This is a genomic window from Bradyrhizobium sp. SZCCHNS3052 (genome assembly GCF_032484495.1).
In the GTDB taxonomy this organism is placed as follows: domain Bacteria; phylum Pseudomonadota; class Alphaproteobacteria; order Rhizobiales; family Xanthobacteraceae; genus Bradyrhizobium.
Genome location: NZ_JAUETB010000004.1, coordinates 113,252 through 169,658, shown reverse-complemented (window position 1 = coordinate 169,658; position 56,407 = coordinate 113,252). Strand labels below are relative to the sequence as shown.

At 66.3% G+C, this 56,407-nt stretch carries 54 protein-coding genes (2 of these 54 cut by a window edge); 25 read left to right on the top strand and 29 right to left on the bottom strand.

Translation table 11 applies throughout. From position 1 onward, the window contains the following. The 3 genes in view from pheT to QX073_RS15710 are tightly spaced (at most 33 nt apart) and all read left to right on the top strand, a layout consistent with a single transcriptional unit that may run on beyond the window. Positions 1-502, top strand: the end of a protein-coding gene (gene pheT, locus QX073_RS15720) for a phenylalanine--tRNA ligase subunit beta (protein ID WP_316226000.1). It extends 1,907 nt beyond the left edge of the window; 502 of the gene's 2,409 nt are visible here — the last part of the coding sequence; its start codon lies off the left edge, out of view; it ends in the stop codon at positions 500-502. Continuing rightward, entirely contained in the window at positions 499-1,275 is a 777-nt protein-coding gene (locus QX073_RS15715; protein ID WP_316203426.1) for a sulfite exporter TauE/SafE family protein, read from the top strand. Before pheT ends, QX073_RS15715 begins: the two co-directional genes overlap by 4 nt. A 33-nt stretch (positions 1,276-1,308) precedes the next feature. Further along, on the top strand, positions 1,309-2,253 hold the full coding sequence (locus tag QX073_RS15710; RefSeq protein WP_316225999.1) for an MBL fold metallo-hydrolase: 945 nt from the start codon (positions 1,309-1,311) through the stop codon (positions 2,251-2,253). A 137-nt stretch (positions 2,254-2,390) separates the two neighbouring features. On the opposite strand, the gene QX073_RS15705 is transcribed toward QX073_RS15710, so the two are convergent. Then, complete coding sequence (locus QX073_RS15705; protein WP_316225998.1) at positions 2,391-3,803, bottom strand: flavin monoamine oxidase family protein; 1,413 nt, start codon at positions 3,801-3,803, stop codon at positions 2,391-2,393. A gap of 194 nt (positions 3,804-3,997) precedes the next feature. Between QX073_RS15705 and QX073_RS15700 the strand changes: the two genes are divergently transcribed. Beyond that, the gene (locus QX073_RS15700) at positions 3,998-4,975 is read left to right on the top strand and encodes a YiiX/YebB-like N1pC/P60 family cysteine hydrolase (RefSeq protein WP_315716844.1); all 978 of its coding nucleotides are present in this window, start codon (positions 3,998-4,000) and stop codon (positions 4,973-4,975) included. Between the two features lie 12 nt (positions 4,976-4,987). On the opposite strand, the gene QX073_RS15695 is transcribed toward QX073_RS15700, so the two are convergent. Both QX073_RS15695 and QX073_RS15690 read right to left on the bottom strand, forming a co-directional pair. Beyond that, entirely contained in the window at positions 4,988-5,263 is a 276-nt protein-coding gene (locus QX073_RS15695; RefSeq protein ID WP_315716843.1) for a metal-sensitive transcriptional regulator, read from the bottom strand. A 15-nt stretch (positions 5,264-5,278) separates the two neighbouring features. Further along, a complete protein-coding gene (locus QX073_RS15690) occupies positions 5,279-5,536 on the bottom strand; it encodes a hypothetical protein (RefSeq protein WP_316225997.1) in 258 nt (85 codons plus the stop codon). Between QX073_RS15690 and QX073_RS15685 the strand changes: the two genes are divergently transcribed. Continuing rightward, a complete protein-coding gene (locus QX073_RS15685; protein ID WP_316225996.1) occupies positions 5,535-8,003 on the top strand; it encodes a heavy metal translocating P-type ATPase in 2,469 nt (822 codons plus the stop codon). The genes QX073_RS15690 and QX073_RS15685 overlap by 2 nt on opposite strands. 76 nt (positions 8,004-8,079) lie before the next feature. Continuing rightward, positions 8,080-8,832 carry a sulfate transporter family protein gene (locus QX073_RS15680; protein WP_315825677.1) on the top strand — a complete coding sequence of 251 codons (753 nt, stop codon included), beginning with the start codon at positions 8,080-8,082 and terminating at the stop codon, positions 8,830-8,832. On the opposite strand, the gene QX073_RS15675 is transcribed toward QX073_RS15680, so the two are convergent. From QX073_RS15675 to nth, 4 genes are all read right to left on the bottom strand, one after another. After that, the gene (locus QX073_RS15675; protein ID WP_316225995.1) at positions 8,770-10,389 is read right to left on the bottom strand and encodes a DHA2 family efflux MFS transporter permease subunit; all 1,620 of its coding nucleotides are present in this window, start codon (positions 10,387-10,389) and stop codon (positions 8,770-8,772) included. The two genes, QX073_RS15680 and QX073_RS15675, sit on opposite strands and share 63 nt — an antisense overlap. Then, complete coding sequence (locus tag QX073_RS15670) at positions 10,386-10,892, bottom strand: isoprenylcysteine carboxyl methyltransferase family protein (protein WP_315716838.1); 507 nt, start codon at positions 10,890-10,892, stop codon at positions 10,386-10,388. Before QX073_RS15670 ends, QX073_RS15675 begins: the two co-directional genes overlap by 4 nt. Then, the gene (locus QX073_RS15665) at positions 10,889-11,941 is read right to left on the bottom strand and encodes a type III polyketide synthase (RefSeq protein ID WP_315716837.1); all 1,053 of its coding nucleotides are present in this window, start codon (positions 11,939-11,941) and stop codon (positions 10,889-10,891) included. The genes QX073_RS15670 and QX073_RS15665 overlap by 4 nt, the downstream gene beginning before the upstream one ends. 209 nt (positions 11,942-12,150) lie before the next feature. After that, positions 12,151-12,975 carry an endonuclease III gene (gene nth / locus QX073_RS15660; RefSeq protein ID WP_315825679.1) on the bottom strand — a complete coding sequence of 275 codons (825 nt, stop codon included), beginning with the start codon at positions 12,973-12,975 and terminating at the stop codon, positions 12,151-12,153. A gap of 22 nt (positions 12,976-12,997) precedes the next feature. On the opposite strand from nth, the gene QX073_RS15655 reads away from it, so the two are divergent. Together QX073_RS15655 and QX073_RS15650 are read left to right on the top strand one after the other, a co-directional pair. Next, entirely contained in the window at positions 12,998-13,531 is a 534-nt protein-coding gene (locus tag QX073_RS15655; RefSeq protein ID WP_316186449.1) for a DUF2244 domain-containing protein, read from the top strand. A gap of 320 nt (positions 13,532-13,851) precedes the next feature. Continuing rightward, the gene (locus tag QX073_RS15650; protein ID WP_316186620.1) at positions 13,852-14,751 is read left to right on the top strand and encodes a bifunctional helix-turn-helix domain-containing protein/methylated-DNA--[protein]-cysteine S-methyltransferase; all 900 of its coding nucleotides are present in this window, start codon (positions 13,852-13,854) and stop codon (positions 14,749-14,751) included. A 603-nt stretch (positions 14,752-15,354) separates the two neighbouring features. Here the strand turns inward: QX073_RS15650 and QX073_RS15645 are convergent. The 8 genes from QX073_RS15645 to dnaK all read right to left on the bottom strand — a co-directional run bounded on the left by QX073_RS15645 (position 15,355) and on the right by dnaK (position 22,624). Then, entirely contained in the window at positions 15,355-15,978 is a 624-nt protein-coding gene (locus tag QX073_RS15645; protein WP_316183676.1) for a 2,3-bisphosphoglycerate-dependent phosphoglycerate mutase, read from the bottom strand. Between the two features lie 24 nt (positions 15,979-16,002). Further along, on the bottom strand, positions 16,003-16,821 hold the full coding sequence (gene dapB, locus QX073_RS15640; protein ID WP_315716833.1) for a 4-hydroxy-tetrahydrodipicolinate reductase: 819 nt from the start codon (positions 16,819-16,821) through the stop codon (positions 16,003-16,005). Between the two features lie 94 nt (positions 16,822-16,915). Continuing rightward, the gene (locus tag QX073_RS15635; RefSeq protein WP_315716832.1) at positions 16,916-17,218 is read right to left on the bottom strand and encodes a DUF1330 domain-containing protein; all 303 of its coding nucleotides are present in this window, start codon (positions 17,216-17,218) and stop codon (positions 16,916-16,918) included. Positions 17,219-17,251: 33 nt separating this feature from the next. After that, positions 17,252-17,983 (bottom strand): orotidine-5'-phosphate decarboxylase, encoded by a 732-nt coding sequence (gene pyrF, locus QX073_RS15630; protein ID WP_316186448.1) that lies wholly within the window; start codon positions 17,981-17,983, stop codon positions 17,252-17,254. A gap of 6 nt (positions 17,984-17,989) precedes the next feature. Further along, a complete protein-coding gene (locus QX073_RS15625) occupies positions 17,990-18,568 on the bottom strand; it encodes an NAD(P)H-dependent oxidoreductase (protein WP_316186447.1) in 579 nt (192 codons plus the stop codon). A gap of 45 nt (positions 18,569-18,613) precedes the next feature. Then, a complete protein-coding gene (locus tag QX073_RS15620) occupies positions 18,614-19,216 on the bottom strand; it encodes a class I SAM-dependent methyltransferase (RefSeq protein ID WP_315716829.1) in 603 nt (200 codons plus the stop codon). A gap of 236 nt (positions 19,217-19,452) precedes the next feature. After that, entirely contained in the window at positions 19,453-20,583 is a 1,131-nt protein-coding gene (gene dnaJ / locus QX073_RS15615) for a molecular chaperone DnaJ (protein ID WP_315716828.1), read from the bottom strand. Between the two features lie 145 nt (positions 20,584-20,728). Continuing rightward, positions 20,729-22,624 carry a molecular chaperone DnaK gene (gene dnaK / locus QX073_RS15610; RefSeq protein WP_315716827.1) on the bottom strand — a complete coding sequence of 632 codons (1,896 nt, stop codon included), beginning with the start codon at positions 22,622-22,624 and terminating at the stop codon, positions 20,729-20,731. A gap of 420 nt (positions 22,625-23,044) precedes the next feature. Between dnaK and QX073_RS15605 the strand changes: the two genes are divergently transcribed. Both QX073_RS15605 and QX073_RS15600 read left to right on the top strand, forming a co-directional pair. Continuing rightward, positions 23,045-24,553 (top strand): hypothetical protein, encoded by a 1,509-nt coding sequence (locus QX073_RS15605; RefSeq protein WP_316225994.1) that lies wholly within the window; start codon positions 23,045-23,047, stop codon positions 24,551-24,553. A gap of 208 nt (positions 24,554-24,761) precedes the next feature. Next, entirely contained in the window at positions 24,762-25,697 is a 936-nt protein-coding gene (locus QX073_RS15600) for a hypothetical protein (protein ID WP_315716825.1), read from the top strand. 156 nt (positions 25,698-25,853) lie between these two features. Here the strand turns inward: QX073_RS15600 and grpE are convergent, their stop codons facing one another. Next, a complete protein-coding gene (grpE, locus tag QX073_RS15595; protein ID WP_315716824.1) occupies positions 25,854-26,474 on the bottom strand; it encodes a nucleotide exchange factor GrpE in 621 nt (206 codons plus the stop codon). A gap of 132 nt (positions 26,475-26,606) precedes the next feature. Further along, complete coding sequence (hrcA, locus tag QX073_RS15590; RefSeq protein WP_315716823.1) at positions 26,607-27,695, bottom strand: heat-inducible transcriptional repressor HrcA; 1,089 nt, start codon at positions 27,693-27,695, stop codon at positions 26,607-26,609. A gap of 164 nt (positions 27,696-27,859) precedes the next feature. On the opposite strand from hrcA, the gene rph reads away from it, so the two are divergent. The 3 genes from rph to hemW are packed head-to-tail and all read left to right on the top strand — an operon-like array spanning position 27,860 to position 30,358. Further along, on the top strand, positions 27,860-28,573 hold the full coding sequence (gene rph, locus QX073_RS15585; protein WP_315716822.1) for a ribonuclease PH: 714 nt from the start codon (positions 27,860-27,862) through the stop codon (positions 28,571-28,573). After that, positions 28,570-29,214, top strand: coding sequence for an RdgB/HAM1 family non-canonical purine NTP pyrophosphatase (rdgB, locus tag QX073_RS15580; RefSeq protein WP_315716821.1), 645 nt, complete (start codon positions 28,570-28,572; stop codon positions 29,212-29,214). Before rph ends, rdgB begins: the two co-directional genes overlap by 4 nt. Continuing rightward, entirely contained in the window at positions 29,201-30,358 is a 1,158-nt protein-coding gene (gene hemW, locus QX073_RS15575; protein ID WP_316225993.1) for a radical SAM family heme chaperone HemW, read from the top strand. Before rdgB ends, hemW begins: the two co-directional genes overlap by 14 nt. Before the next feature lie 13 nt (positions 30,359-30,371). Here the strand turns inward: hemW and QX073_RS15570 are convergent, their stop codons facing one another. Further along, the gene (locus QX073_RS15570; RefSeq protein WP_316225992.1) at positions 30,372-31,580 is read right to left on the bottom strand and encodes a penicillin-binding protein activator; all 1,209 of its coding nucleotides are present in this window, start codon (positions 31,578-31,580) and stop codon (positions 30,372-30,374) included. Between the two features lie 300 nt (positions 31,581-31,880). On the opposite strand from QX073_RS15570, the gene rsmI reads away from it, so the two are divergent. The 4 genes from rsmI (at position 31,881) to QX073_RS15550 (ending at position 35,146) form a co-directional block, all read left to right on the top strand. After that, the gene (rsmI, locus tag QX073_RS15565) at positions 31,881-32,840 is read left to right on the top strand and encodes a 16S rRNA (cytidine(1402)-2'-O)-methyltransferase (RefSeq protein WP_316225991.1); all 960 of its coding nucleotides are present in this window, start codon (positions 31,881-31,883) and stop codon (positions 32,838-32,840) included. Then, the gene (locus QX073_RS15560) at positions 32,827-33,237 is read left to right on the top strand and encodes a YraN family protein (RefSeq protein WP_315716817.1); all 411 of its coding nucleotides are present in this window, start codon (positions 32,827-32,829) and stop codon (positions 33,235-33,237) included. Before rsmI ends, QX073_RS15560 begins: the two co-directional genes overlap by 14 nt. 33 nt (positions 33,238-33,270) lie before the next feature. Continuing rightward, positions 33,271-34,212 (top strand): glutathione synthase, encoded by a 942-nt coding sequence (gshB, locus tag QX073_RS15555; RefSeq protein WP_315716816.1) that lies wholly within the window; start codon positions 33,271-33,273, stop codon positions 34,210-34,212. A gap of 115 nt (positions 34,213-34,327) precedes the next feature. Then, positions 34,328-35,146, top strand: a complete 819-nt coding sequence (locus tag QX073_RS15550; protein WP_315716815.1) for an exodeoxyribonuclease III — start codon at positions 34,328-34,330, stop codon at positions 35,144-35,146. A gap of 22 nt (positions 35,147-35,168) precedes the next feature. On the opposite strand, the gene QX073_RS15545 is transcribed toward QX073_RS15550, so the two are convergent. Next, complete coding sequence (locus QX073_RS15545) at positions 35,169-35,612, bottom strand: cyclic nucleotide-binding domain-containing protein (RefSeq protein ID WP_316225990.1); 444 nt, start codon at positions 35,610-35,612, stop codon at positions 35,169-35,171. 66 nt (positions 35,613-35,678) lie between these two features. Further along, complete coding sequence (locus QX073_RS15540; RefSeq protein WP_315716813.1) at positions 35,679-36,365, bottom strand: response regulator transcription factor; 687 nt, start codon at positions 36,363-36,365, stop codon at positions 35,679-35,681. A gap of 274 nt (positions 36,366-36,639) precedes the next feature. Between QX073_RS15540 and QX073_RS15535 the strand changes: the two genes are divergently transcribed. Both QX073_RS15535 and QX073_RS15530 read left to right on the top strand, forming a co-directional pair. Next, positions 36,640-37,161 carry a L,D-transpeptidase gene (locus tag QX073_RS15535; RefSeq protein WP_316225989.1) on the top strand — a complete coding sequence of 174 codons (522 nt, stop codon included), beginning with the start codon at positions 36,640-36,642 and terminating at the stop codon, positions 37,159-37,161. Positions 37,162-37,184: 23 nt separating this feature from the next. Then, the gene (locus QX073_RS15530; protein ID WP_316225988.1) at positions 37,185-37,970 is read left to right on the top strand and encodes a 2-keto-4-pentenoate hydratase; all 786 of its coding nucleotides are present in this window, start codon (positions 37,185-37,187) and stop codon (positions 37,968-37,970) included. A gap of 25 nt (positions 37,971-37,995) precedes the next feature. Here the strand turns inward: QX073_RS15530 and QX073_RS15525 are convergent, their stop codons facing one another. After that, positions 37,996-38,682: a YggS family pyridoxal phosphate-dependent enzyme gene (locus tag QX073_RS15525; RefSeq protein ID WP_316225987.1), complete on the bottom strand. Its 687-nt coding sequence runs from the start codon at positions 38,680-38,682 to the stop codon at positions 37,996-37,998. Positions 38,683-38,791: 109 nt separating this feature from the next. Here QX073_RS15525 and QX073_RS15520 point away from each other — a divergent pair, with 109 nt between their 5' ends. Then, on the top strand, positions 38,792-40,489 hold the full coding sequence (locus tag QX073_RS15520) for a diguanylate cyclase domain-containing protein (RefSeq protein ID WP_315750507.1): 1,698 nt from the start codon (positions 38,792-38,794) through the stop codon (positions 40,487-40,489). Between the two features lie 21 nt (positions 40,490-40,510). On the opposite strand, the gene QX073_RS15515 is transcribed toward QX073_RS15520, so the two are convergent. After that, a complete protein-coding gene (locus tag QX073_RS15515; RefSeq protein WP_315716957.1) occupies positions 40,511-41,497 on the bottom strand; it encodes a GGDEF domain-containing protein in 987 nt (328 codons plus the stop codon). Positions 41,498-41,821: 324 nt separating this feature from the next. On the opposite strand from QX073_RS15515, the gene leuS reads away from it, so the two are divergent. From leuS to holA, 3 genes are read left to right on the top strand one after another with little or no spacing between them, the layout of a single operon-like run. Next, positions 41,822-44,446 carry a leucine--tRNA ligase gene (gene leuS / locus QX073_RS15510; protein WP_316225986.1) on the top strand — a complete coding sequence of 875 codons (2,625 nt, stop codon included), beginning with the start codon at positions 41,822-41,824 and terminating at the stop codon, positions 44,444-44,446. Next, positions 44,433-44,984 carry an LPS assembly lipoprotein LptE gene (lptE, locus tag QX073_RS15505; protein WP_315716807.1) on the top strand — a complete coding sequence of 184 codons (552 nt, stop codon included), beginning with the start codon at positions 44,433-44,435 and terminating at the stop codon, positions 44,982-44,984. The genes leuS and lptE overlap by 14 nt, the downstream gene beginning before the upstream one ends. Before the next feature lie 18 nt (positions 44,985-45,002). Beyond that, entirely contained in the window at positions 45,003-46,031 is a 1,029-nt protein-coding gene (gene holA / locus QX073_RS15500) for a DNA polymerase III subunit delta (protein WP_316225985.1), read from the top strand. A gap of 414 nt (positions 46,032-46,445) precedes the next feature. Here holA and QX073_RS15495 read toward each other — a convergent pair whose 3' ends face one another. From QX073_RS15495 to hemJ, 7 genes are all read right to left on the bottom strand, one after another. Further along, a complete protein-coding gene (locus QX073_RS15495) occupies positions 46,446-47,339 on the bottom strand; it encodes a ParB/RepB/Spo0J family partition protein (protein WP_315716956.1) in 894 nt (297 codons plus the stop codon). 154 nt (positions 47,340-47,493) lie between these two features. Continuing rightward, positions 47,494-48,345 (bottom strand): ParA family protein, encoded by an 852-nt coding sequence (locus QX073_RS15490; protein WP_315716805.1) that lies wholly within the window; start codon positions 48,343-48,345, stop codon positions 47,494-47,496. A 34-nt stretch (positions 48,346-48,379) separates the two neighbouring features. After that, entirely contained in the window at positions 48,380-49,030 is a 651-nt protein-coding gene (gene rsmG, locus QX073_RS15485) for a 16S rRNA (guanine(527)-N(7))-methyltransferase RsmG (protein ID WP_316203528.1), read from the bottom strand. A gap of 28 nt (positions 49,031-49,058) precedes the next feature. Further along, entirely contained in the window at positions 49,059-50,936 is a 1,878-nt protein-coding gene (gene mnmG / locus QX073_RS15480) for a tRNA uridine-5-carboxymethylaminomethyl(34) synthesis enzyme MnmG (RefSeq protein ID WP_316203414.1), read from the bottom strand. A 157-nt stretch (positions 50,937-51,093) separates the two neighbouring features. Further along, entirely contained in the window at positions 51,094-52,431 is a 1,338-nt protein-coding gene (gene mnmE / locus QX073_RS15475; protein ID WP_316225984.1) for a tRNA uridine-5-carboxymethylaminomethyl(34) synthesis GTPase MnmE, read from the bottom strand. Between the two features lie 179 nt (positions 52,432-52,610). Then, on the bottom strand, positions 52,611-53,876 hold the full coding sequence (rho, locus tag QX073_RS15470) for a transcription termination factor Rho (RefSeq protein ID WP_008965552.1): 1,266 nt from the start codon (positions 53,874-53,876) through the stop codon (positions 52,611-52,613). Between the two features lie 239 nt (positions 53,877-54,115). After that, complete coding sequence (gene hemJ, locus QX073_RS15465) at positions 54,116-54,538, bottom strand: protoporphyrinogen oxidase HemJ (protein ID WP_316166404.1); 423 nt, start codon at positions 54,536-54,538, stop codon at positions 54,116-54,118. 414 nt (positions 54,539-54,952) lie between these two features. Here hemJ and QX073_RS15460 point away from each other — a divergent pair, with 414 nt between their 5' ends. Together QX073_RS15460 and QX073_RS15455 are read left to right on the top strand one after the other, a co-directional pair. Next, positions 54,953-55,792: a pyruvate, water dikinase regulatory protein gene (locus QX073_RS15460; protein WP_315716801.1), complete on the top strand. Its 840-nt coding sequence runs from the start codon at positions 54,953-54,955 to the stop codon at positions 55,790-55,792. An 11-nt stretch (positions 55,793-55,803) separates the two neighbouring features. Next, positions 55,804-56,407: the 5' portion of a Maf family protein gene (locus QX073_RS15455; RefSeq protein ID WP_315716800.1), read on the top strand. It continues 5 nt past the right edge of the window; only the first 604 of its 609 coding nucleotides appear in the window; its start codon is at positions 55,804-55,806; its stop codon lies beyond the right edge, outside the window.

Genomic DNA, 56,407 nt, shown 5'->3' with positions numbered 1-56,407 from the left:
GATCGTCGCCGGCGGGCCGGCCTGGATGCATCCGGGGCGCTCCGGCACGATCCAGATGGGCCCGCAGAACGTGCTCGGGCATTTCGGCGAGCTGCATCCGCGCACGCTGGAGGCGCTGAAGGCGGACGGGCCACTGGTCGCCTTCGAGGTGATCCTGGATCGCATTCCGGCGGCCAAGGCGAAGCCGACCCGCGCCAAGCCGGTGCTGGAGCTCTCGGCATTCCAGCCGGTGTCGCGCGACTTCGCCTTCATCGTCGATCGCAAGGTCAAGGCCGGCGACATCGTCCGCGCCGCGCAGGGCGTCGACAAGAGGCTGATCACCGATGTCACCGTGTTCGACATCTATGAGGGCAAGGGCATCGAGGACGGCAAGAAGTCGGTCGCGATCGCCGTGACCCTGCAGCCACGCGACAAGACGATGACCGACGAGGAGATCGACGCCGTCGCGGCAAAGATCACCGCAGACGTCGGCAAGAAGACCGGCGGCACGTTGCGCGGATGAGCCTCTCCGGGCTCATCCCTGCCGATCTCAGCCTGTTCGCGACGATCGCGCTGGCGATCGTCGCCTTCATTGCCGCAACCGCGCGCGGCTTCTCCGGCTTCGGCGCGGCGCTGATCTTCATGCCGCTGGCGAGCAGCTTTGCGACGCCCCGTCTCGTTGCGCCACTGCTGCTGGTGATCGATTTCGTCTCGATGGCCCCGATGGTGGCGCCGGCCTGGCGCGAGGCCGACCGCAAGGCCACCGCGGTGATCGTCGCGGGTGCGTTGGTCGGCGTGCCCGTGGGCACCTATTTCCTCAGCCGGCTGGACCCGGTCACCGTCCGCTGGATCATCACCGGTTTCGTGATCGGGCTGCTTGCGCTGCTGCTGTCCGGCTGGCGCTATCGCGGCAGGGAGTACACCGCGCTGTCGGTCGCTGTCGGCTGCATCTCCGGATTCTGCAGCGGACTGGCGCAGACCGGGGGCCCGCCGATCGTCGGCTACTGGCTGGGACGCCCGATCCCGCCAAAGATCGCACGAGCGAACATCGTGCTGTTCTTCGGCGCATCGGACTTCTTCGCGATGGTGAGCTACGCAATGAGCGGGCTGATCACCTGGGATTCGCTGAAGCTTTCGCTGCTGATCGGGCCGGTCTACGCGCTCGGTGTCGCGTTCGGCGCGTCGCTGTTCGGCCGCGCCAGCGAGCAGGTGTTCCGCGCCATCTGCTATGCGCTGATCGCAATCGCCGTGATCGCCGGCCTGCCGGCCCTCGACGGCGTGCTCGGGCGGGGTTAGCCTTCCTGCAACGAAGCAGACAGGGAGGCCACCGTGATCCATCGGCGAACAATGCTCAAGCTCGCGCTGGGAACGGCCGGCGCCATCGCGGCGCCCGCGGCGTTCGCGCAAGGCGCGAAGACCGGCACGCGGATGGTCTTCCTCGGCACCAAGGGCGGCCCACGCGTCGGCGTGGGCGCTTCGAATCCGGCCAATCTCGTCGTCGTCAACGGCACGCCGTTCGTGATCGATTGCGGCATGGGCGTCAGCCGTCAGCTCGTCAATGCGGGCGTTCCGATCCCTTCGGTCAAGTACATCCTGATCAGCCATCACCATTCCGATCACAATCTCGAATACGGCAATCTGTTCTACAACGCCTGGGCCGCGGGATTGTCGATGCCGATCCAGTCGTTCGGACCCAAGGGCCTGGAGGCGATGACCAGGAGCTTCTGGGAAACCAACAAGTTCGACGTCGACACCCGCATCGCGGACGAAGGCCGGCCAGATCCGCGGCCACTCCTGGTCGCGAAGGACATCGACGCGGACGGCGTCGTGCTGAAGACGGCGGACGTGACGGTGACCGCGTTCCGCACGCCGCATCCGCCGATCACCGACAACTTCGCGTACAAGTTCGAGACGCCCGACGGCACGATCGTGTTCTCGAGCGACACGGCCTATAACCCGAAGCTCGCAGAGTTTGCCAAGGGCGCCGATGTGCTCGTGCATGAATGCCTCTACGTGCCCGCGGTCGATCGGCTGGTCGCCAAGACGAAGAACGGCTCGACGCTGAAGAAGCACCTGCTCGACAGTCACACGACCACGGAAGACGTCGGACGCATCGCCGCGGCTGCAGGCGTGAAGGTGCTGGTGCTCAGCCACTTCGTGCCCGGTGATGATCCCGAAGTGACGGACGAGGACTGGACGCGGGACGTGAAGAAGAACTACACGGGCCGCATCGTGGTCGCGAAAGACCTGATGGAATTGAAGCTGCCGGTATAGCCAAGGCTGGGCGTGCTTCAATCGGCAGCTCGCCTGCATCAGCCGTAGGGTAGGCAAAGGCGCAGCCGTGCCATTCACGCTTGAGATCGCAGTTGCGCCGCGCCCACCCTCTTGCTGATGAGCTTGCGGATCGACGGTCAATCCTCCGGCGAGGCCGAGCGCACCTTGCCGCGACGGCGCGGTCGTTGCCGCTCACTGCTCGGCTCCGGCTCGGCGTCCTTGATCGCACCGATCCGGCGCAGCGCGGCTTCCGCGGCGCGCTCGCCGGAGTCCCAGGCGCCGTCGACCGTGCCCCACAGCGTTTCGTGCGTGGCCTCTCCCGCAAGAAACAGCGGACCCAAGGGCTCGCCCAATATTTTGCGGGCGCCCTGGCTGCCGGGCGTGGCCGCCGACATCGCGCCGAGCACGCTCGGCGCCAGATTCCAGCGCGTCGCTGCGGACGACTTCACCGCTGCGGCGGCCTCACTTCCAAACAGCTTGCCGATCCACTCCCTGGCGAAGTCGACCATCGCCGCCTCGCCCTGCGCTGATAGTTGGCGGCCGAAGGCGCCGGCAACATCGACGGTACAAAGCGACGATCCACCGATATTGGCAAGCAGCAGACCTGTGCGGCTGGAATTGCTCTGCTCGATGATGACCTCGTCCCGCGACAGGCCGAGCGGATTGCCCGCCAGCATCAGCGCAATGTGATCATAGCTGCCGAGGCTGAGCTTCGCAGCGGCGTCGAGCTGCCGCTTGGGCAGCTCGGGCGCGAACTTGATGGCGCCTGATGTCAGGACGTTGGTCGACACCGTGAGGATGACGGCGCGCGCCGCGATTCGCCCCGCCGGCGTTTCCACCGCGACGTCGCGGTTGGCCCACACGACGCGCGTTGCTGGAGTCGACAGCGACAACGGCAACGATTCGCCGAGCCTGGCGATGAACGTGCCCAGCCCCTGGCGGCAGGCCAGCGGCGCGCTGCGGTCCTGCGCACGCGCCTTGTCCATCGCGGAGAGATCGGCGAGATCCTTCCCGGTCGCGCTGGCGCCGAGCACGAATGCGGTGGTGCTGGTCCAGTCGCCCAGATCTTTCGGCAGCGCCGCGGCGCAGGAGGTATCGAGCTTGCCGCGCGCCGCCTCGTCGATGGCGCGATTGGCGCGCACCAGCCCCGCCAGGAACTGCTCGGTCTCGCCGGGCCGCGCATTGCGCCGGCCGACGCGGATCTTCTGCCCGACGGGAGCCGCGACGAGATCGAGTCCGAGACCGCGCGCGAGCCTGCTGATGGGATTGCCGTCGGCGTTGAGCAGCCAGCGGGCGCCGCGATCGAACGGCACGCCGAAGGTGGCAGCATCCGTGCGGCAACGGCCGCCGAGCTGCGGCGCGGCCTCCAGCACCACGACCTTGCGATTGGCCGCGACGATGCGGCGGGCCGCGGCGATTCCCGCCGCGCCCGCCCCGATCACGACAATGTCAGCCTCGCGTGGAACAGCCGCCTGCGCGGCGCGGCCGGCGATGGGCAGCACGGCCAGCGCCGCGGAAGCGGAGAGGAAGCCGCGGCGCGTGACATTCATGACATGGTTTCCGAAAGCTTTGAACCAAACGAATACCCGCCGAATTTGCCGCATCTGCCGCGCTGCGGCAACCGGGATGGTAAACGTGATACCGTGCAGAACGCGTCCACTATGAACCAAATTGCAACCGCAATCGACCATCATGGAAGAAGGGAAAAAAGCCGGCGACCGGCCAAGGTCGCCCGGGGAGCGTTATGGGTATCGTGCTTGATCAGATCGGCAAGCTGATTGCCGCCTATCTCCAGAAGGAGATCCCCGGCTATGAGCCGTTCACGCCGAGCGATCCGGACTATCTGCGCAAGGACGTCCAGCCCGGCGACGTGCTGCTCGTCGAGGGCAACAGCCGCATCTCCGGCATCATCAAATACCTCACGCAGTCGACCTGGTCGCACGCCGCGCTCTATGTCGGACCGATCGACGGCGCCGTCGAGCCCGACGGCGAGCCGCATGTGCTGGTCGAGGCCTATGTCGGCGACGGCGTGATCTCGGCGCCGCTGTCGAAATATTTCGCCTATCACACCCGTGTGTGCCGTCCGGTCGGCCTGACCTATGAGGACCGGCACACGGTGTGCCGCTACGCCATCAATCGCATCGGCTTCGGCTACGACACCAAGAACATCATCGACCTGATGCGCTATCTGATCCCGATGCCGATTCCGCAACGCTGGCGGCGGCGCATGATCGCGCTGGGCTCGGGTGATCCGACCAAGATGATCTGCTCGGCGCTGATCGCGCAGGCCTTCGATGCGGTGCGCTACCCGATCCTGCCCAAGATCACGCGGGCGCCATCGCGGCGCGCCAAGCGCGAGATCCTGCACATCCGCGATTCCTCGCTCTACATGCCGCGCGACTTCGACATCTCGCCCTATTTCGAGATCGTCAAGCCGACCATCGTCAATGGATTCGACTACACGACCCTGCATTGGGCCGACAAGCAGAAGCCGCTCGCGGAGGTAGCGGGCGAGTTCGCCGTGTTTCCAGGAGCCATCACAGCGCCGCCGCTCGTTCCTGAGACGGCTGACGAAGAGGCGACGCAGCAGGCTGCGGCTGAGGAAATAGTTGCGAAGCTCGGCGAACGGCTCGTGGTCAACGAGCATTTTCTCGTCGCCGAGCCGGTACGAAACGTCGCGCCACGTCCGACCGCACGCCGCCGCAACAAGGTGGCGGTCTGAGCTGGGCTGACCTCAGCGATCAGACCGGCCGATCACATCCATCAACTCCGCGATCTTCTGCCGTTGATCGGCCTTGTCGCCCGATGCGATGGCGTGCTCGACGCAATGGGCGACGTGGTCGCGCAAAATCTCCTCCTCGACCCGGCGCAACGCCGCCCGCACAGCGGAGATCTGGGTGACGATGTCGATGCAGTAGCGGTTGTCCTCGACCATTTTCGACAGGCCCCTGACCTGCCCTTCGATCCGACTCAAACGTTTCTGACAGGATGTCTTGATGTCCTCGCGCATGCAGCCTATATACCCCTACAGGGTATAGGTTTCAAGAGGCCGAGCGATGTCGGAAACCAGACACGAGCATGGCGTCGCGGCGGGCGGCGAGGGCGGATGCGGCTGTGGATCGCGCGCGCGCGCGGTGGAAACCGGACGCGAACAGGCATCCGCGGACAGTTGTTGCAGCGATCGTGCCGGCGCGGCGCCTGCCAGCGCTTCGGGCGGCTGCTGCGGCGGCTCGGACCACGCCGCGCCTGAACCAGCGAAGGTAACGGATCCGGTCTGCGGCATGTCGGTCGATCCCGCGACCTCGAAGCATCGCTTCGAGCATCAGGGACAGACCTTCCATTTCTGCTCCGCAGGCTGCCGGGCCAAGTTCGCCGCCGATCCGGCGAAATATCTCGCGACGGCCGCAGCGCCTGCGGCTGCGCAGTCATGCTGTGGCGGTCATGACCACCATGAGCATGACCCGGCAAAGGTTATCGATCCCGTCTGCGGCATGAGCGTCGATCCCGCGACCTCGAAGCATCGCTTCGACCACGAGGGTCACACGTTCCATTTCTGCTCGGCCGGCTGCCGCACCAAGTTCGCAGCCGAGCCCGACAAATATCTCGGCGAGCGGGAGCCGCCGCCGGAGATGCCGGCGGGCACGATCTACACCTGCCCGATGCATCCCGAGATACGTCAGGAAGGCCCAGGCACCTGCCCGATCTGCGGCATGGCGCTCGAGCCCGACGTCATCAGCCTCGACGATGCGCCCAATCCCGAGCTCGCCGACATGAGCAGGCGGTTCTGGATCGGCGCTGTGCTGTCGGCACCCGTTGTCGTGCTCGAGATGGGCGGACATCTCGTCGGCGGCCACGGCCTGATCGATCCCGTGCTGTCGAACTGGATCCAGTTCGCGCTGGCGACGCCGGTGGTGCTGTGGGCCGGCTGGCCGTTCTTCGTACGCGGCTGGCAGTCGGTCCAGACCCGCAATCTCAACATGTTCACCTTGATCGCAATGGGCACGGGCGTCGCCTATGTCTACAGCGTGATCGCGACCGTCGCGCCGCAGGCGTTTCCGCCGGCGTTCCGCGGCCATGGCGGCGCGGTGGCGGTGTATTTCGAGGCGGCCTCGGTCATCACCGTCCTCGTCCTGCTCGGCCAGGTGCTGGAGCTGCGCGCGCGCGAGGCAACGTCGGGAGCGATCAAGGCGCTGTTGCAGCTCGCGCCCAAAACAGCGCGCCGCCTCGACACCGACGGCAACGATCATGAGGTGGAGATCGCCGAGCTCGCGGTCGGCGATCGCCTGCGTGTGCGCCCGGGCGAGAAGGTGCCGGTCGACGGCATCATTCTCGAAGGCCGCTCGTCGCTCGACGAATCGCTTGTCACCGGCGAGTCGATGCCGGTGACCAAGGACGAGGGCGAGCGCGTCATCGCCGGCACCTTGAACCAGACCGGCAGCTTCGTGATGCGCGCCGACAAGGTCGGCCGCGAGACCCTGCTGTCGCAGATCGTGCAGATGGTCGCCGATGCGCAGCGCTCGCGCGCGCCGATCCAGCGCCTCGCCGATCAGGTCGCGGGCTGGTTCGTGCCGATGGTGATCGCTGCTGCCATTGCCGCCTTCGTCGCGTGGTACGCGTTCGGTCCCGAGCCGCGCTTCGCCTTCGGCCTCGTCGCCGCGGTGAGCGTGCTGATCATCGCCTGTCCCTGCGCGCTCGGTCTTGCGACGCCGATGTCGATCATGGTCGGGGTCGGCCGCGGCGCCCAGGCCGGCGTGCTGATCAAGAGCGCCGAGGCGCTGGAGCGGATGGAGAAGGTCGATACGCTGGTCGTCGACAAGACCGGCACCCTGACCGAGGGCAAGCCGAAGGTGACCAGCATCGTCACCGCTCAGGGCTTCGACGAGGCCGACGCGCTGCGGCTGGCCGCCAGCGTCGAGCGCGCCAGCGAGCATCCGCTGGCCGAGGCCATCGTCCGGCATGCCGCGGAGCGCAACATCAAGCTCGCCGACGTCAAGAACTTCGACGCGCCGACCGGCAAGGGCGCGCGCGGCGAGGTCGACGGCAAGGCCATCGTACTCGGCAATGCGACCTATCTCGCCTCGCTCGGCATCATCACCGATACGCTCGGCGTCGAGAACAAGCGGCTGCGCGAAGAGGGCGCCACCGTGATCACGATGGCCGTCGACGGCAAGCCGTCTGCGCTGTTTGCGGTCGCCGATCCGGTCAAGGCGTCGACGCCGGAGGCGCTAAAGGCACTCGCGGCCGACGGCATCAAGGTGATCATGCTGACCGGCGACAACCGCACCACCGCCACCGCGGTCGCGCGCAAGATCGGCATCACCGAGGTCGAGGCCGAGGTGCTGCCGGAGCAGAAGAGCGCGGTGGTCGCGCGTCTGCGCGCCAGCGGCAAGATCGTCGCGATGGCCGGCGACGGCGTCAACGATGCGCCGGCGCTCGCCGCGGCCGACGTCGGCATCGCCATGGGCACCGGCACCGACGTTGCCATGGAGAGCGCCGGCATCACGCTGCTGCAGGGCGACCTCGGCGGTATCGCGCGGGCGCGAAAACTGTCGGCGGCGACGATGCGCAACATCCGCCAGAACCTGTTCTTCGCGTTCATCTACAACGCCGCCGGCATCCCGATCGCCGCCGGCATCCTCTACCCCGTGTTCGGCATCCTGTTGTCGCCGATCATCGCGGCCGCCGCGATGTCGCTGTCGTCGGTCAGCGTGGTCGGCAACGCGCTGCGGCTGCGGGCGACCGATCTTTGATACGATACCGGCGGACTTGCCGAAGCCCGCCGGCATGTCTACCTCTGCCGCGGGCTTTGCAGCGAGGGACCCCGCCATGATCGACGCCGCCATCAAGGCGATTTCGCAGATTCTGTCGCCGCCGATGCGCTCGATCCTGTGGCGCTCGATCGGGCTGGCGCTGGTGCTGGTCACGGTGCTCGCGATCGGGCTGCAGCGGCTCCTGACCTGGCTCGCGACTGCCGGCGAGGGCTGGGCGGAGGCCATGCTCGGGCCGAACTCGCACGGCACGCTGGAGGTGCTGACCTGGATCATCTCGATCGCCGCCGGCTTCGGCGTCGTGTTCGGCGGCATCATGCTGATGCCGGCAATCACCTCGGTGATCGCGAGCCTGTTCGTCGACGACGTCGCCGACCTCGTCGAGCGCGAGCATTATCCGGCCGAGCGCCCCGGCGCCGCCCTGCCATTCGGCGTCGCCATCATCGAGGGCCTCAAGGCCGCCGGCCTCACCATCCTGGTCTATCTGGTCGCCCTGCCCTTCGTGTTCCTCGCCGGCGCCGGCTTCGTGATCTTCTTCCTCGCCACCGCGTGGCTGCTCGGCCGCGAATATTTCGAGCTCGCCGCGATGCGCTTCCGGCCGCCGGCGGAGGCCAAGGCGATGCGGCGCGACAATGCGATCACGGTGTTCACCGCGGGGCTGATCATCGCGGCCTTCGTCACCATCCCGATCGTGAACCTGGCGACGCCGCTGTTCGGCATGGCCTTCATGGTCCACCTGCACAAGCGCCTATCCGGACCGCGGCCCGAGCTGATCGAGCCGTCGCCGGAGCGCCGGCTGCGCAGCCTCTAGCGCCATCATCCGCGGCGACAGGCTCGCCGCCTTGCTGCGGGCGAAGGGGATCAGCAGGAAGCCGAGCAGCGCGACACCGGCGAGCAGTGACCACGCCTCGTTGACGCACAGCGCCAGCGAGGCCTTCTCCACCAGCGGCCGGACATAGGCGATCGCCTGCTCCTCCGAGATGCCGCGCGGCCGGTTGCGCAGCAGCTCCGGCGCGAGCCCGATCGCCTTGGCCGCCGCGGTATCGCCGGCCAGCAGGCGGTCGCGAAACGCCTGGGCATGCATGGCGACGCGGCCATAGATGATGGTGTCGATCAGCGCGATGCCGATGGCGCCGCCGAGATTACGCATCAGGTTGAACAGCCCGCTGGCGTCGGCGACCTCGGCCTGTGGCAGGTCGCCGAGCGCGATCCGCGTCGGCGGCAGCAGGCAGAACATGATGCCGACGCCGCGCACCACCTGCGGCCAGAACATCTCCTGATAGTCGGCGGTCGGCGGCTGGAACGCGCTCGCGGCCAGACCGGAGCCGAACAGCACGAAACCGAACGCCGTCAGGAGACGCGCGTCGACCTTGCCGTCCAGCGCCGTCACCAGCGGAGCGGCGATCAGTTGCGCCACGCCGGTGACCAGCATGATCTTGCCGATCTCGAACGCATCGTGGCCGCGCACGAAGGCGAGGAACACCGGCATCAGATACACCGAGCCGAACAGCCCGATGCCCAGACAGAAGCTCGACAGGCAGCCGAGCGTGAACGACCGCCGCTGAAAGCTGCCGAGCCGCAGGATCGGCTGCGGTGAGGTCAGCAGGCGCTGGACGAGCAAGGTGAGGCACGACGCGCTCAGCACCAGGAACGCGATGCAGTTCGACGACAGCCAGCCGCCCTTCGGCGCCTCCTTCAGCCCGAGCTCGAGGCTGGCCAGGGACACTGCGAGCAGCAGCAGCGCAAACAGGTCGAGCTTGTCGAGCTCCGCGAGGTCCATGCGCTGCTTCGGCAGCAGGCCGGGCGTCGCCAGCGCGGCGACGAGGCCGGGCGCGATGTTGATCAGGAACAGCCAGGGCCACGACCAAGTGTTGGTGATGAAGCCGCCGACGACCGGGCCGATGGTCGGCGCGAGCACCGCGACCACGCCGCCGATCGTCGTCGCGACCGCGTGCAGGCGCGGTGGAAACAGCAGGAACACGGCGGAGAACACCACGGGAATCAAGAGACCACCGAAGAAGCCCTGCAGCACGCGGAACGCCAGCAGCGTGTGAAAATCGCCGCTGAACGCGCAACCGAGCGAGGCGGCGGTGAAGATGCCGACGGCGCCGACGAACAGCCAGCGCAACGTGAACACCCGCGTGAGCAACCCGGTCAGCGGAATGGCGATGATCTCGGCGATCAGATACGCCGTCTGGATCCAGCTCATCGCCTCCGGTGTGATGCCGAGCGCCTCCTGGATGGTCGGCAGCGACGTCGCCACCACCTGGATGTCCAGGATCGCCATGAACATGCCGACGCACATCAGGATGAAGCCGAGCCAGGTGGCGAGGCTCGGACGATCCTGCGGCGCGGCCGATGCGCTCATGCGGTCTGGCCGCCGCCGATGCCGGTGAGTGCTTCCGATTCGGCGCGGATGCGGATGAACAGCACCGCCGCATTCAGGCCGGAGAAGATCAGGGCGATCAGCGGCAGATGCAGCGCCAGCGGCAGCAGCGCGATCTCGGCTGCGACCACCAGATAGTTCGGATGCGAGATGTAACGATAGGGACCATCGGTGACGAGGGGCGCCCCCGGCAGGATGATGATGCGCGTCGTCCAGCGCGGACCGAGCGTCGCCAGCACCCACCAGCGCAGCCCCTGCAGCAGCACGAAGCCGCTCAAGAGCCACGGGTCGACCTCCTGGTCGGCGCCGAGCAGCCACAGCGATACCAGCCAGGCCGCATGCATCGAGATCATCAGCGGATAATGATCCGCCCCGACCTCAACCGCGCCCATGGCGCGCAGGCGCTTGGTGTTGTGGCGGGCGAGCACGAGCTCGCCGAGCCGCTGCATGGTGACGAGGGCGAGGACGAAGGCGGCGAAGGTCATGCGGCGTGCCTCAATGAAACGCAGCTTGCGGTGAACCCAGGTCCGAGCGCAGTCAGCACCGAGCGCGGCGGCAAGCCCCGGGCGCGGGCGCGCTCCAGCACGAACAGCACCGTCGGCGCGGACATGTTGCCGTAGTCGGCGATGATCTCGCGCTCATGATCCAGCGTGCCCTGATCCAGCGACAGCGCGCGCTCCAGCGCCGTGATCACCTTGGCGCCGCCGGGATGGCAGACGAAGCGGTCGACGTCGGCAGGCGCGAGCTTCATCCGGTCCAGGATCTCGTTGACCGCGGGGCCCATGTTCTCGGTGACGAAGTCCGGAATGGTGCGCTGGAAGATCACGCCAAAACCTTCGGGATCGACGCTCCAGCCCATGATGTCGAGCGTATCGGGCCACAGCTTCTCGCCGGTCGCCTCGACGCGGATAGCGCCGCCATCGCCGGCGCGCAGGATCGCGGCCGCCGCGCCATCGCCGAACAGGCTCAGCGCGACGATGTTGGCCTTCGTCAACTCATCATGGCGGACAGCCAGTGTGCACAGTTCGAAGGTCACCAGCAGCACGTTGGTGCCGGGCCGGGCCTGCGCCAGGCGCGCGGCGATCGACAGGCCCGAGACGCCGCCGGCGCAGCCGAGCCCGAACACCGGCACGCGCGACACGTCCGCGCGAAAACCCAGGCGGCCGGCGACGCGCGCTTCCAAGGTCGGCGTCGCGATACCCGTCGAGCTCACGGTGACGATGGTGTCGATGTCGGCGGCGTTGAGATCGGCCTGCGCAAGCGCCTTGTTCGCCGCGTCGACGAACAGCGCCTCGGCGCCTTCGAGATAGGCTTCGGTGCGCTCCGGCCAGCCGCGCCGCTCCATGTACCATTCGATCGGCTTGACGCCGTAGCGCTGGCGGATGCCGGTGTTGGCGAACAGGCTCGCCATCGTGTCGAACTGCGGAAAGCGCGGCGCCAGCACCACGCGGGCGGCCTCCATCACTTCGTTCTGGCGAAACTGATGCGGTGGCACCGAGGTCGCGAGCGACACGAGTGCGGCAGTGTTGTCCATGCGGCTGATCCTTCAACGTCCCGGCGCAGAAAGGTCCGAGAACGCGGGAATCGTCACGCGCCACTCACATCGCCCCGGATTACGGGTGTCATCTTATGTCCAATGCGGGCGGCGATGTGGCCCGGCCATGGTGAGACGGCGTCGCGCCGTGACACAATAGTGACTGTCAAACGCGTTCTCAGGCGAAACCGTTCGTCACACACAACGTATCAGGCGGTCTTCTCCGGCCAGCGGCAGAGGTCCTTGATCAGGCACAGCTCGCAGCGCGGCTTGCGCGCCAGGCACGTGTAGCGGCCGTGCAGGATCAGCCAGTGATGGGCATGCAGCATGAACTCGGCCGGGATCGCCTTCTCCAGCCCGAGCTCGACCTCGAGCGGCGTCTTGCCGGGTGCCAGCCCGGTGCGGTTGCCGACGCGAAACACATGGGTGTCGACCGCCATCGTGTGCTCGCCGAACGCCATGTTGAGCACGACGTTCGCGGTCTTGCGGCCGGCACCGGGCAGCGACTCGAGCTCGGCGCGCGTGCGCGGCACCTCGCCGCCGAATTCGCTGATCAGCTTCTGCGACAGCGCGATCACGTTCCTGGCCTTGGTGCGGTAGAGGCCGACGGTCTTGATGTAGTCGCGGAGCTTGTCCTCGCCGAGCGCGATCATCTTCTGCGGCGTGTCGGCGACGGCGAACAGCGGCCGCGTCGCCTTGTTGACGCCGGCGTCGGTCGCCTGCGCCGACAGCACCACGGCCACCAGCAAGGTGTAGGGGTTGAGGTGCTCGAGCTCGCCCTTCGGCTCCGGATTGGCCTGTGCGAAGCGGCTGAAGGCCTCGCGGATCTCGGCCGGGGTCCAGGGCCTGGCCGCCTTCGACGCTGTCTTGACCGGCCGGGCAGGGCTCTTCGGCTTGGCCGTCGGAGCCTTCTTGGCGGCCCGTTTCGAGGCGGCCTTGGGGGCTGACTTGGGCCCGGCCTTGGGAGCGGCCTTCTTCAAGGGGCTGCGAACCGGCGCCGGCTTGGCGCGTTGGGGGCGGGTGATTTTGGCCATGATCCGGGTATACTGAGGCCCCATGACGCCAGGCAACGCTTTTGCGTATCAGGAGACCGGCACCGACGCCGCTGATCCCGAGCTGTTTTCGGCCCGGCTGACGCCGCATCGCTCGCTCAGCCGCACCGGCTTTCTGGTGCTGATGGCGGTGGTCTGCGCCATCAGCTTCATCGGCGGCATCGCCTCGCTCATGATGGGCGCCTGGCCGGTGCTCGGCTTCTTCGGCCTGGATGCGCTCGCGATCTACTGGGCCTTCAAGGTCAACTTCCGCCGCGCCAACGCCTATGAGGACGTCTCGATCACCCTGACCGAGCTGCGCCTGCGCCGCGTCAGCCACAAGGGCCACGTCATGGAATGGCGCTTCAACCCGCTCTGGGTGCGGCTCGACCAGGAGACCCACGAGGAGTTCGGTATCGAGCGCCTCTACCTGGTGGCGCGCGGCCAGCGCGTCGCCATCGCGAGCTTTTTGGGCCCGGAGGAGAAAGCCAGTTTTGCGAAGGCCCTCACGGCCGGGCTGCAGGCCGCGAAGCGCGGGCCGGTGTACAACCCGCTGTAGCGCGTCCAAGGGCACTGACTGCGGGCAGCTCTACCCAGGCGAAAGCGCCGCGAACACCCTCCGGCGTCGTTCCGGGGCGCGCGCAGCGCGAGCCCGGAACCCATACCCACAGGACCTTGTGTGGGGCACGCGGGTAGTGGGCATCTCGCCTCACACGTCTTCTCGTGGTTATGGATTCCGGGCTCATCGCTGCGCGATGCCCCGGAATGACGGAGCAAGCCGGGAAACTCCTGTTTCAAGCCGAAGCCGATCGCAACGCCCCTAGCCTCCCGATCGGAAATCGGGTGGAGTCCGCGCCCCGGCCGCCCTACATCCGGATCATGATGACCCTCGCCATTCACGATTCCGCCCTGGCCAAGCCGGGCCCGCAACAATCGGCCGCGCTGCGCGACTACGATGCGGTGCGCCGCGCGATCGCGTTCATCTCCGAGCACTGGCGCCGGCAGCCGACCATCGAGGACATGGCCGACGCCGCCAGCCTCACGCCCGACGAGTTGCACCATCTGTTCCGGCGCTGGGCCGGGCTGACGCCGAAGGCGTTCATGCAGGCACTGACGCTCGATCACGCCAAGGGCCTGCTGAAGAGCTCAGCCAGCGTGCTCGACGCCGCGCTCGACTCGGGGCTTTCAGGCCCCGGCCGGCTGCACGATCTGTTCGTCACCCATGAAGCGATGTCGCCCGGCGAATGGAAGACCGGCGGCGCCGGCACCACGCTTCGTTACGGCTTCCACCCCTGCCCGTTCGGCATCGCGCTGGTGATGGCCACCCCGCGTGGCCTCGCCGGCCTCGCCTTCGCCGACCCCGGCGAGGAGGCTGGCGCGCTCGCCGACATGAAGAGCCGCTGGCCCCGCGCCACCTATATCGAAGACGTCCCCGGCACCGCCGGCCTCGCCCAGCGCATCTTCGACAAGACCCTGTGGCGGCCCGACCAGCCCTTGCGCGTCGTCCTGATCGGCACCGACTTCGAGGTCCGCGTCTGGGAAACCCTGCTCAAGATCCCCATGGGCCGCGCCGTCTGCTACTCGGACATCGCGACACGGCTGGAGTCGCCGAAAGCCTCGCGCGCGGTGGGCGCGGCGGTGGGAAAGAACCCGATCTCGTTCGTGGTGCCGTGCCATCGCGCGCTCGGCAAGAGCGGCGCGCTGACGGGCTATCATTGGGGGCTGACCCGGAAGCAGGCGATGATCGGGTGGGAGGCCGGGCAGGTGGGGATGGGGTAGAGCGGCGAGGCCGCTGCTACTCTCGCTGTCACCGTCCGCGAACGCTGACGATCCAGTAAACACCGACGTCTCGAGTCTCGCGACCGTCACGGCGTACTGGATGCCCCGCCTTCGCGGGGCATGACGACTGAGAAACTACGCAGCTTTTCGTACGACACGAATTCCAGTCAGGCGCCACTCTCTCCGCTGTCATTCCGGGGCGTGCGCAACACGAGCCCGGAATCCATCGCATGGCAGATCGTGGCGGTTGCGCTGCGCGAACGTCGCCAACTTTCGATGATGCCGACGGCAGGCGCCGCGATCTCAGTCTCACCCTCCCCTGGAGGGGGAGGGTCGATCGCGCGCGAAGCGGGCGAGCGGGGTGGGGTGAGCCGCGGAAACCGGTGCGAGTGGAGAGATCACCCCACCCCGGCTCACATGCGCTCCGCGCATCTGAGCCGACCCTCCCCCTCCAGGGGAGGGTGACAGCGGGGCTCACCTCGGCTGCTCTCAATTCTCTGCCCTTGAGAACGGGCAGAGGGAGCGCAGCGTCGATACGGCGGGGGCTGGGCTTCAACTCATGGGGATGCGATCACCCATGAGCAGTGGAATCTTGCGACGGTCCTAGCCCGCCAGATCCAGCTTCGACTCCACGGTCGAATCCGCATTCAACCGGTAGATGATCGGCACGCCAGTCGCCAGCTCGCGTTTCAGGATGCCTTCCGGCGTCAGCTTCTCCAGCACCATGATCAGGGCGCGCAGCGAGTTGCCGTGGGCGGCGACCAGGGTGCGCTGGCCGCGGAGGACGCCGGGGAGGATCTCCTGGACGTAGTAGGGCAGCGCGCGGGCGAGCGTGTCCTTGAGGCTCTCGCCGCCGGGCGGCGGGACGTCGTAGGAGCGGCGCCAGATGTGGACCTGCTCCTCGCCCCATCTGGCGCGGGCGTCGTCCTTGTTGAGGCCCGAGAGGTCACCATAGTCGCGCTCGTTGAGCGCGAGGTTCTTGGCTGTCGGCAGGCCGGTCTGGCCGAGCTCGGTCAGGATCAGGTCGAGCGTGTGCTGGGCGCGCGTCAGCACCGAGGTGAAGGCGACGTCGAAGACCAGTCCCTGCGCCTTCAGCTTGCGCCCGGCCTCCCTGGCCTCGGCCACGCCCTGCTCGGTCAGGTCCGGATCCTTCCAGCCGGTGAACAGGTTCTTCAGATTCCACTCGCTCTGGCCGTGGCGCACCAGCACCAGGAGACGTTCGCTCATCAGTTCGCTTCCATCGACGTTGAACTAGAACAGGTCCTTGAGGCCGAGCACGTCGTCCATCGTGTAGTAGCCCGGCGGCTTGCCATGGGCCCACAGCGCCGCCTTCAGCGCGCCATGGGCGAAGATCATGCGGTCCTCGGCCTGGTGCGACAGCACCAGCCGCTCCGAGGGACCGGCGAAGATGACGCTGTGATCGCCCGCCGCCGTGCCGCCGCGCAGCGAGGCGAAGCCGATGTCGCCGCTGCGGCGCTCGCCGGTGATGCCGTCGCGGCCGCGCGCGGAATGCTCGTCGAGCGCGATGCCGCGGCCCTCGGCGGCGGCGCGTCCGAGCATCAGCGCGGTGCCGGAGGGCGCGTCGACCTTGTGCTTGTGATGCATCTCGAGGATCTCGATGTCGAAGCCGGCATCGAGCGACTTCGCCACCTGCTTGACCAGCGCCGCCAGCAGGTTGACGCCGAGGCTCATGTTGCCGGACTGCACGACGATGGCGCGCTTGGTGACGCTCCTGATGACGGCGTCGTCCGACGCGGACAGGCCGGTGGTGCCGACGACGTGGACGATGCCGCGCTGGGCGGCGATGGCGACATTGGCGATGGTCGCGGCCGGGACGGTGAAATCGAGGATGCCGTCGGCCTCGGCGGACATGCTCCAGAGGTCGCCCGACAGCTTGATGCCGTTGGCGGGCAGGCCGGCGAGGGCGCCGGAGTCCTTGCCGATCAGCTCCGAGCCGGGGGCTTCGAGCGCGCCCGCCAGCACGGCGCCGTCGGTCTCGGCGATCGCGCGCACCAGGGCGCGGCCCATGCGGCCGCCGGCTCCGGCAACGATCAAGCGCATCTTGGACATGTCAACTCCTCTGCCCCTTCAAGGGCTATAGCCGGGGCTGATAGCGGCGGCAACCGAGCGAGGCCACGTCGACGGTGGCCGGGGCGGGCGGCGATCAGGGCTGCGGGCCGTCATAGCCCTCGATGATCACCAGATCGCCTTGCGAATGCGGCGCGCGCATCGCCACCAGCCGCTGGTATTCAGGGGAATTGTAGCACGCCAGCGCGGTCGCGTAGTCCTTGAACTCGATCACGACGTTGCGCGAGCGCGAGGTGCCTTCCTTGGTCTCGTACTGGCCGCCACGGACCAGGAATTTGGCGCCGTACTGGTGGAACACGGCGCCGTTCTGCGCGACGTAGTCCTTGTAGCCGTCCATGTTGTGTACGTCGATCCGCGCGATCCAATAGGCCTTGGGCATCCCTGTCGTCTCCTTGCACTCTGGCGCGCTTGCTCAAGCTCGGTTGGTCTTGCCGACCAGCGCGACGGCGCTGGCGATGTCGGCGACGATGCTCTCGGCGGCCGCTGCCGGATCGGCGGCGCCGGTGACGGGACGGCCGACGACGAGGCGGTCGGCGCCGCCGGCGATCGCCAGCGCCGGGGTCATGATGCGCTTCTGGTCGCCAACGTCCGATCCCGCCGGGCGGATCCCGGGGGTCACGAGCTGCATATCAGGGCCGACCAGCGGGCGGATGAGCTGGGTCTCCTCCGGCGACAGGATCAGGCCGTGGATGCCGATCTCCTTGGCCTGCCTGGCGCGGTGCGCCACGAGTTCCTTGACACCCATGGCGTAGCCGGCGGCGGCGAGGTCAGCATCGTCGTAGGAGGTCATGACGGTGACGGCGAGCAGCTCGAGGCTGGAGCCGGCAGCGCCGGCGAGCGCCGCCTTCATGCTCTGGGAGAAGCCGTGCACGGTGAGGAAGCGCGCGCCGAGCCTGGCGATCTGCCGGGTGGCGCGCTCGACGGTGTTCGGGATGTCGTGCAGCTTGAGGTCCATGAACACGTGCTTGCCCTCGGCCGCGAGCCGTTCGGCGAGACCGAGGCCGCCGGCATAGGTCAGCTCCATGCCGATCTTGTAGAACGTCACGGCGTCGCCGAGCTGTGCGATCATGGCTTCGGCCTCCGCCACGCTCGGCAAATCGAGCGCCACGATCAGGCGGTCGCGGGGAGCAATCTCGGTCGGCATGTCACCTCACATCGTATGTTGCGCTGTTGCGACCAGCTCCCGCACCAGCGCGTCGAGCGCCGTGATGTCGGCGGGCAGTTTGAGCCGGTCCATGTCGTTGTAGGCCTTGTCGGCGAAGGCCAGCGCAAGCTGGCTCGGGATCACCGTCGCGTTGCAGGCCGTCAGCATCAGACGCAACGCGGCAAGGGCGCGGATGCCGCCAAAGCGGTTCTCGGAGGCGGCGGCGATCGCAAACGGCCTGTTGCGGAACACCGCGCCGCGGCTGCCCGGCGGCTCGTCGACGCGCGAGATCCAGGTGATGGCGTTGGTCAGCAGCGGCGGCACCGAGGCGTTGTATTCCGGCGTCACCAGCAGCACGGCATGATGGACGCCGATCATGCGCGTCAGATTCACGGCGTGAAGTGGAATGCCCGATTGCGCCTCGAGGTCGGCGTCGTAGATCGGCAGCGGAAAGTCGGCGAGCGAGATGCGGGTGATGTCGGCGCCGGCCTGCACGAACTGATAGGCGGCGGCCGCGGCGAGCTTCGCGTTGTGCGAGCCGGCTCGGGTCGAACCGGGGATGATGAGCATCTTCAGCGCTGACATCGTGAGGTCGGTCAACGACCCGCCACGAAGGATCGCGGCCGCCGGTCAGGGCTTGCGATACACCCAGACGCGCGCTGGCGGAAGATTCATCCAGATGCGCTCGGAGGCCTGCGTGGTAACGCCAGGCAGCGACTTCGGAATCGGCGGCACGACGGAATAGGTGAACTGCACGAACGGCGCATTCGGCGACATCGCCGCGAACGCATCGCGGATCAGCTTCATGCGGGTCAGCATCGGCTTGGTCACGAGCGGCAGGCCGGAGACGACGGCCGAGGCCGGGGCGCCGAGCACGTTCCAGAGCGTGTCGCGAAGGCGATAGGCGTCGCCCTGGACCACCTTGGCCTGCGGGTAGCGGTCGCGCAGCAGGGCGCAGAAGCCCGGATTGTACTCGACCAGCACCAGCCGCTTCTGATCGACGCCATGTTCGACCAGCGCATTGGTGATCGCGCCGGTGCCCGGTCCGAGCTCGATGACGGGGCCTGTCCCGTGCGGATCGACGTACTGCGCCATGGTGCGGGCCAGCAGTCGGCCCGACGGCATGACGGCGCCCATGTGCAGCGGCTTTTCGATCCATGAGCGGAGGAAGCGCACTTCGTCGTCCAGACGGAGAGGCTTTTTCGACGCACGCACGGACGTTTGCAGGGGCATCTCAGTACCAGACGGGACCGTCTTCACGGCGATGTCAGAAAAGAGTCACAAAGACGTATAGGGCGCAGGCGGGGCGGTCAAGCCGAACCGTAACGTACGATTAAGGCTGGCGGGTCCGCGCTCTTACAGTTGCATTCGATAATTTTTTGCATGTGCGGAGCAGCAAATTCGCTCGACATCGACATTCCGATGCCGTTCAGCGAAAGCATGCGGCCCCGCGGTTCTGCACTCACGGCTCAGCTCGCCGCCTTGCCGAAGAAGTCCTTGACCTTGGTGAAGAAGCCGGCGGCCTCGGGCTGGGTTGCTCCCGAGGACAGCTTCTCGAACTCGGCCAGCAATTCCTGCTGCTTCTTGGTCAGGTTCTGCGGCGTCTCGACAACGATCTGGACATACATGTCGCCGGTCTGGCGCGAGCGCAGCACCGGCATGCCCTTGGCCGCGATCCGGAACCGGCGCCCGGACTGCGCACCGGCGGGAATCTTCACCTTGGTCTTGCCCTTGTCGATCGTGGGCACCTCGAACTCGCCGCCGAGCGCCGCGGTCACCATCGAGATCGGCACCCGGCAGTGTAGGTCGGCGCCGTCGCGCTGGAAGAACTCGTGAGCAGTCAACGACAGGAAGATGTAGAGATCGCCCGGCGGCCCGCCGCGCAGGCCCGCCTCGCCCTCGCCGGCGAGACGGATGCGGGTGCCGTCCTCGACGCCCTGGGGAATGTTGACGGACAGCGTGCGGTCACGGGTGACGCGGCCGGAGCCGGAGCATGACGGACAGGGGTCCTCGATCATCTGGCCGCGGCCGTGACAGCCGGGGCAGGTCCGCTCCAGGGTGAAGAAGCCTTGCGCCTGCCGCACGCGGCCGGCGCCGCCGCACATCGCGCAGGTCTTCGGCTTGGTGCCGGCCTTGGCGCCGGTGCCGGAGCAGGATTCGCAGGTCACCGAGACCGGAATTTCGATCTGTGCGGTCTTGCCCTGGAACGCCTCTTCCAAGGTGATTTCCATGTTGTAGCGCAGATCGGCACCGCGCTCGCGTCCGGTGCCGCCACGGCGCTGCCCGGCCATGCCGAACAGGTCTTCGAAGATGTCGGAGAACGAGGAGGCGAAGCCGGCGCCGAAGCCGTGCGCCCCGCCCATGCCGCCCTGCTCGAAGGCGGCGTGGCCATAGCGGTCGTAGGCGGCGCGCTTGTCGGCGTCGCGCAGCACCTCATAGGCCTCGTTGATTTCCTTGAATTTCACTTCGCTGGAGGCATCGCCCGGATTCTTGTCCGGGTGCCACTTCATGGCCAGCTTGCGGAAGGCGGCCTTGAGCTTGCTCTCGTCGGCGTCGCGCTCGACTTCCAGGGTCTCGTAGTAGCAGCGCTTGGTGGACATCAATCAAACCCGCCCGAACTTCGCCCAACAGGAACGGCTGGCGCGATCGCCGCGCGCGTTCCGGGTCAATGAAAATGACCCCCATCCAACGAGCCGCTGAAAGCGCTCTTTGGCATGGGGGTCATGGTCACTACCTCTGCCTCAGTTAAGCAGATTTCTTCTTGTCGTCGTCGACCTCGGTGAACTCCGCGTCGACCACGTCATCCTTGGCGGCGTCGCGGGCCGCATCGCTCTCGGCCTGCTGCTTGTACATGGCCTCGCCGAGCTTCATCGACGCCTGGGCCAGCGTATTGGTCTTGGCCTTGATCGCCTCGGCATCGTCGCCCTTCAGCGCTTCCTTGAGATCGCTGACGGCATCCTCGATGGCACGGCGCTCGGTGTCGGCGACCTTCGAGCCATGCTCGGCCAGAGCCTTCTCGGTCGAGTGCACCAGCGCGTCGGCATGGTTCTTGGCGTCGACCGCCTCGCGGCGCTTCTTGTCCGCCACGGCGTTGGCCTCGGCGTCCTTGACCATCTTGTCGATATCGGCCTCCGACAGACCACCCGAGGCCTGGATGCGGATCTGCTGCTCCTTGCCGGTGGCCTTGTCCTTGGCCGACACGTTGACGATGCCGTTGGCGTCGATGTCGAACGTCACCTCGATCTGCGGCATGCCGCGCGGGGACGGCGGAATGCCCATCAGGTCGAACTGGCCGAGCATCTTGTTGTCGGCCGCCATTTCGCGCTCACCCTGGAAGACCCGGATGGTGACCGCGTTCTGATTGTCCTCGGCGGTCGAGAACACCTGGCTCTTCTTGGTGGGGATCGTGGTGTTGCGGTCGATGATGCGGGTGAACACGCCGCCCAAGGTCTCGATGCCCAGGGACAGCGGGGTCACGTCGAGCAGCAGCACGTCCTTGACGTCGCCCTGCAGCACGCCGGCCTGAATGGCCGCGCCGATCGCCACCACCTCGTCGGGGTTGACGCCCTTGTGCGGCTCCTTGCCGAAGAACTGCTTCACCATCTCCTGGATCTTCGGCATGCGGGTCATGCCGCCGACCAGCACCACTTCGCCGATCTCGCCGGCGGTGAGGCCGGCATCCTTCAGCGCCTTGCGGCACGGCTCGATGGTCTTCTCGACGAGGTCGGCCACCAGCGCCTCGAACTTGGCGCGGGTCAGCTTCATCGTCAGATGCTTCGGACCGGACTGGTCCGCGGTGATGAAGGGCAGGTTGATCTCGGTCTGGGTGGTCGACGACAGCTCGATCTTGGCCTTCTCGGCAGCTTCCTTGAGGCGCTGCAAAGCGAGCTTGTCGTTGCGCAGGTTGATGCCCTGCTCCTTCTGGAATTCGTCGGCGAGGTAGCTGACCAGACGCATGTCGAAGTCTTCACCGCCGAGGAAGGTGTCGCCATTGGTCGACTTCACCTCGAACACGCCGTCGCCGATCTCCAGGATCGAGACGTCGAAGGTGCCGCCGCCGAGGTCGTACACCGCGATGGTGCCGGCCTTGGTCTTGTCGAGGCCGTAGGCGAGCGCGGCCGCGGTCGGCTCGTTGATGATGCGCAGAACCTCGAGGCCCGCGATCTTGCCGGCGTCCTTGGTGGCCTGACGCTGGGCGTCGTTGAAATAGGCGGGGACGGTGATGACGGCCTGGTCGACCTTCTGGCCGAGATGGGCTTCCGCGGTCTCCTTCATCTTCTGCAGGATGAAGGCGGAGACCTGCGAGGGCGAATAGGTCTTGCCGTCGGCCTCGACCCAGGCGTCGCCGTTGCCGGCCTTGACGATCTTGTAGGGGACGAGCTTCTTGTCCTTCTCGACCATCGGGTCGTCGTAGCGGCGGCCGATGAGGCGCTTGACCGCAAAGAAGGTGCGCTCGGGGTTGGTCACGGCCTGGCGCTTGGCCGGCTGACCGACCAGACGTTCGCCGTCGTCACTGAAGGCGACGATCGACGGCGTGGTGCGCATGCCCTCGGCGTTCTCGATGACTTTCGACGATTTGCCGTCCATGACGGCCACGCACGAATTCGTGGTGCCGAGATCGATCCCGATGACCTTTCCCATGGTCTCATATCCTTCTTTTTGCGGCAGGTTGGGTGGGGCCCTGACGGCGCCCCCATCCAAAACCCCCTCAGATCAAATGCTCGCGATATTGCGACGATGAGCGTCATATAGGAGGGGGGGAGTGGCCCGCAAGGACCGGACCAGGGGTTCGACCCCACGAAAATCACGGCCGCCGCCCAAGGTCATCATGGAGACATCAGAGCGGCCCATCGGGCCCGGCGGCGACGCGGAACGGCGGCTCGGACCGGAGGCGACTGCGCGGGTCCACCTGTCGGCACATCGAACGGCTGGTGCGAAATGCAGGGTGTGCGATCGCCGGCAAGTGCGACAGACCCGGTACCGCTGATCTGCCCCAACGACCGAAATGCGTTGTTAACCCACGGGCCCTAGCCTGCCGCACTCCTGGGACGGGAATGAGGCATGGTCATCGACACCGATTGGGGCTTTCCGCAACGCGCGCGTGAAGCCGGCCAGGCCACGTTCCCGAGACTGCTGATCTGCGCCATCGTGGTTGCAGCCGCGTGGCTGCGGTACGTCCTTCCCCTCAATGTCGACGTCAGCTGGTGGCTCCTCGTCAGCGAGCGCATGCTCGATGGCCAGCGACTCTACGTCGACATCCTCGAGACGAATCCGCCCATGGCGGGATCGGTCTATCTTCTGGCGGTCGCACTGGCGCGTGCGATCCATCTCAGGCCCGAGCTGGCGACGAATATCCTGATCTTCGCACTGACCGCGGCATCCCTGACGCTGGTGTGGCTGGTGCTGCGGACATCGGCCCTGCGCCATCGGCTCGCGGACGGCCGGCTGGCGGCGTGGACGACCGCCCTGCTCCTGATCGCGCCGATGTATGATTTCGGCCAGCGGGAACATCTGGCCCTGATCACGATATTGCCGGCGATCGCGGTGTATATCCTGCGCGCCGAGGGCGAGCGGGTAGCCCCGACGGCCATCCTCATCGCCGGGCTCAGCGCCGGCCTCACGATGAGCTTCAAGCCCTATTTCGCCTTCAGCGTCGGCTTCTGCATTCTCGCCGCCGCCGCGCAGGCGCGCGACTGGCGCGTGCTGTTCGCGCTGGAGAACTGGATCGCCGCGGCCCTGGTGCTGCTCAACGCGGCGTGCATCTACCTGTTCTTTCCCGAATATTTCACGGTCATCTATCCGCTGGTCCGCGACGTCTATCTGCTTCTGAAGGCGCCCGTACCGACCATCCTCGTCACTCTGCCGATGGGCCTGTGGCTCGCCGCGGCAATCATCGTCCTCCTCCTGCAGCGCCGGCAATACGAGCGCGACGCGGCGTCCTTCACCACGCTGGCCGGATCGCTCGGCTTCCTGGTGTCGTTCGTCGCGCAGCAGAAAGGCTGGGGCTATCACGCCTACCCCATGGTCGCGCTGGCGCTGCTGGCCGCCGGCCTTGCGGTGTCGGCGATCGACAGCAGCCGCGACGCGCGACGCTGGCCGCGTGCCGCCACCGCTCTCGCCGGCGCCGTGCTGTTCGTGCAGACCTGCTTCTGGTTCAATGGCAGCGTCGACGTCCGGCAGATCGAAGCCCAGGTGGCGCGGCTCGGTCCGCACCCGAGCATGCTGGTGCTCAGCGCGGCTGCGGTCATCGGCCACCCCATGGTGCGGACCCTCGATGGCACCTGGATCTCGCGCCAGGAGGCGTTCTGGGTCCGAGAAATCGTTCGCCGCTCGCAACAGGACGGAACCATCGATTCACAGACGGCGCAGAGGCTCGCGCCCTACGTGGAACGCGAACGCGCCGGGATCGTCGCCGACTTCCGGAAACAGCCGCCCGACGTCGTCCTGATCGACAATCAGAACAGCGACTGGGGCGATTGGGCGCGTTCCGACCCCGAACTCAGGGCTCTGCTCGAGCCCTATGTGCTGGTACAGACCGTCGACGGCGTCGAAATCCTGAAACGCAGCTAGCGCTGGACCATCCTGAATCCGCCTTTCGAGGCGAATTATCCGCGAAATGCGCCCCTGCGGGGTCCCGCCAATCGCCGCAGGCGATCAAAACCGCGCGCCCGGCCTGTTGCGGGGGGCGCAAAGCCGCTAAAAGCGTGCCCGCCGAAGACCACGCTGGCGAGGATCCCGACCGCCTCGGCACGAGGCCTCGGTCAACGAGGCAATGTTGATGATGATCGTTCGATTTTTCGCCGCGGCCACCCTGCTGATGTCGCTGCTGCACCCCGCATTGGCCGCCGACGCCATATTTCCGCCCGGCGTCCGCATCGGGCTCGCGCCCCTGGTGGGACTCGCCAAGGCCAAGACGTTCTCCGGCTTCGAAACCGAGGACCAGAGCGTCAAGGTGCTGCTGACCGAACTGCCGGCGGCCGCCTATGGCGAGGTGAAGAATGCGTTTACCGCCAATCCCGCCGGGACCGGCAGCGTCAAGCCGGAGAGCATCGAGACCGCCGCCGGCACCGCCTACTACACGGTGGAGAACGGCCGGGATGGCGCCACGCCGGTGCGGCGCTACTCGATGATCCTGCCCGGCAACGGCTTCTCCGGCTACGTGGCCGTGCAGATCCCGGAGACCGCGAGCCGGATCTATACCGACGATGCCGTGCGCCAGATGTTCGCCTCCGCCGTCGTCCGCAAGGACGTTCCGGTCGACGAGCAGCTCGCGATGATGCCGTTCAAGGTCACCGACCTCTCCGGGTTCAAGACCATCCGCACGCTCGGGCCGGGCGCCCTGATCCTGGCCGATGGCGAAGAGGACAAGGGCTTCGAGGCCGCGCCCTTCGTGGTGATCGGGCTGGTGGCCGGCGTCGCCCCGGAGGCAGGCGACCGCGCGCGCGTCGCGCAGCAGGCGGCCACCACCATTCCGGGCGTCCGCGAAGCGCGCATCACGATGTCCGAGCCGATCCGCATCGATGGCCAGCCGGCCTATGAGACCCGGATCGACGCCACCAGCGGCAAGGACAATACGCCGGTGACGGTGGTGCAGTGGCTGCGCTTCGGCGGGCCGAACACGTTGCGGATCATCGGCAGCGCGCCGCGCGACCAGTGGTCGGCAGCCTTCCCGCGCTTCCGCGCCGTTCGCGACGGCATCCAGCCGAGAGGCTGAGACCAGCCCGGCATCGGACGTCGTGATCACGTCGGCCGCTCGCCGTGAGACGGACTACAAAGTCGCGCCGACAAACAAGAAGCCACGGGCATCGTTGCCCGTGGCTTGTTCATTCGATCGACAGGACGGCAGCGGGACGCCTGCCTAGGCTCGCCGTCAGGCGGCGCTGTTCGACTGATCGTTGCTCGCCGCCGGCGCCGCCTTCGCGCCACCCTTGGACACGCCGACCAGCGCGGGGCGCAGCACGCGCTCGCCGATCATGAAGCCGGCCTGCACGACCTGCACCACGGTACCGGACGGCACCGACGGATCCGGGACCTCGTACATCGCCTGCTGGAAGTTGGGGTCGAACTTCTGTCCCGTCGGATCGAACTTCTTGACGCCGTTCTTCTCCAGCGTGTTGAGCAGCGAGCGCTCGGTGAGCTCGACGCCCTCGATCAGCGACTTCAGGCCCGCATCGGCATTGGCGCGTGTCTCGGCCGGCACGGCATCGAGCGCGCGCTGCAGATTGTCGGCGATATCGAGCACGTCACGGGCGAAGCCGGTGATGCCGTACATGCGCGCATCGGCGACTTCACGGGCCGTCCGCTTGCGCAGGTTCTCCATCTCCGCGAGCGTGCGCAGCATCTTGTCGCGCGCGTCGGCCGCCTCCTTGGCAAGGGCCTCGGCCGAGCCGGCCTCAGGATCATCGGGCATGATGTAGGGCTTGGAGACGACGGGTTCGCTGGCCTGCGCCGGGTTTTCCGGATCATTCTTATGCAGGTCGGGATCGGTCATGGACAGACTCGCAAGTTCGGCTGACGGGTTTGGGGGATATGGGGCGGGATATCGTGCTTTGGGCGTCGAAAATCAAGCGCAGCCTGACCATTGCGCCCGGAGGCGCTGTCCGCGGGTGAACCAAGTCACGCGTCAGCCACCCAGCAGCCGGCTGACCAGACGCGCGGCATAATCGACCGTCGGAATCACCCGGGCATAGTTGAGCCGGGTCGGACCGATGACGCCGAGCACGCCGACGATGCGCCCCGTGGCGTCGGAATAGGGCGACACGATCGTCGACGAGCCCGACAGCGAGAACAGCTTGTTCTCCGAGCCGATGAAGATGCGGACACCTTCCGCGCTCTCCGCCCGTCCGAGCAGATCGACGACGCCGCGCTTGGTCTCGAGATCGTCGAACAGCCGCCGGACACGCTCGAGATCTTCGAGCGCATGCAGGTCCTCGAGCAGGTTGGCGTGGCCGCGCACGATGAGCTGCCGCTCGTCGCTGTCCCCTCCGGACCAGCTCGCGACTCCGGCGGCGATCACCTTCTGCGTCAACTGATCGAGCTCAGCACGGTCATGCGCCAGCGCGGTCTCGAGCTCGAGCCGCGCTTCCGCCAGCGTCCGTCCTCTGATGCGGGCATTGAGGAAATTGGACGCCTCGGTCAGCGCCGACGACGGCACGCCCGGCGGCAGGGTCAGGACCCGGTTCTCGACCTGTCCGTCTTCACCGACCAGAACGACGAGCGCGCGCTCGGGCTCGAGCCTGACGAACTCGATGTGCTTCAGGCGGGTGTTGGATTTGGCGGTGAGAACCACGGCAGCGGCACGGGTCAGACCCGACAGCCGGGTCAGCGCTTCGTCCAGCGCCGCTTCGACCGACTGCGCCTGGCCGACGGCCGCGAGCTGGCTCTGGATCGACTGCCGCTCGGCCTCCGTCATGTCACCGACCTGCATCAGGGCGTCGACGAAGAAGCGCAGGCCAGCCTCGGTCGGCAACCGGCCGGCCGAGGTGTGCGGCGCGTAGATCAGGCCGAGCTGCTCGAGATCGGCCATGACGTTGCGCACCGAGGCCGGCGACAGCGGAACCGCGATCAGCCGCGAAATGTTGCGCGAGCCGACCGGTTCGCCGGTCGCCAGATAGCTTTCGACGATCTGCCGGAAGATCTCGCGCGAGCGCTCGTTCAGATGCGCCAGACCGGCCGGCGGTGTCATCAGGTTGATCGGATCGTGGTGGGCCACCAGATGCACTCCTCCCAGCTGCCTATAATGTGTCCATGCGGCGGCTCGGTGGCAAGCCGGTCGGCGCTCGCGGGCGAAGCCATGATAAACCCTTGCCGCTGCCGTTCCCGGCTCCTACAAGGCCGGTCAAAGTCGGTCTTTCGCGCGCTTTCACGGAGAGAATCATGCGGCCGAGCCGCCGTGCACCGGATGAACTGCGGGCCGTGAGCCTGGAACGCGGCGTCGTCAAATACGCCGAGGGCTCCTGCCTGGTGAAGTTCGGCGACACCCATGTCCTGGTCACCGCCACGCTCGAGGACCGGCTGCCGCCCTGGCTGAAGGGCCAGGGACGCGGCTGGATCACCGCCGAATACGGCATGCTGCCGCGCGCCACGCTGGAACGGACCCGGCGCGAGGCCTCCGCCGGCAAGCAGACCGGCCGCACCGTCGAGATCCAGCGCCTGATCGGCCGCTCGCTGCGCACCGCGATCGACCTGGAAGCGCTCGGCGAGCGCCAGATCACGGTCGATTGCGACGTGCTGCAGGCCGATGGCGGCACGCGCACGGCGTCGATCACCGGCGCCTGGGTGGCGCTGGCCGACTGCATCAAGTGGATGAAATCGCGCAACATGATCAAGACCGAGGTGCTGCGCGCCAACGTCGCCGCAATCTCCTGCGGCATCTACAACGGCACGCCGGTGCTGGATCTCGACTACGCCGAGGACTCCGAGGCCGAGACCGACGCCAATTTCGTCATGACCGGCGACGGCCGCATCATCGAGGTGCAGGGCACGGCGGAGAAGACGCCGTTCACCGAGGCCGAATTCCTGGCGCTGATGGCGCTCGCCCGCAAGGGCGTCGCGCGGCTGGTCGACCTGCAGAAGATGGCGGTCGCGTGAGCAGCCCGCACCGCAAGCTCACCGGTCGCATCATCATTGCGACCCACAATCCCGGCAAGCTTGCCGAGATGCGCGAGCTGCTCGCTCCCCATGGCGTCGAGGCGGTGTCGGCCGGCGATCTCGGCCTGGACGAGCCGGATGAGACCGGCGAGACCTTCCAGGCCAACGCCCGCATCAAGGCGGTCGCCGCGGCCAGAGCCGCGCAGCTTCCTGCCTTTGCCGACGATTCCGGCATCGTGGTTCATGCGCTCGATGGGGCGCCGGGGATCTATTCGGCGCGCTGGGCAGGACCGGACAAGGATTTCGCCGGCGCGATGACGCGCATCGAGCGCCTCCTGCAGGAGCGGGACGCGACTGGTGCCGACAAGCGTAGCGCCCATTTCGTCTCGGCGCTGTGCGTGGCGTGGCCGGACGGTCACGTCGAGGAGGTCGAGGCGCGGGTCGACGGCACCCTGGTCTGGCCGCCGCGTGGCACGGCGGGCTTCGGCTACGACCCGATGTTCCTGCCCGAGGGCCACGACCGGACCTTCGGCGAGATGACCAGCATCGAGAAACATGGCCTGCCGCCGCTCGGGCTCGGCCTGTCGCACCGGGCGCGCGCCTTCGTGAAACTCGCGGAGATCTGTCTTGAGCAGCGCTGACAGCGAAGCGTTCGGCGTCTATGTGCACTGGCCGTTCTGCCTGTCGAAATGTCCGTATTGCGACTTCAACAGCCACGTCCGGCATGCCGCCATCGATCAGGACCGCTTCGCCCGCGCCTTTGCGCAGGAGATCGCGACCACGGCCGCCCGCATTGGGCCGCGCACCGTCACGTCGATCTTTCTCGGCGGCGGCACCCCGTCGCTGATGCAGCCGCAGACGGTCGGCGCCATTCTCGACGCGATCGGCCGGCACTGGCACGTCGCTGGCGATGTCGAGGTGTCGCTCGAAGCGAACCCGACCAGCGTCGAGGCGACCCGCTTTGCCGGCTATCGCGCCGCCGGCGTCAACCGGGTCTCGCTCGGCGTCCAGGCGATGGACGATGCGTCGCTCAAGATGCTCGGCCGCCTGCACACCGCTGAAGAGGCGATGAGGGCGGTGGCGATCGCGCGCCATGCATTCGAGCGCTATTCGTTCGATCTGATCTACGCGCGGCCCGACCAGACGCCGCAGATGTGGACCGAAGAGCTGACGCGGGCGATCGGCGAGGCGGCTGAGCATTTGTCGCTGTATCAACTGACCATCGAGGAAGGCACGCCGTTCTTCGGCCTGCACGCCGCAGGCAAGCTGAAGACGCCGGACGAAGGCCTGGCGCGCACCTTGTACGACGTCACGCAGGAGATCTGTGGCCGTCACGGACTGCCGGCCTATGAGATTTCCAATCACGCCCGGCCCGGCGCGGAGTGCCGGCACAACCTCGTCTACTGGCGCGGCCAGGAATATGCCGGCATCGGCCCGGGCGCCCATGGCCGCCTCGACATCGGCGGCATCAGGCACGCGACAGCGACCGACAAGCGGCCGGAAGCCTGGCTGATGCGGGTCGAATCCAACGGTCATGGTGTCATGACCGACGACGAGCTCAACCGCGAGGAGCGCGCCGACGAATTCCTGCTGATGGGGCTGCGACTGGCCGAGGGCATCGACCCGCAGCGCTACGCAAGGATCTCCGGCCGCAGGCTCGATCCGCGCCGCATCGCGCTGCTGCGCGAGGAGGGCGCGATCGCGGTCGATCCGGACGGGCGGCTACGGGTAACCCAGGACGGCTTTCCGGTGCTCGACGCGGTCGTCGCCGACCTCGCCGCCTGAGAAGTGCTGCGACTCACGTCGCGCTGAAGCTCTTCGGCGCGCCGGCGACCGCCTGTCCGCCAGCCGAACCGACGCGCATCACCGCAAGCCCGCGCTCATTGGTGCCGTCGCTGCGGAACCGGAACAGCCCGTCGATGCCGGCGAAGCCGGATGCATTGGTCAGGACATCGGGCGCGAAACGCTGGTTGCCCTGGGTGCGCGCCAGCGCGGCCACGAGCGCCACCGCATCATAAGCGAGGGTCGCCGTACGCACGGGATCGCCGCCGAATCGCGTCCGGTAGCGGCCGGCAAAGGCGCGGAAGCCGGAGGGATCCGGCGCGGCATAGAGGCCGCCCTGCAGGCTGGCGCTGGCATAGACGCGCGGATTGTCCCACAGCCCTGTGCCGAGCAACTGGATGTTGCGCAGATTGGCGCCGGCAGCGGTCAGCGCATCGGCCGTCGCCGCGACCGATTCGCCGTCATCGGCCAGCAGCAGCGCATCGGCGCCGCCGAGCGCCTGCGCCACCGTGCGCGCAGGCCCAGTGCGGTCGCCGGAATATTTCTCGAATGCCACGATGCGTCCGCCGCGGCGGCTGACCGCGGTCTTGAACGCCCCCTCGACGACGGTGCCGTAGGCATTGTCGGGCAGCAGCGCCGCGAACGAGCGTTTGCCGACGCTGGCGGAATATTCGACGATGCGGCTGGCATCGGACTCCGGCAGGAAGCTGAGCAGATAGACGCCGCGCCCCGCCACGCTCGAATCGGTCGAGAAGGCGATGACCGAGATGTTGCGCGCGCGCGCCACCTGGGCCGTCGCCGGCACCGAGCCCGCGAACAGGGGGCCGAGGATGATCTCGGCGCCTTCGTCGCAGGCCTGTTGCGCGCCCTGCTGCGCCCCTTGCGGGCTGCCGGCGTCGTCCTTGATCAGGAGCTGGATGTTGGGGTTCTGAAACTCGGCCAGCGCCATCTCGGCGGCGTTCTTCATCGATTGCGCGGCGACGCCGGCATTGCCCGACGCCGACAGCGGCAGAATCAGCCCGACCTTGACCTGGCCGTTGCCGGCCACCGCCGGCCGCTGCGGCGGTCCCGCCGGCGCGGTCGGCTGCTCGAACGGATTGAAGCCCTGCTGGACGTTGGAGCACGCCGACAGCAGCGGCGCGCCGACGATCAGGCCCAGCGCCGTTCGCCGGGCGACCCCATGGGGTCCCGGACCGAGAGAGTTGGGATGACGCGGGCCCACCATGGCATCTCTTCGTTCGGCCGAGTCCGGCCAGAAGTTCCCCAAACGCACGTCCCGCAGGCCGTGCAGATTCACTCATATTGTCGACGAATAGTTAAGCAAAACAAAAGGCTGTCAGCGCCACACAGCCGATCAATTCGACGTTTTGCACGGCCTATCCCCTGCTCGTACACACCCTCATCGAGGTGCAGCTTCGAACTTGAAGCTGCGATGAACGGCCCCCCCGTGCCGATCGGCACTTCAAAATCGCTGCGCGGCTGTTCCCCTGTGGCAATCCCGCGGCAGGCCCTTTAAATTACCTCGATGGGCGCGAAGGCAATCCCCAAGACGTCGCCGGATGACGGCAAATCTTCCACCACGTCGACCTATCTGGTGGCGGGGCAGATCGTTGCGGCGCCCAAGGCGCGGCCTGGATTGCATCTGGTGGCGACCCCGATCGGCAATCTCGGCGACATCACGCTGCGCGCGCTGGAAACCCTGGCCGGCGCCGACCTCATCTTGTGCGAGGACACGCGAATCACCCGGCGCCTGACCGAGCGCTACGGCCTCAGCGCGGAACTCGCAGCCTATCATGAGCACAATGCCGAAGCCGTCAGACCCAGGATCCTGCAGCGCCTCGCCGAAGGCGCGGCCATCGCGCTGGTGTCCGACGCCGGCACGCCGCTGATCTCCGATCCCGGCTACAAGCTGGTGCGCGAGGCGTGTGAGGCCGGGCATGTTGTCACCGCGCTGCCGGGACCTTCCGCCGTGCTCGCGGCGCTCAGCGTGGCCGCGCTTCCGACCGACCGTTTCTTCTTCGAGGGGTTCCTGCCGGCCAGGCAGCAGGCGCGGCGTACGCGGCTGTCCGAGCTCGCGCGGATCGACGCGACGCTGGTCCTGTTCGAAGCCGGCAGCCGGGTGCAGGAGACGCTGGCCGACCTCGCCGATGCCATGGCGGGACGCCAGGCCGCGATCTGCCGCGAGCTCACCAAGCTGCACGAGGAGGTGCTGCGCGGCGCCATCGGCGATCTCGCTGCGGAGGCCGGCGATCTCGAAACGCGCGGCGAGTTCGTGCTGGTGATCGGTCCGCCGCCGCGCGGCGCCGGGGTGCTGACGCCGGATGCGCTCGACGCCGTGTTGAAGGATCTGCTGCAGCGATCGAGCGTCAAGGATGCCGTGATGCATGCCGTCGAGCTGTCCGGCCGGCCGCGCCGCGAAGTCTATGCGCGCGCGCTCGAGCTGGTGAAGGACGCGCGGTCAGGGTCGGCCGATGGCGAAGACTGAGCGCGTCTCCCCTGACAAGCCGGCGAAGACGGCGGCACCCGAACGCGTCGCCGCCTTCCGCACCGGGTTATCGGCGGAAGCCCGCGCCGCAGCGCTGCTGATCGCCAAGGGCTATCGCATCCTCGCCAAACGCTTCCGCACGCCCCAAGGCGAGATCGACATCATCGCGCGCAGGCGCGGCCTGGTTGCCTTCGTCGAGGTCAAGGCGCGTGCCTCGCTCGACGATGCCGCCTATGCGGTGACGCCGCGCCAGCAGCAGCGCATCATCGATGCCGCGCAGGCCTGGTTGATGGCGCATCCCGACCATGCCGAATTGGAGCTGCGCTTCGACGCGATTCTGGTTGCGCCGCGCAGCCTGCCGCGCCATCTGGTAGCGGCGTTCGACGCCAGCACCTGACATGAACTGATTGCAGAGAGCAGGGACCTTCCCATGAAACTGAACGTCGCCGTCCAGATGGACCCCATCGCGCGCATCAACATCCGCGGCGACTCGACCTTCGCGATGCTGCTCGAAGCGCAGCGGCGCGGCCATGGCCTGTGTTACTATACGCCCGACAAGCTGTCGCTGCGCGGCGGCGAGCTCTATGCGCCGGTGCAGGCGCTGACGGTGCGCGACCAGGTCGGCGACCATTTCACGCTCGGCGAACCGAAACCGACCGCGCTGACATCCTTTGATGTCGTGCTGCTGCGGCAGGATCCGCCGTTCGATCTCGCCTACATCACCTCGACGCATTTCCTCGAGCGCATCCATCCGAAGACGCTGGTGGTCAATGATCCCGCGAGCGTTCGCAACGCGCCGGAAAAGCTGTTCGTGATGAACTTCCCGCAACTGATGCCGCCGACCTTGATCTCGCGCGATCTCGACGAGATCAACGCCTTCCGCGATCAGCACGGCGCTGTCGTGATGAAGCCGCTGCATGGCCATGGTGGCGCGGCGGTGTTTCGGGTGATGCCGCAGGATATGAATTTCGGCTCGCTGTTCGACATGTTCTCGGTGACGTTCAAGGAGCCCTGGGTGATCCAGCGCTTCCTCCCCGAGGTGAAGCACGGCGACAAGCGCATCATCCTGGTCGACGGCGAGTTCGCCGGCGCCGTCAACCGCGTGCCGGCGGCAGACGATCTGCGCTCCAACATGGTGCGCGGCGGCGCCGCGCAGGCCACCGATCTCAGCGCACGCGAGCGCGAGATCTGCGACACGCTCGGTCCGGAATTGCGCGCGCGCGGCCTGCTGCTGGTCGGCATCGACGTGATCGACGGCAACCTCACCGAGATCAACGTGACTTCGCCGACCGGCATCCGCGCGATCTCGCGGCTCGGCGGACCCGACATCGCCGCCCGCGTATGGGACGTCATCGAGAGCAAACGGCGCTGATCAGGCGCCGTCCCACATGGCTGGGGATAACGCCAACCAACGCGGTCAGTCCGATGCGTCGGAGGCGAGGCGGAGTCGCTGACATCGCCGCAATTCATGGTATGACGCGGGTCTCATGCGTCTCGTCCTGACCACCTGGAACATCAACTCGGTGCGCCTGCGCATCGACCTCGTCGCCAAGCTCATCAAGCAGGTCAGGCCCGATGTGCTGTGCCTGCAGGAGACCAAGTGCATCGACGACGCCTTTCCGCTGAAGCGCTTCAAGCGGCTCGGCTATGAGCACGTCGCGCTGAACGGGCAGAAGGGCTATCACGGCGTCGCCGTGATCTCGAAATGGCCGTTCGAGGAGACCAACGTCCGCACCTTCTGCGACAAGGTGGATTCGCGCCACATCACGGTGGCGTTCGGCGAAAAGGCGCAGCTCGCGCAGCCGCTGGTGCTGCACAATTTCTATGTGCCCGCAGGCGGCGACATTCCCGACCCCGCGCTCAATCCGAAATTCGAGCACAAGCTGCAATTCCTCGACGAAATGAAGGCGTGCGAGCCGCTGCATCCACGCGGCGACGACCGGCATATCCTGGTCGGCGATCTCAACGTCGCGCCGCATGAGCACGATGTCTGGTCGCACAAGCAGCTCCTGAAGGTGGTGTCGCACACGCCGATCGAATGTGAAAAGCTGTTGGCGGCGCAGACCCATGGCGAATGGGTCGATGTCGCTCGCGAGCGCATCCCGATGTCGGAGAAGGTCTACACCTGGTGGAGCTACCGCGCGGCCGACTGGACCGTCGGCGATCGCGGCCGAAGGCTCGACCACATCTGGGTGTCACGCGCACTGAAGGACCGGGTCAGCGATTTCAGGATCCTGCGCGACGCCCGCAGCTGGGAGCGGCCGTCGGATCACGTGCCGGTCACGGTGACGCTGGACGTGTCGTAGCAGACCCGCGCGGTCACGAAGATCACGACGTGAGCTTGGCCCCGGCCGCCATGATGTCGTTGGCGATTCGGCTGGCGCGGTGGGCGAACTCGTCGCGCAGCCGGCGCGCCGCCTTGGCGTCGCTCTCCAACACACGCTGAAACAGGCTGCGCGAGATCCGCACCACGGTCGAATATTCCAGGGCCGCCGCGGTCGCCGGGCGCCGCATCTCGACCAGCAGCGCCAGCTCGCCGATCAGCATGGTCGGCGTGGCGACGATCTCGGCACCGACCTCGTCGCTGATGCGCAATGACCCGCGCTGGACGACATAGCCGCAATCGGCGGTGTCCCCCTCGCGGAACAGGGTCTCGCCACTCTGGATGTTACGCTGCTCGGAGCCGATGGCGATCATGCGCAGCGAGTCGCTTCCCAGCAGGCGCAATGTTGGGACGCGCTCCAATAGCGCAATATCGTCTTCGATCGACATCAAGGGCCCGGGGAAGGCTGAATGGAACCAATATCATAAATGGCGAAACCGCCATCCCCGAACCTATCACGGTACCAACTTGTAGCCACCGGCCTCCGTCACCAGAATCTCCGGATTCGCGGCATCTTTCTCGATCTTCTGCCGCAGACGGTAAATGTGCGTTTCCAGCGTGTGGGTGGTGACGCCGGAATTGTAGCCCCAGACCTCCTGCAACAGCGTCTCGCGCGACACCGGCTGCTGGCCGGCGCGGTACAGGAAGCGCAGGATCGCCGTTTCCTTCTCCGTCAGGCGGACCTTGCGGGCGTTGGCGCCGGTCAGCATCTTCGAGCCCGGCCGGAAGCTGTAGGGGCCGACCGAGAACACCGCGTCCTCGCTGGCCTCGTGCTGGCGAAGCTGGGCCCGGATGCGGGCCAGCAGCACGGCGAAGCGGAAGGGCTTGGCGACATAGTCGTTGGCGCCGGATTCGAGCCCGAGAATCGTGTCCGAATCGGTATCGTGCCCGGTCAGCATGATGATCGGCGCCTTGAAGCCGCCCTTGCGCAGGGACCGCACCACTTCGCGGCCATCGGTGTCGGGCAGGCCGACGTCCATTAGAACCAGGTCGGGTGAATTGGCCTTTGCGGCGGTGGCGCCTTTGGCGCCGGTATCGACGGCCTGGGCTTCGAACTCGTCATGCAGCGAGAGCTGCTCCATCAGGGCATCGCGCAGATCGGTGTCGTCATCCACGATCAGGATCTTGCGGGCATTGGCCATTGTACAATCCTCTAGGTGGCGCCGGCGGGATCGAATGGGTGGCGCCGTCAACGGTGGGCAAACAGGCTCATCAGCCCTGTTCCGTCTTGAAGTAGGGGGCTGTTACCGATTCACAAGCGCCCGGGACTCTACTCCAGAATTGAGCAGGGATTGAGATGATTGTCCTGTTCGACCCTCGCGGCGGACCATTTGCCGACATTAAGGCAATTACCGGGCAATCCATGGCAATGAAAAGGCACGTTGTTTCATGTCGTTAGCGAAGGTGAAGCCTGGCATGCCAGCATCGCGGATCTCGATTCGCACCAAAGCCGGGTCGCGGCAGCGCGGCTGGCTCCATGTCTGGGGCCATGTCATTCCGGTGGCGCTCGGGCGCGGCGGCGTCCTGGCCAACAAGCGCGAGGGAGATGGCGGCACCCCCCGAGGGACCTTCCGGCCCCGGCGGCTGTGGTGGCGGGCCGATCGTCATTCGCGTCCGCGCACCTTTCTGCCGATCCAGCCGATTGGCCCGGAGGATGCGTGGTGCGAGGACCCGGCCGACCGGCACTACAACCAGGCGATCCGGCTGCACGGCGACCATCCCGGAGACCGGCTGGCGCGCCAGGACCATCTGTACGATTTCATCATCGAGATCGACCACAACACGCGGCCGCGGATCGCGGGCCGCGGCAGCGCCGTGTTCCTGCATCTGGCGCGGCCGAATTTCGGCCCGACCGCAGGCTGCGTGGCCATGACCCGGCCGGCGATGCTGCGTCTGTTGCAAAGAATCGGTCCGCGCACCAGAATCGTCATCGAATGAGAAGCGAGTTGGGGGAGGACGTCATGCGCGCACTGGATCAGCCAGCCAGCGCCGCTGGCATCCTGCGCCAGCATTGGAGCGAAGGCAGCAAGCTGGCAGAGCTGCCGACTGAGCTGCGTCCGAGAGATCGCGCCGAAGGCTATGCCATCCAGGCCGAGCTCGAGCGCCACTCGCCCAAGCCATTATTTGGCTGGAAGATTGCGGCGACCAGCGAGGCCGGCCAGCGCCATATCAATGTCGCCGGTCCGATGGCCGGGCGGATCCTGGCCGAAACGGTGCTGCCGGTCGGCGGCACCGCATCGATGGCCGGCAACGCGATGCGGGTCGCCGAGCCGGAATTCGCCTTCCGCCTCGGACGCGATCTGCCGCCCAGACCGACACCTTATGATGTCGCGGAGGTGCTGGCCGCGGTCGACACGCTGCACCCCGCGATCGAAATTCCCGATTCGCGGTTCGCCGACTTCGTCAGCGCCGGCGAGGCGCAACTGATCGCCGACAATGCCTGCGCGCATCTGTTCGTGCTGGGCGAGGCCGCCACCGCCGACTGGCGCAGCCGCGACCTGATCGCGGAGCGGCCGCGCATCGCGCTGCGTGGCGAGACCTTCATCGGCCACGGCCGCAACGTGCTCGGTGATCCGCTGATAGCGCTGGCCTGGCTGGTCAACGAGCTCAGCGCGCTCGGCGTGCCCGCGCGGGCAGGGCAGGTGGTCACGACCGGCACCTGTCATCCGCCGCTGCCGATCGGCAGCGGGGACCACATGGAGGCCGATTTCGGCGATCTGGGGCAGGTATCGGTGCGGTTCGAGTAGGGACCGGCCGCGACCGCGCCCCCCTTCAGCGATGCCCGAAGATCGCCGAGCCGACCCGCACATGCGTGGCGCCGAACTGGATGGCGGTGGCGAAATCGGCGCTCATGCCCATCGAGAGATGCGCGAGGCCGTTGCGGGCGGCGATCTTGGCGGTCAGCGCGAAATGCGGCCCCGGTGCTTCATCGACCGGCGGAATGCACATCAGTCCTGAAATCGCCAGCCCGTAATCCGTGCGGCAGGCGGCGATGAAGGCGTCGGCGTCGCCGGGCGCGATGCCCGCCTTCTGCGGCTCCTCGCCGGTATTGATCTGGACGAACAGCTGCGGATGCCGGCCCTGGGCGGAAATCTCCTTGGCAAGCGCCACGCACAGGCTTGGCCGGTCCACCGAATGGATGGCGTCGAACAGCGCGACCGCCTCCTTGGCCTTGTTGGATTGCAGCGGCCCGATCAGGTGCAGTGCGAGCCCCGGATGCGCGGCCATCAGCGGCGGCCACTTGGCTTTGGCTTCCTGAACGCGATTTTCACCGAACGCGCGCTGTCCGGCCGCGATCACCGGCTCGATCGCGTCGGCATCGAAGGTCTTCGACACAGCGATCAGCGTGACCGAGCCGCGATCACGATTGGCGTCGCGGCAGGCGCGCAGAATCTCCTGCTCGACGGCGGCGAGCGCGGACGGCGAGGACGAGGTTGAGGCGTTCGATTCATCAGGCACGATGGCGTCCGTCGGTAGATTTACGGGTTTGGCTGCAATTTTACAGAGTTCGAGAAAGGGTTCTTGAGCCCTTCTCCTTACCCTTCACGGCCGGGGGTAGGGGGAAGAAATGCCAAGCATCCGGTTCAATCGCAATAGAGTGAAGCTGAACCGGCTGATGGGGATCCGCGCCCGGCTGGCGCTGCTCGCCCTGATCCTGGTCGCGCCGCTGATGCTGGAACGCGCGCGCTCGCTGGAAAGCGCCAGGACAAGGCAGATCGCACTCGCATCGGAGGAATTCTCCGGCCTCGCCCGGCAAAGCGCCGACATGCAGCGCGAGGTCATCATGTCGGTGGAGACGGTGCTGAAGTCGACGGCCTATGTCCGGGCGTCGAGCACCGGCGTGAGCCGCAGCTGCGACATGATGCGCGCCAGCCTGCCGGCGACCCTGCCGTGGATCCGCACCCTGATGATCGCCGGCCGCGACGGCCGCATCCAGTGCTCGACCAACAACCAATATGTAGGGCTCGATTTCAGCGACCGGCCGTATTTCCGTGGCGCCCAGGAATCACGTGATTTCGTGTTCAGCGACTACCTGCTGTCGAAGCCGTCGCACGTGCCGATCGTCATGGCCGCCTATCCGGTCGGCGCGATCACCGGCGAGCCGGACGCGGTGATGCTGGCGAGCGTGAACCTGGAATGGATGTCCAAGATCATGAACAATCTTGGCGGCCGCCCCGGCATCACGGCGGTGCTGGTCGACAGCGAAGGAACCGTGCTGGCGGCGCCCGCCGACCGCAACGAGCTGATCGGCCGGCCGCTCGACAGCGTGCCGTTGTTGTCGGCCGTTGCCGAGACTGCCCTGAGTTCGGGGAAGCCGAGCGAGACGATGAGTTTCACGGCGGCGGATGGTTCTAAGCGCGCGATCACCTTCACTCGGATCGCCGACACCGGATCGCGGCTGATCGTCAGCATCGATGAGACCCGCGTCACCGCCGCCATCGACCGCGAGATCCGCAACGCCTATCTGCAGGCTGGCCTCGTCTGCCTGATCGTGCTGCTCGGCGCGCTGATCGCCGCCGAGAAGCTGATCGTGAAGCCCGTCAGCATGCTCGCCGCGACCGCCAAGCGCTTCGGCCACGGCCACTGGTCGGCGCGCGTCACCACCAAACATCTGCCGTCGGAGTTCGTTCCGCTGGCAAAGTCCTTCAATGCGATGGCCGCCAAGCTCGGCCAGCGCGAGCGCGAGCTGGTCGCCGCCAATGACCGGCTGACGGTGATGGCGTCGATCGACATGCTCTCGGGCCTCGCCAACCGCCGCGGCTTCCAGAACCGCATCGACGTCGAATGGAGCCGCGCGCAGCAGGCCGGCACCGAGCTGTCGCTGCTGATGATCGACGTCGACCACTTCAAGCTCTACAACGACACCTATGGGCACCCTGAGGGTGACGCCTGCCTGTCACGTCTCGGCGAGACGCTGTCGCAGATCGCCGGCGCCATGACGGCTTTCGCCGGCCGCTATGGCGGTGAGGAGTTCTGCCTGTTGTTGCCGGGCATGGGTGCCAGAGAGGCGCTCGCGGTCGGCGAGCAGGTGCGCGCCACGGTGCTGGAGCTCGAGCTGCCGCACGCGACGTCGGCGCATCGGTGCGTCACCGTGAGCGTCGGTGTCGCCTCGACCCGGCCGAACGAGTCGCTGATGCCCTCCGACCTGATCGAAGCCGCCGATGCCGCGCTCTATGCGGCCAAGCATCGCGGCCGCAACACGGTCATCGCGCATGGCTTCGCGGATGTCGCGGATGACAGGAGCGGCGTGGCACGCGCAGGATAGGGCTGCGGCGGCGGCCTGCGATCAGCCGACCGCGAGCTTCTGGTCGAGCTCGAGCTCGCTGACCACGCGGTTGCGGCCGAGCTTCTTGGCGAGATACAGCGAGCGGTCGCAACGGTCGATCAGATCAGCCATCGATTCGCCGAACTGGAACTGGCCGACGCCGATCGACACCGTGATCTGCGGCAACACCTCGCCGGTCGAGCGCCGCGTGAACTGACAATCGGCGATGGTGCGCCGGATGCGCTCGGCGATGACGGTGCAACCTTCGAGGTCGGTCTGCGGCAGCACCGCGATCAGTTCCTCGCCGCCGTAGCGTGCGGGAAGATCCTTGTCGCGGACGCGCTCGCGCAATGCCTTGGCGACGAGGCGCAGCACCTGATCGCCGACGCCATGGCCGTAATTGTCGTTGAACTTCTTGAAGTGGTCGACGTCGATCAGGAGAACGCTGAGCGGTTCGTCGCGCTCCATCGCCTCGACCTGCGCATGGCGGAAGAACTCTTCGAGCGCGCGCCGGTTCGGCAATCCGGTCAGCGTGTCCGTGCGTGCGCGCTGCTCCGACTTGTTGAGCGAGTCTCGGATGGTGTCGAGCTCGCGTGACTTCTCGGCAAAGCTCGCTTCGAGTTTCGCCGCACGCGCGGTCGCCTGGGCGAGCTCGCTGACCAGGTTCTCGATCAGGATCTTCGGATCGACGCCCTGCTCGCTGCGTTCGGCGACGCCATCGATCGCCGCCATGTGTGTGCGGTTGTCGGCGATCGCGGCCGTCAGATACTGCTTGGCGGAGTCCATCACGCCATGCAACTGCTGCGAGACTTTGTGGACGACAGCCGCTTCCGTACCCTGCTGGCCGATGTACGTGTCGAACAGCGCCTGGTTGGTGGTCTTGTCGAACTTGCGCTTGTTGCTGACCAGGATGTCGACGGCGCGCTTGAGATCCGACGCCGAGCCCAGTGAGTACTTGAACCACAGATGGAAGTTGTTAGGCGTCGGTGGCACGCGCTGTTGAGCCATGGATTTCATGGCCTTTTCCGCGACCGTCGTCGCGTACTCGAAGTCAAGCTCGTCGAACGTAGCGCCGGACACGATGTGGAGTGATCCCAGATGCGGGCTGATGCCTGGATGTATGCACTCAGTCTCCCATTCAAGTCTTAACCGTGCCTCAATCGAACCTTCGACACTGCCGGCAGAGGGTGCAAAAAAACTCACGATTACCGTCGCTTAGCGGATGCCCAAAATGGTATCATCATCTGTCGCCCCATTGACCGGGCTGCCGCTTTTGTGGCCTAGTCCGCCGTCTTCAAACGACGCGAATCCTCGAAAATTACAAGCGATTCCATGACATCCGAACGCTACAACGCCCGTGAAGCCGAGCCGCGCTGGCAGCGCCAGTGGGACGAAAAGGCGATCTTCGCCACCAGGAACGACGATCCGCGTCCGAAATACTACGTGCTCGAGATGTTTCCCTATCCGTCGGGACGCATCCATATCGGGCATGTCCGTAATTATACGCTGGGCGACGTGCTGGCGCGCTTCATGCGTGCCAAGGGTTTCAACGTGCTGCACCCGATGGGTTGGGATGCGTTCGGCCTGCCGGCGGAGAACGCCGCGATCGAGCGCAAGGTGGCGCCCAAGGCATGGACCTACGACAATATCGCGGCGATGAAGAAGCAGCTGCGCTCGATCGGCCTGTCGCTCGACTGGGCGCGCGAGTTCGCGACCTGCGATCCATCCTACTACAGGCACCAGCAGAAGATGTTCCTCGACTTCATGCAAGCGGGGCTGGTCGAGCGCGAGAAGCGCAAGGTGAACTGGGATCCGGTCGACATGACCGTGCTCGCCAACGAGCAGGTCATCGACGGTCGCGGCTGGCGCTCCGGTGCGGTGGTCGAACAGCGTGAGATGAACCAATGGGTGTTCAAGATCACGAAGTACTCGCAGGAGCTGCTGGACGCGCTCGATGGTCTCGACCGCTGGCCCGACAAGGTGCGGCTGATGCAGCGCAACTGGATCGGCCGCTCCGAAGGCCTGCTGATCCGCTTCGCGCTGGATCCCAAGACGACGCCGGCGGGCGAGACCGAATTGAAGATCTTCACGACGCGGCCGGACACGCTGTTCGGCGCCAAGTTCATGGCGATCTCGGCGGACCATCCGCTGGCGCAAGCCGCGGCCGCCAAGAACCCGGAGCTCGCCGCGTTCATCGCCGAGATCAAGCGGATCGGCACCGCGCAGGAGGCGATCGACACCGCGGAGAAGCAGGGCTTCGACACCGGCATCCGCGCCGTGCATCCGTTCGACCCGAGCTGGACCTTGCCGGTCTATGTCGCGAACTTCGTGCTGATGGAATACGGCACCGGCGCCATCTTCGGCTGCCCGGCGCATGACCAGCGCGACCTCGACTTCGTCAACAAATCCGGTCTCGGCAACACGCCGGTCGTGTGCCCGGAGGGCCAGGACCCGGCGAGCTTCGTCATCACCGACACCGCCTTCGACGGTGACGGCCGCCTGATCAATTCACGCTTCCTCGACGGCATGACGATCGCGCAGGCCAAGGACGAGGTCGCCAGGCGGCTCGAGAGCGAGCAGCGCGGCGGCGCAGCTGTCGGTGAGCGCCAGGTCAATTTCCGCCTGCGCGATTGGGGCATCTCGCGCCAGCGCTATTGGGGCTGCCCGATCCCGGTGATCCACTGCCCGACCTGCGATGTCGTGCCGGTGCCGGCCAAGGACCTGCCCGTGGTGCTGCCGGACGACGTCACCTTCGACAAGCCGGGCAATGCGCTCGACCACCATCCGACCTGGAAGCACGTCACCTGCCCCGCATGCGGGGGCAAGGCGCAGCGTGAGACCGACACCATGGACACCTTCGTGGATTCGTCCTGGTACTTCGCGCGCTTCACCGATCCATGGAACGAGGCCGCGCCGACGACGCCGGCCGTGGCCAACCGGATGATGCCGGTCGACCAGTATATCGGCGGCGTCGAGCACGCGATCCTGCATCTGCTCTACAGCCGGTTCTTCACCCGCGCGATGAAGGCTACCGGCCACGTCGCGATGGACGAGCCGTTCGCCGGCATGTTCACACAGGGCATGGTGGTCCACGAGACCTATCAGAAGGCCGACGGCACCTACGTCAACCCGGCGGAGGTCAAGATCGAGATCGGCGGCAACGGCCGCCGCGCCGTGCTGGCCGCCACCGGCGAGGACATCACGATCGGCCCGATCGAGAAGATGTCGAAGTCGAAGAAGAACACCGTCGACCCCGACGACATCATCGAGAGCTACGGGGCCGACGTCGCGCGCTGGTTCATGCTGTCGGACTCGCCGCCGGACCGCGACGTGATCTGGAGCGACGAGCGGGTGCAGGGCGCGGCGCGCTTCGTCCAGCGACTGTGGCGGCTGGTCAACGAATCGGTCGCGGCAGCGGCCGAGGCCCCCTCCTCCCGCCCGGCCGCGTTCGGCCCCGACGCGCTGGCGCTGCGCAAGGCTGCCCACGGCGCCCTGGACAAGGTGACCGGCGGCATCGAGCGGCTGCACTTCAACGTCTGCCTGGCGCATATCCGCGAGTTCGCCAATGCGCTGGCCGACGTCCTGGCGCGGCCGGCCAAGCCGGCGGCCGACCTGGCCTGGGCGATTCGTGAGGCCGCCGGGATCCTGGTGCAGCTGTTCTCGCCGATGATGCCGCATCTGGCCGAAGAATGCTGGCAGGTGCTGGGCCAGACCGGGCTGATCTCGGAGGCCTCCTGGCCGCAAATCGAACGAGATTTGCTGGTTGAGGACAGCATGACCCTGGTCGTCCAGGTCAACGGCAAGAAGCGCGGAGAAGTCACAGTCGCCAGCAACGCGCAGAATCCGGAAATTGAGGCTGCCGTTTTGGCCCTCGATGCAGTAAAACTGGCGCTGGATGGCAAACCCGTCCGCAAGGTGATCATTGTTCCCAAGAGGATCGTGAATGTCGTCGGCTAGGTTTCGGATCGCTGCTCGGCTTGTTGCCGTGGCCGCTTTGGCCGCGCTGACGGCAGGCTGCTTCCAGCCGATGTATGCAGAGCATACCGACGGCACGCCCGGCCTGCGCGAAAAGCTGATGGGCATCGAGCTGCCGCCGGTCGACAAGCCGAACGCCTCGCCCGAGGCGCGCATCGGCGTCGGCATCCGCAACGCGCTCGCCTTCAAGCTGTACGGCACCGCAACCGGCACGGCGCCGACCCACAAGCTGGTGCTGCGATTGCAGACCAGCCGGTCCTCGCTGATCGTCTCACAGACCACCGGCCTGCCGACCACCGAGAATGTCGGCCTCGACGTGCAGTACAATCTGGTCGAGTTGGCGACCAACAAATCGGTCATGACCGGAACGACCTTCGCGCGCACCTCCTATGACATCCCCGGCTCGTACCAGCGCTTCGCCCGGCAGCGGGCCTTCCGTGACGCCGAGGATCGCGCCTCCGAGGAGGTCGCCGAGAAGATCAAAACGCGGCTCGCGGCCTATTTCACCGCGGGCACCTGACGCACGGCTGACATCGCCGTGGTCGCGCTGCGCGGACGAGACATCGATGCCTTCCTGGCCAAACCGGACGCCACTCGTCCGCTGATCCTGTTGTACGGTCCGGATACCGGCCTGGTTCGCGAGCGTGCCGAGGCCCTCATCGCTTCGGCCGTCGACAACCCCGATGATCCCTTCTCCGTGGTCAGGCTCGACGGTGACGAGCTCTCCGCGGAGCCATCGCGCCTCGTCGACGAAGCCATGACCGTGCCGCTGTTCGGCGGCCGCCGGGCCATCCGGGTGCGCGCCGGCTCGCGCAATTTCGCCAGCGGCGTCGAGACGCTCAGCGAGATGAACGTGCGGGACTGCCGCATCGTGATCGAGGCCGGCGACATCCGCCCCGATTCGCCACTGCGCAAGATTTGCGAGAAGGCCAGAACGGCGGTGGCGATCGGCTGCTACCCGGACACCGAGCGCGATCTCGCCAAGCTGATCGACGACGAATTGCGCTTGGCCTCGCTGCGCATCTCGCCGGAGGCCCGCGCCTATCTGATGGCGCTGCTCGGCGGCGACCGCCAGGCCTCCCGCAACGAGCTGCGCAAGCTGACCCTGTTCGCCCACGGCGAAGGCGAGGTGACGCTCGACCATGTGATGGCCGTGGTCGCCGACGCCTCGGAGATGAAGCTCGATCCGATCGTTGACGGCGCCTTCGGCGGCAAGCCGGAAATGGTCGAGACCGAGTTCGGCAAGGCGATGATCGCGGGCACCTATCCCGGCGTCATCATCTCCGCCGCGCAGCGACATGCCGCATGGCTGCATAAATCGGTGCTCGCCGTCGCTTCCGGCACGCCAGTCTCGTCCATCCTCGAAGGCGGCTTCCCCCGGCTGCACTTCTCGCGCAAGCCGAGCGCCGAGACGGCGCTGCGCAATTTCTCCCCTGCCCGCCTGCTGCCGATCATCGACCAACTGGCGACAGCCGCGCTCGACATGCGCAAGCAGCCGGGATTGGCGGCAGCGATCGCGCAGCGGACGCTGCTGTCGATCGCGGTCGCGGCACGGCGGAAGGGGTGATGGTCAGTGCGCCGGCTCCCTGAATACGGCGTCGAGAACTTCAGCCCGAGTGGACCCGAGATCGCTCTCCAACCTCAGCCGTCATTCCGGGGCGCCCGAAGGGCGAGCCCGGAATCCATCGGGCTACAGGATCTGCTGAGAGATGGATTCCGGGTTCGTGCTTCGCACGCCCCGGAATGACGGAGGAGAGAGTCGTGTGCTCGCTTTTGGCAATCGCGACGAAAAACACAGCCGTAGCTCTTCCAAATTATTAGCTCGTCATGCCCGGGCTTGACCCGGGCATCCATCCGCTTCGTCCAAAAAAATGGATGGCCGGGTCAAGCCCGGCCGTGACGTAGGTGAGAGCGGAGCAACGAACTCATGGAGGCCCGAGGCACAGCCGCGGCGGCGCAATGAGCGCCACGACCTAACAACCTAGCCCTGCTCCAGCCGGCGCATCACCTCGTCGAGCTGCTCGAGGCTGCGGTAGGTGATCTGCACCGTGCCGCCGGGGTCGCGGTGGCTGATCGACACCGAAAGACCGAGCGCATCGCCGACGCGCTTCTCCAGCGCGATGGTGTCGGCGTCCTTCTTCTCCGCCGGCGCGCTGCCGCTGCTGCGCGGCTTCTGCGGCTTGCGTTCCGGCACGCCCTCCTCATGCGCGAGCGCCTCGGTCTGCCGGACGTTCAGCCCTTCCGCGATGATCTTCTTCGCCGCCGACATCGGATCCGGCAGGTTGATCAGCGCTCGCGCATGGCCGGCCGATATCTGCCCGGTCGCGATGAAGCCCTGCACCTCGGCCGGCAGCTTGGTCAGCCGCATCATGTTGGCGACGTGGCTGCGGCTCTTGCCGACGATCTTGGCGATGTCTTCCTGGTTGCGTTTGAACTCGTTGGCGAGCGCGTGATAGCCCTGCGCCTCCTCCATCGGATTGAGATCCTCGCGCTGCACGTTCTCGATGATCGCGAGCTCCAGCGCATCGCTGTCGCTGACATCGACCGGAACGATCGGCACCTCGTGCAGGCCGGCGGCTTGCGAGGCGCGCCAGCGCCGCTCGCCGGCGATAATCTCGTAGCGGTCGTGCTGGCCCTTCACCGGACGCACCACGATCGGCTGGATCACGCCATGCTGCTTGATCGAGGCCGAGAGCTCGGCGAGCTCGCCGTCGGAAAACGTCTTACGCGGATTGCGCGGGTTCGGCTTGAGGAATTCGATCGGCACTTTGCGCTGATTGCGCGGCCGCTCCGGCGGCGCGCCGGCCTCGCGGCCGACGTCACCGATCAGACTTGCGAGACCCCGGCCCAATCGCGATCGCGACTCGTCGGCCATCGCCTTCTCCTTTGGATTCACGTCACGCTCCGCTTGCGTCTGCTGCCGATCGGGTCCCGCCGGCACAATGAACGAGGGAGCGGATTCATTTCGGAATCCGCTGCCGTCCTCGAATGAGATCCGGGCGACGAGGTCCCCCGGAGCAGAGGCAAAGTCAGTTCGTGCGCAGGTCACGCTCGCGCTGAATGACTTCGGTCGCGAGCTTGAGATAGGCCTCGCTGCCGACGCACTTCAAGTCGTAGACCAGCACCGGCTTGCCGTAGGACGGCGCTTCCGAGATGCGCACGTTGCGCGGGATCATCGTGTTGTAGACCTTCGATCCCATGAACTGGCGGACGTCGGCGACCACCTGGTTCGACAGGTTGTTGCGCGAGTCGAACATCGTCAGCACGATGCCGTGGATCGAGAGGTTCGGGTTCAAGGTCGAGCGCACCTGCTCCACGGTCTGCAACAGCTGCGACAGACCTTCGAGCGCGAAGAACTCGCACTGCAGCGGCACCAGGATCGCGTCGGACGCGGCCATCGCATTGACCGTCAGCAGGTTCAGCGACGGCGGACAATCGACCAGCACGTAGGTGTAGTCGTTCTCCGGCGAGACGTTGTTGTTGAGGCCGGCGATCGCATCGCGCAGACGGAAGGCGCGGTTGGCGGTGGAGCCGAGCTCGAGCTCGAGCCCCGACAGGTCCATCGTCGAGGAGGCGATGTGCAGCCGCGGCACGGCCGTCGCAACGACGGCGTCGCGCAGCGAGGCCTCGCCGATCAGCACGTCATAGGTCGAGCAGTTGCGGCTGCCACGGTCGATGCCGAGGCCGGTCGAGGCGTTGCCCTGCGGATCGAGATCGACGATCAGCACCCGCTCGCCGATCGCGGCCAGCGCCGTACCGAGGTTGATCGCGGTCGTGGTCTTGCCGACCCCGCCCTTCTGATTGGCGAGCGCCAGGATGCGCGGATGCCCCTCCGGGTGCGGGGCTCTATCTTCTTGATAAATCTGATCAATTACGGCCATGCGCGATCGCCATTGGTTGTCGTCTTGACGGAATTCAGCTCTGTCGCTCGATGCAATCGATTGCGACGATCCAGCCCTGCCCGCCCGTCCGGCTGGAGTGAAGTTTCGACTCAATTTTCCAATACTTAGTAGATTCGGTCAATTCCGCTTCTACATCTTGACCCTTGAGAAACAGCGCTTTCGCGCCTTTTTTCACCAAGGGCTCCGCAAAGCCGATGAGTTGATGTAGCGGAGCCAGCGCGCGTGCGGTCACGCAATCGACTCGCCCGCCCCACTTCTCCACGATATCCCCGATCTCTGACAAATGCACGATCCCCGGAGCGCCGGTGACGCGAATTGCCTCGCGCAGGAACGCTGCCTTCTTGGCGTTGCGCTCGACCAGATGGACCTGGGCGCCATCCCGCTCGGCCAGGGCGCAGGCGAGGACGACGCCCGGGAAGCCGCCGCCGCTGCCGAGATCAATCCAGATCCTGGCGTCGGGCGCGAGGTCCAGGAGCTGAAGCGAGTCAGCGATGTGGCGGGTCCAGAGATGCGGCAAGGTCGACGGCGCGACCAGATTGGTCTTCGCCTGCCACTCCAGCAGCAGTGCGACGTAGCGATCGAGACGCTGCTCCGTTTCACGTGAAACAGGCGTCAAGGCGAGTGCTGTCGCCTTGTCCGATTCAATCGTCTTGGACGCCGTCATCGGCGATGCCTGTTTCACGTGAAACGCCTCAGCCGGTGGTCTTGCTAAGACGCGCTTCGCGGCGGAGATAGGCCGCAAGGATCCCGAGCGCCGCCGGCGTCATGCCATCGATCCGGCCGGCCTGCCCGATCGTCCACGGCCTGGCCGCCGTCAGCTTCGCTCGCGCCTCATTGGAGAGACCTGGGACGAGCGCATAGTCGACGTCACCGAGCACCAGGCTTTCGTCGCGCCGGAAGGCGTCGACGTCCTGGCTCTGCCGGCGGACATAGACATCATATTTGGCATCGATCTCGAGATGGACGACGATGGCGGGATCAATCGCGCCGAGCTCCGGCCAGATCGCCCTCACCTCGGAGAAACCGATCTCCGGATAGGCCATCAGTTCGAAGGCCGAGCGGCGCTGGCCATCCTTATTGAGCGTGAAGCCATGCTTCGCCGCCTCATTGGGCGTGATCGTCAGCGACCTCGCCATCGCGCGGGCAGTTTCCAACGCGCCCATCTTGCTTCGATGGAAACGCGCACGATCATTGCCGACACAGCCGAGCGCGATGCCCTTGTCGGTCAGCCGCTGGTCGGCATTGTCCGCCCGCAGCGTCAGCCGATACTCGGCGCGCGAGGTGAACATCCGATACGGCTCGGTGATCCCCCGCGTGACGAGGTCGTCGATCATCACCCCCAGATAGCCATCGGCGCGATCGAATACGACCGGCCCGCCGCCGCCCGCGGCCAGCGCGGCATTGAGGCCCGCGACCAGACCTTGAGCTGCGGCCTCCTCATACCCGGTCGTGCCGTTGATCTGGCCAGCGAGGAACAGACCCTTCATCCGCTTGGTCTGCAGGGTCGGCTCGAGCTCACGCGGATCGACGTGGTCGTACTCGATGGCATAGCCCGGCCGGATCATCCGGACCCGTTCGAGACCCGGGATGGTCGGCAGCAGCGCGAGCTGGACCTCCTCCGGCAGCGAGGTCGAGATGCCGTTCGGGTAGACCGTCGTATCGTCGAGCCCTTCGGGCTCCAGGAAGATCTGGTGACCGTCGCGGTCACCGAAGCGGACGATCTTGTCCTCGACCGAGGGACAGTAACGCGGCCCGGTCGACTTGATCTGCCCGGAGTACATCGGCGAGCGATGGACGTTGGCGCGGATCACCTCGTGGGTTGCGGTCGTCGTCCGGGTGATGCCGCATTGGATCTGCGGGGTGGTGATCCTGTCGGTCAGGACGGAGAACGGCTCCGGCGGATCGTCGCCGGGCTGCATCTCGACCGCGCTCCAGTCGATCGTCGATCCATCCAGGCGCGGCGGCGTGCCGGTCTTGAGGCGGCCGAGCCGAAATCCGATGGCTTCGAGAGACTGGGACAGCCCCAGCGCCGGCGCCTCGCCGACCCGGCCGGCCGGCCAGGTCCTCTCACCCAGGTGGATCAGACCACGCAGGAACGTGCCGGTCGTGATGACGACGGCGCCACAGATGAAGGTCCGGCCGTCAGCCAACCGCACCCCTGCCACCCGTCCGCCGGTAGCGATCAGTTCGTCCGCCTCGCCTTCAATGACGGTGAGGTTTGGGGTCTCCCGGATCGCCGACTGCATCGCCGCGGCGTAGAGCTTGCGGTCGGCCTGGGCGCGTGGACCTCGAACGGCCGGTCCTTTCCGGCGATTTAGAACGCGAAACTGGATGCCGCCGGCGTCGGCGACGCGACCCATCAAGCCGTCGAGAGCGTCGACCTCGCGAACCAGATGTCCTTTTCCCAGTCCTCCGATGGCCGGATTGCAGGACATGGCCCCGATCGTCGCGAACTGATGGGTGATCAGCGCGGTTAGGGCGCCCATGCGCGCCGCGCCCGCCGCGGCTTCACAGCCGGCGTGGCCGCCACCGATGACGACGACGTCGTAGGATGTCAGATGCTGGATCATGGGGCTTATCTAACGCCTGCAGACAATGCTCGGAAGACGTTTCACGTGAAACATCCCTGACGGCGTCCGCACATCCTGTTTCACGTGAAACAATTGACGATCGATTAACCAAGCAACGCTTCATTAAGTATATTCGACCCGGTTCGTGGGGCCGCGGCTACTTACCGATGCAGAACTCGCGAAAGATCACGTCGAGCAGGTCTTCGACATCCACTCGTCCCAAAAGACGCCCGAGCGCAAGCGCGGCGATCCGCAGCTCCTCCGCAGCAAGCTCCTCGCCCAGGTCGATCGCCGAGATGCTACGCTGAAGCGCAGCGGCGGTGTCGGCGAGCAGAGTCCGCTGCCGCTGCCGTGTGATCAGGCCGCTCTCAGTTGATCCAAAATAGTCCCGGGCAAAGCCAACCAGCGCATCCAGCAGCTCGACCAGCCCTGCCCCGCTTCGCGCGGAGATTTGAAAGACCGGGTTATCTCCGCTGGACGATGGACGACCCCCCTCCCCACCTCTGCTCAGATCGATCTTGTTACGAACGAGCCAGACGGGAGCCTCGCTTTGGCGCTCAACCTCGGCCTGCTCATCCTCCGACAGCCACAGCACCAGATCCGCCTGCGCCGCTCGGTCCCGCGCGCGCCGAACACCCTCCTGCTCAACCGGATCGTCCGTCTCGCGAATGCCCGCGGTGTCGATCACCGTCACTGGATAGCCGTCGAGATCGAGCTGGACCTCAATGAGATCGCGCGTGGTGCCGGCCTGCGGAGAGACGATCGCGACCTCGCGACGCGCAAGCTGGTTCATCAGGGTCGACTTGCCCGCGTTCGGCGGTCCGGCAATGACGACCGTCAGGCCGTCGCGCAGACGTTCGGCCCGGCCCTGGGCCGACAGCACCGGCTCGATCTCGGTCAACAGCTCGCCGATCCGGGCGAGCGCCGGCGCCATCAGCTCGATTGGCACGTCGCCTTCATCGGCAAAATCGATCCCGGCCTCGATCAGCGCCGCCGCCTCGATGATCTGCTCACGCCAGCTCCGCGCCTTGTCGCCCAACAGACCCTTCAGCTGCCGCAACGCCTGGCGCCGCTGGCGGTCCGTGTCGGCGTGAATGAGGTCGTCGAGACCTTCGGCCTCGGTCAGATCGATCTTGCCATTCTCGAACGCGCGCCGCGTGAACTCGCCCGGCTCAGCAGGGCGCATCTGCGGCATCGTCGACAGCACCGAGAACATTGTCGCCACGACGGCTCGACTGCCGTGCACATGCAGCTCGGCAACATCTTCGCCGGTGGCGCTTGCGGGTCCGGGAAACCACAGCACGACGGCATCGTCGATCGGCTCGCCATTACCATCCCGCAGCAAGGCGCGCGTCGCCATCCTCGGCAGCGGCAGTTTCCCCGCAAGCATCTGAAGGGCGATGCCGGCGTGAGGCCCGGAGAGCCTGACGATCGCAATCGCACTCGGCAGGCGTCCGGAGGACAGCGCGAAGATGGTCTGGTCGTGTGGATGCATGATCCTCAGTTGGGCTCACCGGCAGCGAAAGACAATCGGTTTGCAGCGGCATGCTTTACGCCGGCGAACCATGGCGGGCGGATAAGCATCGAGGTCTTCACGCCGAGCGCAGCGACAAACACGTCAAACAAAAAGGGCGCTCCGGAGAGCGCCCTTTGCAGATTGAAGCAGTGCCTCGATCAGGTGTTCATCGACTCGAAGAACTCGGCATTGCTCTTGGTGCTGCGGAGCTTGTCGAGCAGGAAGTCGATCGCGTCCATGGTGCCCATCGGGTTGAGGATGCGGCGGAGCACGTACATCTTCTTGAGGTTCTGCGGCTCGGTGATGAGCTCTTCCTTGCGGGTGCCGGAGCGGGCGATGTCGATCGCCGGGAAGGTCCGCTTGTCCGCGACCTTGCGGTCGAGGATGAGCTCGGAGTTGCCGGTGCCCTTGAACTCCTCGAAGATGACCTCGTCCATGCGGCTGCCGGTGTCGACCAGCGCGGTCGCGATGATCGTGAGCGAGCCGCCTTCCTCAATGTTGCGGGCAGCGCCGAAGAAGCGCTTGGGACGCTGCAGCGCGTTGGCGTCGACGCCGCCGGTCAGCACCTTGCCGGAGGACGGCACGACGGTGTTGTAGGCGCGGCCGAGACGGGTGATCGAGTCGAGCAGGATGACGACGTCGCGGCCGTGCTCGACCAGGCGCTTGGCCTTCTCGATCACCATCTCCGCGACCTGGACGTGACGGGCTGCCGGCTCGTCGAAGGTGGATGACACGACCTCGCCCTTGACCGAGCGCTGCATGTCCGTGACTTCTTCCGGACGCTCGTCGATCAGCAGCACGATCAGGTAGCACTCCGGATGATTGGCCGTGATCGAGTGCGCGATGTTCTGCATCAGCACCGTCTTGCCGGTGCGCGGCGGCGCCACGATCAGCGCGCGCTGTCCCTTGCCGATCGGCGCGACGATGTCGATGACGCGTGGCGACAGATCCTTGCGGGTCGGATCCTCGAGCTCGAGCCGGAAGCGCTCGTCCGGAAACAGTGGCGTAAGGTTGTCGAAATTGACCTTGTGCTTGGACTTCTCGGGATCCTCGAAGTTCAGTGTGTTGACCTTGAGCAGCGCGAAATAGCGTTCGCCTTCTTTCGGGCTGCGGATATGCCCTTCGATCGTGTCACCGGTGCGCAGGCCGAAGCGTCGGATCTGCGACGGCGAGACATAGATGTCGTCGGGACCGGGCAGGTAGTTCGCATCCGGCGAGCGCAGGAAGCCGAAGCCGTCGGAGAGCACCTCGACGACGCCCTCACCGATGATGTCGGTTTCCTGGATCGCGAGCTGCTTGAGGATGGCGAACATCAGCTCCTGCTTGCGCATCGTGCTGGCGTTCTCGACCCCGTTTTCCTCCGCGAAGGAGACGAGCTCGGCCGGCGTCTTTGACTTGAGGTCCTGTAGTTTGATTTCCCGCATTGGGGTGGTCCTGTGGAAGCGACTTGGGAGGGATGCGAGGTGGCTGTGGGAAGGCGGACGAAATGAGGTCCGCAGGTCTGAGCAAGGTTGGCGCCGATGAGGCACCAGACCTGATGCGGCGGCCGGTCAAGCCGGAACGCAACCACATCCGCCTGCGTGGGGTGGGATATCCATAATATAGAAAATCGCGCCGTCGTCTGCAAGGCATCTGCAGCGGAGCGGTATTCCCTGGGAAGCGGTCAGAACGGCTTGACGATGACGAGAATCACGATGCCGATCATCAGCACCGTTGGTACCTCATTGATATACCGGTAGAATTTCTGGCTTCGGGTGTTCTTGTCGGCGCCGAATTCTCTGACCCAGCGGGTGAACAGTCCATGGACCCCGGACATGATCAGCACCAGCAGAAATTTCGCATGAAACCAACCGCTGGTATACCAGTGGCCGGACCAGGCCAGATAGAGTCCGGCAAGCCACGTCACGGTGATCGCCGGATTGATGATCGCCTTGAGCAGGCGCCGTTCCATGATCTTGAACGTCTCGGACTGCTTCGAGCCGATCTCGGCGTCGCAATGATAGACGAACAGCCGTGGCAGATACAGCATGCCGGCCATCCACGCGATGACAGCGATGACGTGAAGGGCCTTGATCCACTCATACATCGGAAACGCGTGATCCTCTCGGCTGGCGATCAGCTTGCGTGTCGAGACATATCCGCTCGCTCAGTCCCCTCCAAACCAAATAATTTTAGAATCTTAAGGTTTGAGTCTAGGTAGCGGTGGATTGGACTCATGCAATGTCATCCGCAGTCTGCCCGCAGCTTGTTCACATCCCTCAACATGCGAGCTGCGCACGCCGGATCGCCCGAGAGTCTGATGTGATTCAGACGCTTGTCGAAATCCTTCGACAGCTTATCCAGAGACAAATGGGCCTCGTCCCGATATCATCGCGCTGCTGCCTGACGTTGTCCCGGACGGCGACCATGTGCAGAACAATCGGGGTTATACAAAGGGAGCGGTCCGAGGCGGCTTTTTGGCCCCATCCTTCACAGGGATTCACAGATCGTTAAGGATTTGATGCCCACCACCGGCAACTACTTTCACCTCCATCTGGTTTCCGATTCGACGGGCGAAACCCTGATCACGGTCGCGCGTGCGGTCGCCGCGCAATACACCAACGTGACCCCGGTCGAGCACGTGTACCCGCTGGTGCGGAGTCAGAAGCAGCTCGACCGCGTGCTCGACGAGATCGAGGAAGCGCCGGGCATCGTGCTGTTCACCCTGCTCGAGAAGGATCTGGTCAGCCGGCTCGAAGCCAAGTGCCAGCAGATCAACATTCCAAGCCTGTCGATCATCGGTCCGGTGATGCAGCTGTTCGAGGCCTATCTCGGCGCATCGACCGCCGGCCGCGTCGGTGCGCAGCACGTGCTCAATGCCGAATATTTCGCCCGCATCGATGCGCTGAACTACACGATGCTTCACGATGACGGGCAAATGGTCGACGGCCTCGAAGACGCCGAAGTGGTGCTGGTCGGCGTCAGCCGGACGTCGAAGACTCCGACCTCGATCTATCTCGCCAACCGCGGCGTGCGCACAGCCAACGTGCCGCTGGTCCCGGGCATTCCGATCCCGCATCAGCTCGAGACATTGAAGAAGCCGCTGGTGGTCAGCCTGCATGCGACCCCGGAGCGGCTGATCCAGGTGCGGCAGAATCGCCTGCTCAGCATGGGTGCGGAATCCGGCAATGAGAACTATGTCGACAAGCAGTCGGTGACGGACGAGGTCGCCTATGCACGCAAGCTGAGTGCGAAGTTCAACTGGGTCATGCTCGACGTGACGCGGCGCTCGATCGAGGAGACGGCCGCCGCGATCCTGAAACTCTATACCGACCGGCAGCGGCAGCGGCTTCCGGACTAGTGAGCGGATCAATGTCCATCTGGTGCAGTGACGAGCCTCTCATCCTGGCATCGCAGAGCCGCGCGCGGCGGATGCTGCTCGCGAACGCAGGACTCGCGTGCGAGGCGCTTCCCGCCGATATCGACGAACGCGCGGTGCAGGCCGAAGCCGGCCTGGTCGCGCCCTACGAGATTGCGTTGCACCTTGCCAACGCGAAGGCCGCAGCGGTCTCGGCAAACAGGCCCAATTCATATGTGGTGGGCGCGGATCAGACGCTGGCATTGGGTGAGCGCATGTTCAACAAGCCGGCCGGCCGCCAGCATGCCATGCAGCAACTGTTGGCGCTGGGCGGACGCACCCATGCGCTGCACTCGGCCATCGCCGTGGTCCGCAATGGCGAGGTGCTGTTCTCGCACGTCGCCGTCGCCTGGATGACGATGCGTGCCCTCACCGAAACCGAGATCGCAGCCTATCTCGATGCCGCCGGCGAAACCGTCACATCCAGCGTCGGCGCCTACCAGCTGGAAGGGCTCGGCGTGCACCTGTTCGACCGCATCGACGGCGATCACTTCACCATCCTCGGCCTGCCGCTGTTGCCGCTGCTCGCCTATTTTCGCGAAGCGAAGCTGCTCAGGA

Bases quoted from the DNA above. Each gene is read 5' to 3' on its own strand.
- QX073_RS15715 (WP_316203426.1), top strand. From the start codon at position 499: ATGAGCCTCTCCGGGCTCATCCCTGCCGATCTCAGCCTGTTCGCGACG.
- QX073_RS15705 (WP_316225998.1), bottom strand. From the start codon at position 3,803: ATGAATGTCACGCGCCGCGGCTTCCTCTCCGCTTCCGCGGCGCTGGCC.
- QX073_RS15700 (WP_315716844.1), top strand. From the start codon at position 3,998: ATGGGTATCGTGCTTGATCAGATCGGCAAGCTGATTGCCGCCTATCTC.
- QX073_RS15695 (WP_315716843.1), bottom strand. From the start codon at position 5,263: ATGCGCGAGGACATCAAGACATCCTGTCAGAAACGTTTGAGTCGGATC.
- QX073_RS15685 (WP_316225996.1), top strand. From the start codon at position 5,535: ATGTCGGTCGATCCCGCGACCTCGAAGCATCGCTTCGAGCATCAGGGA.
- QX073_RS15690 (WP_316225997.1), bottom strand. From the start codon at position 5,536: ATGCCGCAGACCGGATCCGTTACCTTCGCTGGTTCAGGCGCGGCGTGG.
- QX073_RS15680 (WP_315825677.1), top strand. From the start codon at position 8,080: ATGATCGACGCCGCCATCAAGGCGATTTCGCAGATTCTGTCGCCGCCG.
- QX073_RS15675 (WP_316225995.1), bottom strand. From the start codon at position 10,389: ATGAGCGCATCGGCCGCGCCGCAGGATCGTCCGAGCCTCGCCACCTGG.
- QX073_RS15670 (WP_315716838.1), bottom strand. From the start codon at position 10,892: ATGACCTTCGCCGCCTTCGTCCTCGCCCTCGTCACCATGCAGCGGCTC.
- QX073_RS15665 (WP_315716837.1), bottom strand. From the start codon at position 11,941: ATGGACAACACTGCCGCACTCGTGTCGCTCGCGACCTCGGTGCCACCG.
- nth (WP_315825679.1), bottom strand. From the start codon at position 12,975: ATGGCCAAAATCACCCGCCCCCAACGCGCCAAGCCGGCGCCGGTTCGC.
- QX073_RS15655 (WP_316186449.1), top strand. From the start codon at position 12,998: ATGACGCCAGGCAACGCTTTTGCGTATCAGGAGACCGGCACCGACGCC.
- QX073_RS15650 (WP_316186620.1), top strand. From the start codon at position 13,852: ATGATGACCCTCGCCATTCACGATTCCGCCCTGGCCAAGCCGGGCCCG.
- QX073_RS15645 (WP_316183676.1), bottom strand. From the start codon at position 15,978: ATGAGCGAACGTCTCCTGGTGCTGGTGCGCCACGGCCAGAGCGAGTGG.
- dapB (WP_315716833.1), bottom strand. From the start codon at position 16,821: ATGTCCAAGATGCGCTTGATCGTTGCCGGAGCCGGCGGCCGCATGGGC.
- QX073_RS15635 (WP_315716832.1), bottom strand. From the start codon at position 17,218: ATGCCCAAGGCCTATTGGATCGCGCGGATCGACGTACACAACATGGAC.
- pyrF (WP_316186448.1), bottom strand. From the start codon at position 17,983: ATGCCGACCGAGATTGCTCCCCGCGACCGCCTGATCGTGGCGCTCGAT.
- QX073_RS15625 (WP_316186447.1), bottom strand. From the start codon at position 18,568: ATGTCAGCGCTGAAGATGCTCATCATCCCCGGTTCGACCCGAGCCGGC.
- QX073_RS15620 (WP_315716829.1), bottom strand. From the start codon at position 19,216: ATGCCCCTGCAAACGTCCGTGCGTGCGTCGAAAAAGCCTCTCCGTCTG.
- dnaJ (WP_315716828.1), bottom strand. From the start codon at position 20,583: ATGTCCACCAAGCGCTGCTACTACGAGACCCTGGAAGTCGAGCGCGAC.
- dnaK (WP_315716827.1), bottom strand. From the start codon at position 22,624: ATGGGAAAGGTCATCGGGATCGATCTCGGCACCACGAATTCGTGCGTG.
- QX073_RS15605 (WP_316225994.1), top strand. From the start codon at position 23,045: ATGGTCATCGACACCGATTGGGGCTTTCCGCAACGCGCGCGTGAAGCC.
- QX073_RS15600 (WP_315716825.1), top strand. From the start codon at position 24,762: ATGATGATCGTTCGATTTTTCGCCGCGGCCACCCTGCTGATGTCGCTG.
- grpE (WP_315716824.1), bottom strand. From the start codon at position 26,474: ATGACCGATCCCGACCTGCATAAGAATGATCCGGAAAACCCGGCGCAG.
- rph (WP_315716822.1), top strand. From the start codon at position 27,860: ATGCGGCCGAGCCGCCGTGCACCGGATGAACTGCGGGCCGTGAGCCTG.
- QX073_RS15570 (WP_316225992.1), bottom strand. From the start codon at position 31,580: ATGGTGGGCCCGCGTCATCCCAACTCTCTCGGTCCGGGACCCCATGGG.
- rsmI (WP_316225991.1), top strand. From the start codon at position 31,881: ATGGGCGCGAAGGCAATCCCCAAGACGTCGCCGGATGACGGCAAATCT.
- QX073_RS15560 (WP_315716817.1), top strand. From the start codon at position 32,827: ATGGCGAAGACTGAGCGCGTCTCCCCTGACAAGCCGGCGAAGACGGCG.
- gshB (WP_315716816.1), top strand. From the start codon at position 33,271: ATGAAACTGAACGTCGCCGTCCAGATGGACCCCATCGCGCGCATCAAC.
- QX073_RS15550 (WP_315716815.1), top strand. From the start codon at position 34,328: ATGCGTCTCGTCCTGACCACCTGGAACATCAACTCGGTGCGCCTGCGC.
- QX073_RS15545 (WP_316225990.1), bottom strand. From the start codon at position 35,612: ATGTCGATCGAAGACGATATTGCGCTATTGGAGCGCGTCCCAACATTG.
- QX073_RS15540 (WP_315716813.1), bottom strand. From the start codon at position 36,365: ATGGCCAATGCCCGCAAGATCCTGATCGTGGATGACGACACCGATCTG.
- QX073_RS15535 (WP_316225989.1), top strand. From the start codon at position 36,640: ATGCCAGCATCGCGGATCTCGATTCGCACCAAAGCCGGGTCGCGGCAG.
- QX073_RS15530 (WP_316225988.1), top strand. From the start codon at position 37,185: ATGCGCGCACTGGATCAGCCAGCCAGCGCCGCTGGCATCCTGCGCCAG.
- QX073_RS15520 (WP_315750507.1), top strand. From the start codon at position 38,792: ATGCCAAGCATCCGGTTCAATCGCAATAGAGTGAAGCTGAACCGGCTG.
- QX073_RS15515 (WP_315716957.1), bottom strand. From the start codon at position 41,497: ATGGCTCAACAGCGCGTGCCACCGACGCCTAACAACTTCCATCTGTGG.
- leuS (WP_316225986.1), top strand. From the start codon at position 41,822: ATGACATCCGAACGCTACAACGCCCGTGAAGCCGAGCCGCGCTGGCAG.
- lptE (WP_315716807.1), top strand. From the start codon at position 44,433: ATGTCGTCGGCTAGGTTTCGGATCGCTGCTCGGCTTGTTGCCGTGGCC.
- QX073_RS15495 (WP_315716956.1), bottom strand. From the start codon at position 47,339: ATGGCCGACGAGTCGCGATCGCGATTGGGCCGGGGTCTCGCAAGTCTG.
- QX073_RS15490 (WP_315716805.1), bottom strand. From the start codon at position 48,345: ATGGCCGTAATTGATCAGATTTATCAAGAAGATAGAGCCCCGCACCCG.
- rsmG (WP_316203528.1), bottom strand. From the start codon at position 49,030: ATGACGGCGTCCAAGACGATTGAATCGGACAAGGCGACAGCACTCGCC.
- mnmG (WP_316203414.1), bottom strand. From the start codon at position 50,936: ATGATCCAGCATCTGACATCCTACGACGTCGTCGTCATCGGTGGCGGC.
- mnmE (WP_316225984.1), bottom strand. From the start codon at position 52,431: ATGCATCCACACGACCAGACCATCTTCGCGCTGTCCTCCGGACGCCTG.
- rho (WP_008965552.1), bottom strand. From the start codon at position 53,876: ATGCGGGAAATCAAACTACAGGACCTCAAGTCAAAGACGCCGGCCGAG.
- hemJ (WP_316166404.1), bottom strand. From the start codon at position 54,538: ATGTATGAGTGGATCAAGGCCCTTCACGTCATCGCTGTCATCGCGTGG.
- QX073_RS15460 (WP_315716801.1), top strand. From the start codon at position 54,953: ATGCCCACCACCGGCAACTACTTTCACCTCCATCTGGTTTCCGATTCG.